This window comes from Burkholderia sp. AU18528 (assembly GCF_002223215.2).
GTDB classification, from domain to species: domain Bacteria; phylum Pseudomonadota; class Gammaproteobacteria; order Burkholderiales; family Burkholderiaceae; genus Burkholderia; species Burkholderia semiarida.
Genome location: NZ_NKFC02000006.1, coordinates 1,654,337 through 1,712,007 on the forward strand (window position 1 = coordinate 1,654,337; position 57,671 = coordinate 1,712,007).

43 protein-coding genes and 1 pseudogene (1 of these 44 cut by a window edge) are annotated in these 57,671 nt (G+C 69.7%); 16 read left to right on the forward strand and 28 right to left on the reverse strand.

Going from position 1 to position 57,671, the window contains the following annotated elements; translation table 11 throughout:
- The first annotated feature begins 149 nt into the window (after nt 1–149).
- The 5 genes from CFB52_RS24435 to CFB52_RS24455 all read left to right on the forward strand — a co-directional run bounded on the left by CFB52_RS24435 (nt 150) and on the right by CFB52_RS24455 (nt 17,361).
- Nucleotides 150–548, forward strand: a complete 399-nt coding sequence (locus tag CFB52_RS24435; RefSeq protein ID WP_099317664.1) for a winged helix-turn-helix domain-containing protein — start codon at nt 150–152, stop codon at nt 546–548.
- 380 nt (nt 549–928) lie between these two features.
- Nucleotides 929–2,086, forward strand: coding sequence for a type III secretion system cytoplasmic ring protein SctQ (gene sctQ / locus CFB52_RS24440; protein ID WP_099317665.1), 1,158 nt, complete (start codon nt 929–931; stop codon nt 2,084–2,086).
- A 3-nt stretch (nt 2,087–2,089) separates the two neighbouring features.
- Nucleotides 2,090–2,764, forward strand: a complete 675-nt coding sequence (gene sctR, locus CFB52_RS24445) for a type III secretion system export apparatus subunit SctR (RefSeq protein ID WP_059584725.1) — start codon at nt 2,090–2,092, stop codon at nt 2,762–2,764.
- Nucleotides 2,764–3,546: a lytic transglycosylase domain-containing protein gene (locus tag CFB52_RS24450; protein ID WP_099317928.1), complete on the forward strand. Its 783-nt coding sequence runs from the start codon at nt 2,764–2,766 to the stop codon at nt 3,544–3,546. Before sctR ends, CFB52_RS24450 begins: the two co-directional genes overlap by 1 nt.
- 264 nt (nt 3,547–3,810) lie before the next feature.
- A complete protein-coding gene (locus tag CFB52_RS24455) occupies nt 3,811–17,361 on the forward strand; it encodes an LWXIA domain-containing protein (RefSeq protein ID WP_099317666.1) in 13,551 nt (4,516 codons plus the stop codon).
- 66 nt (nt 17,362–17,427) lie between these two features.
- On the opposite strand, the gene asnB is transcribed toward CFB52_RS24455, so the two are convergent.
- From asnB to CFB52_RS24535, 15 genes are all read right to left on the reverse strand, one after another.
- The gene (asnB, locus tag CFB52_RS24460) at nt 17,428–19,395 is read right to left on the reverse strand and encodes an asparagine synthase (glutamine-hydrolyzing) (RefSeq protein ID WP_099317667.1); all 1,968 of its coding nucleotides are present in this window, start codon (nt 19,393–19,395) and stop codon (nt 17,428–17,430) included.
- 265 nt (nt 19,396–19,660) lie between these two features.
- A complete protein-coding gene (locus tag CFB52_RS24470; protein WP_099317669.1) occupies nt 19,661–20,692 on the reverse strand; it encodes an EscU/YscU/HrcU family type III secretion system export apparatus switch protein in 1,032 nt (343 codons plus the stop codon).
- Nucleotides 20,693–20,708: 16 nt separating this feature from the next.
- Nucleotides 20,709–21,518 (reverse strand): type III secretion system export apparatus subunit SctT, encoded by an 810-nt coding sequence (sctT, locus tag CFB52_RS24475; protein WP_099317670.1) that lies wholly within the window; start codon nt 21,516–21,518, stop codon nt 20,709–20,711.
- The gene (locus tag CFB52_RS24480) at nt 21,512–22,198 is read right to left on the reverse strand and encodes a hypothetical protein (RefSeq protein WP_099317671.1); all 687 of its coding nucleotides are present in this window, start codon (nt 22,196–22,198) and stop codon (nt 21,512–21,514) included. The genes sctT and CFB52_RS24480 overlap by 7 nt, the downstream gene beginning before the upstream one ends.
- Nucleotides 22,191–23,567 carry a type III secretion system ATPase SctN gene (sctN, locus tag CFB52_RS24485; protein ID WP_059584714.1) on the reverse strand — a complete coding sequence of 459 codons (1,377 nt, stop codon included), beginning with the start codon at nt 23,565–23,567 and terminating at the stop codon, nt 22,191–22,193. The genes CFB52_RS24480 and sctN overlap by 8 nt, the downstream gene beginning before the upstream one ends.
- On the reverse strand, nt 23,564–24,193 hold the full coding sequence (sctL, locus tag CFB52_RS24490; RefSeq protein ID WP_059584712.1) for a type III secretion system stator protein SctL: 630 nt from the start codon (nt 24,191–24,193) through the stop codon (nt 23,564–23,566). Before sctL ends, sctN begins: the two co-directional genes overlap by 4 nt.
- A complete protein-coding gene (locus tag CFB52_RS24495) occupies nt 24,175–24,921 on the reverse strand; it encodes a SctK family type III secretion system sorting platform protein (protein WP_099317672.1) in 747 nt (248 codons plus the stop codon). The genes sctL and CFB52_RS24495 overlap by 19 nt, the downstream gene beginning before the upstream one ends.
- A complete protein-coding gene (gene sctJ / locus CFB52_RS24500) occupies nt 24,918–25,802 on the reverse strand; it encodes a type III secretion system inner membrane ring lipoprotein SctJ (protein ID WP_059584709.1) in 885 nt (294 codons plus the stop codon). The genes CFB52_RS24495 and sctJ overlap by 4 nt, the downstream gene beginning before the upstream one ends.
- 54 nt (nt 25,803–25,856) lie before the next feature.
- Entirely contained in the window at nt 25,857–26,333 is a 477-nt protein-coding gene (locus CFB52_RS24505; RefSeq protein ID WP_059640002.1) for a hypothetical protein, read from the reverse strand.
- Between the two features lie 124 nt (nt 26,334–26,457).
- Nucleotides 26,458–26,670, reverse strand: coding sequence for a hypothetical protein (locus tag CFB52_RS24510; protein ID WP_006480857.1), 213 nt, complete (start codon nt 26,668–26,670; stop codon nt 26,458–26,460).
- A gap of 140 nt (nt 26,671–26,810) precedes the next feature.
- Complete coding sequence (gene sctD, locus CFB52_RS24515; protein ID WP_099317673.1) at nt 26,811–28,160, reverse strand: type III secretion system inner membrane ring subunit SctD; 1,350 nt, start codon at nt 28,158–28,160, stop codon at nt 26,811–26,813.
- Nucleotides 28,141–30,192, reverse strand: a complete 2,052-nt coding sequence (gene sctC / locus CFB52_RS24520) for a type III secretion system outer membrane ring subunit SctC (RefSeq protein WP_099317674.1) — start codon at nt 30,190–30,192, stop codon at nt 28,141–28,143. The genes sctD and sctC overlap by 20 nt, the downstream gene beginning before the upstream one ends.
- Nucleotides 30,192–30,470, reverse strand: a complete 279-nt coding sequence (gene sctS, locus CFB52_RS24525) for a type III secretion system export apparatus subunit SctS (RefSeq protein ID WP_006480854.1) — start codon at nt 30,468–30,470, stop codon at nt 30,192–30,194. Before sctS ends, sctC begins: the two co-directional genes overlap by 1 nt.
- Nucleotides 30,467–32,674, reverse strand: coding sequence for a type III secretion system export apparatus subunit SctV (gene sctV / locus CFB52_RS24530; protein WP_099317675.1), 2,208 nt, complete (start codon nt 32,672–32,674; stop codon nt 30,467–30,469). Before sctV ends, sctS begins: the two co-directional genes overlap by 4 nt.
- 249 nt (nt 32,675–32,923) lie before the next feature.
- The gene (locus CFB52_RS24535) at nt 32,924–33,757 is read right to left on the reverse strand and encodes an autoinducer binding domain-containing protein (RefSeq protein WP_059639770.1); all 834 of its coding nucleotides are present in this window, start codon (nt 33,755–33,757) and stop codon (nt 32,924–32,926) included.
- Nucleotides 33,758–34,040: 283 nt separating this feature from the next.
- On the opposite strand from CFB52_RS24535, the gene CFB52_RS24540 reads away from it, so the two are divergent.
- Nucleotides 34,041–34,949 carry a LuxR family transcriptional regulator gene (locus CFB52_RS24540; protein ID WP_059585107.1) on the forward strand — a complete coding sequence of 303 codons (909 nt, stop codon included), beginning with the start codon at nt 34,041–34,043 and terminating at the stop codon, nt 34,947–34,949.
- Between the two features lie 114 nt (nt 34,950–35,063).
- On the opposite strand, the gene CFB52_RS24545 is transcribed toward CFB52_RS24540, so the two are convergent.
- Together CFB52_RS24545 and CFB52_RS34760 are read right to left on the reverse strand one after the other, a co-directional pair.
- Nucleotides 35,064–36,710: an NRAMP family divalent metal transporter gene (locus tag CFB52_RS24545; protein WP_099317676.1), complete on the reverse strand. Its 1,647-nt coding sequence runs from the start codon at nt 36,708–36,710 to the stop codon at nt 35,064–35,066.
- 121 nt (nt 36,711–36,831) lie between these two features.
- A complete protein-coding gene (locus tag CFB52_RS34760) occupies nt 36,832–36,969 on the reverse strand; it encodes a hypothetical protein (RefSeq protein ID WP_180278249.1) in 138 nt (45 codons plus the stop codon).
- Between the two features lie 1,079 nt (nt 36,970–38,048).
- Between CFB52_RS34760 and CFB52_RS24550 the strand changes: the two genes are divergently transcribed.
- Together CFB52_RS24550 and CFB52_RS24555 are read left to right on the forward strand one after the other, a co-directional pair.
- On the forward strand, nt 38,049–38,315 hold the full coding sequence (locus tag CFB52_RS24550; RefSeq protein WP_089465685.1) for a hypothetical protein: 267 nt from the start codon (nt 38,049–38,051) through the stop codon (nt 38,313–38,315).
- 85 nt (nt 38,316–38,400) lie between these two features.
- A complete protein-coding gene (locus tag CFB52_RS24555; RefSeq protein ID WP_059584698.1) occupies nt 38,401–39,888 on the forward strand; it encodes a carbohydrate porin in 1,488 nt (495 codons plus the stop codon).
- Between the two features lie 103 nt (nt 39,889–39,991).
- Here the strand turns inward: CFB52_RS24555 and treA are convergent, their stop codons facing one another.
- On the reverse strand, nt 39,992–41,710 hold the full coding sequence (gene treA, locus CFB52_RS24560; protein WP_099317677.1) for an alpha,alpha-trehalase TreA: 1,719 nt from the start codon (nt 41,708–41,710) through the stop codon (nt 39,992–39,994).
- A 135-nt stretch (nt 41,711–41,845) separates the two neighbouring features.
- Nucleotides 41,846–42,475 carry a TetR/AcrR family transcriptional regulator gene (locus CFB52_RS24565; RefSeq protein ID WP_099317678.1) on the reverse strand — a complete coding sequence of 210 codons (630 nt, stop codon included), beginning with the start codon at nt 42,473–42,475 and terminating at the stop codon, nt 41,846–41,848.
- Between the two features lie 381 nt (nt 42,476–42,856).
- Between CFB52_RS24565 and CFB52_RS24575 the strand changes: the two genes are divergently transcribed.
- Nucleotides 42,857–44,245, forward strand: coding sequence for an MFS transporter (locus CFB52_RS24575; RefSeq protein ID WP_059584688.1), 1,389 nt, complete (start codon nt 42,857–42,859; stop codon nt 44,243–44,245).
- Nucleotides 44,246–44,332: 87 nt separating this feature from the next.
- Here CFB52_RS24575 and CFB52_RS34335 read toward each other — a convergent pair whose 3' ends face one another.
- A complete protein-coding gene (locus tag CFB52_RS34335; protein ID WP_144029755.1) occupies nt 44,333–44,608 on the reverse strand; it encodes a hypothetical protein in 276 nt (91 codons plus the stop codon).
- A gap of 34 nt (nt 44,609–44,642) precedes the next feature.
- On the opposite strand from CFB52_RS34335, the gene uppS reads away from it, so the two are divergent.
- The 3 genes from uppS (at nt 44,643) to CFB52_RS24590 (ending at nt 48,093) form a co-directional block, all read left to right on the forward strand.
- Nucleotides 44,643–45,413, forward strand: coding sequence for a polyprenyl diphosphate synthase (uppS, locus tag CFB52_RS24580; protein WP_059584686.1), 771 nt, complete (start codon nt 44,643–44,645; stop codon nt 45,411–45,413).
- A gap of 53 nt (nt 45,414–45,466) precedes the next feature.
- Nucleotides 45,467–46,546: a terpene synthase gene (locus CFB52_RS24585; protein WP_099317680.1), complete on the forward strand. Its 1,080-nt coding sequence runs from the start codon at nt 45,467–45,469 to the stop codon at nt 46,544–46,546.
- Between the two features lie 335 nt (nt 46,547–46,881).
- Nucleotides 46,882–48,093, forward strand: coding sequence for a winged helix-turn-helix domain-containing protein (locus CFB52_RS24590; RefSeq protein WP_059584682.1), 1,212 nt, complete (start codon nt 46,882–46,884; stop codon nt 48,091–48,093).
- Nucleotides 48,094–48,114: 21 nt separating this feature from the next.
- Here the strand turns inward: CFB52_RS24590 and fabI are convergent, their stop codons facing one another.
- The 4 genes and pseudogenes from fabI to CFB52_RS24610 form a co-directional block, all read right to left on the reverse strand.
- Nucleotides 48,115–48,873 (reverse strand): enoyl-ACP reductase FabI, encoded by a 759-nt coding sequence (gene fabI, locus CFB52_RS24595; RefSeq protein ID WP_099317681.1) that lies wholly within the window; start codon nt 48,871–48,873, stop codon nt 48,115–48,117.
- 28 nt (nt 48,874–48,901) lie between these two features.
- Complete coding sequence (locus tag CFB52_RS24600) at nt 48,902–50,023, reverse strand: alpha/beta fold hydrolase (protein WP_099317682.1); 1,122 nt, start codon at nt 50,021–50,023, stop codon at nt 48,902–48,904.
- An 8-nt stretch (nt 50,024–50,031) separates the two neighbouring features.
- A complete protein-coding gene (locus CFB52_RS24605; RefSeq protein WP_099317683.1) occupies nt 50,032–51,240 on the reverse strand; it encodes an acetate/propionate family kinase in 1,209 nt (402 codons plus the stop codon).
- Nucleotides 51,241–51,250: 10 nt separating this feature from the next.
- Nucleotides 51,251–52,249 (reverse strand): annotated as a pseudogene (locus CFB52_RS24610) (phosphate acetyltransferase); the annotation flags it as partial.
- A gap of 121 nt (nt 52,250–52,370) precedes the next feature.
- Between CFB52_RS24610 and atpG the strand changes: the two are divergent.
- Nucleotides 52,371–53,240, forward strand: coding sequence for an ATP synthase F1 subunit gamma (atpG, locus tag CFB52_RS24615; protein ID WP_099317684.1), 870 nt, complete (start codon nt 52,371–52,373; stop codon nt 53,238–53,240).
- A 10-nt stretch (nt 53,241–53,250) separates the two neighbouring features.
- On the forward strand, nt 53,251–53,709 hold the full coding sequence (gene atpC, locus CFB52_RS24620; RefSeq protein WP_099317685.1) for an ATP synthase F1 subunit epsilon: 459 nt from the start codon (nt 53,251–53,253) through the stop codon (nt 53,707–53,709).
- Between the two features lie 27 nt (nt 53,710–53,736).
- On the opposite strand, the gene CFB52_RS35205 is transcribed toward atpC, so the two are convergent.
- The gene (locus CFB52_RS35205) at nt 53,737–53,955 is read right to left on the reverse strand and encodes a DUF1653 domain-containing protein (RefSeq protein ID WP_006480837.1); all 219 of its coding nucleotides are present in this window, start codon (nt 53,953–53,955) and stop codon (nt 53,737–53,739) included.
- 57 nt (nt 53,956–54,012) lie between these two features.
- Nucleotides 54,013–54,456: a GNAT family N-acetyltransferase gene (locus CFB52_RS35210; RefSeq protein WP_104012625.1), complete on the reverse strand. Its 444-nt coding sequence runs from the start codon at nt 54,454–54,456 to the stop codon at nt 54,013–54,015.
- A gap of 162 nt (nt 54,457–54,618) precedes the next feature.
- Between CFB52_RS35210 and CFB52_RS24630 the strand changes: the two genes are divergently transcribed.
- Nucleotides 54,619–55,242, forward strand: coding sequence for an HAD hydrolase-like protein (locus tag CFB52_RS24630; protein ID WP_099317686.1), 624 nt, complete (start codon nt 54,619–54,621; stop codon nt 55,240–55,242).
- Nucleotides 55,243–55,627: 385 nt separating this feature from the next.
- Nucleotides 55,628–56,206, forward strand: coding sequence for a DUF4142 domain-containing protein (locus CFB52_RS24635; protein WP_059584671.1), 579 nt, complete (start codon nt 55,628–55,630; stop codon nt 56,204–56,206).
- Nucleotides 56,207–56,317: 111 nt separating this feature from the next.
- Here the strand turns inward: CFB52_RS24635 and CFB52_RS24640 are convergent, their stop codons facing one another.
- Entirely contained in the window at nt 56,318–56,917 is a 600-nt protein-coding gene (locus CFB52_RS24640) for a GNAT family N-acetyltransferase (RefSeq protein WP_059584669.1), read from the reverse strand.
- Nucleotides 56,918–56,977: 60 nt separating this feature from the next.
- Nucleotides 56,978–57,671 carry the 3' portion of a LysR family transcriptional regulator gene (locus tag CFB52_RS24645; protein WP_059639790.1) on the reverse strand. The gene runs 221 nt beyond the window's last position, so only the last 694 of its 915 coding nucleotides appear in the window; the start codon falls outside the window, past its right edge — the gene reads right to left on this strand; the stop codon is at nt 56,978–56,980.

Consider the following 57,671-nt stretch of genomic DNA (forward strand, 5'->3'; position numbering starts at 1 on the left):
CTTCCCGTTAAAAATTCTTTTGAATTCAAGGCCGCCGGACCCTCTGCGCCGCTCCGCGCGGCCGCCACCACGTGACGATCCCGCCCCTGGCCCGGAAGTTGCAGCACAAGGCCTCGCAAACACTCCTTTACGGACATGCGAGGGCCACCATGGATTGCAAATACCTGTACATCGACAACATAAAAATCAACTTCGTCCGCCGCACGATCGAAATCGACGACAAGGTCGTCGACGTGACGCCGCGCGAATTCGACGTCGTCGAATTCCTGCTCGACAACATGAACAAGATCGTGCCGCGGCAGGCAATTCAGGAAGCCGTGTGGGGCCGCGAGCTCGGCGTGTCGTCGCGCACGCTCGACACGCATATCTCGCGAATCCGCTCAAAGCTGCAGCTCGAACACGACAAGAACCTGCGGATCATCCCGATCTACGCGGTCGGTTATCGCCTCGTGCTGTTCGGTGCGGCGATGACGCACGTCGAGCGCCACGAGGCGGCGCCGATCGTACGCGCGGCGCCGCAACCCGCGATGGCCGCCGACTACGCGTAACGCTTCACCCGCGCGCCGCGCGTTCGCGGCACGCCGGCAACGCCCCCCACCGTGCCGCGCGGATTCGCAGCCCTTCGCGGCCTGCACCCCGCCCGGCCCGCCAGCCAGTCGCGCCCCGACCGCCGCCTCCGGGCGGCGGTTGCCGTTGAGCGCCCGCCATCGCCTCCCCCTTCATCGCACTCCACCGCCCTCCACCGCACTTCGTCACGCTTCGTAGCGCCCCGCTCCCGCCGTCTCCGCGCGACGGTCGCGACTACGGATTCCGGCACGGCACGCGGCCATCGCCGTCCCTACAATCGACGCAGCAGCCGCGCGCCCCTCGGCGCCGCCGGCCCCAGAACAACCCGTCGAACCAACGCCGAATCCGCCCCGATCCCGCCGTGCCAGCGCTGTTCCTGACGAATGCCGACGCCGGCGACGCCGCGAACCGGGCCATGCCCGCCGCCTCCGAACCGCCCGCGGCCGCCGCGCCGGCCGCGGTCGCGCTCGACGCGTCGCCCTACCTGCCGCGCCTGTCCGCCGCCGCCGCGCGCGGGCTGTCGCACGCGTACTGCGCGACCGGCGCCGTTCCGGTCACGCTCGGCGAGCACGCGTACGAGGTGCGCTGGCGCGTCGACGCCGAGCCGGCCGCCGACGCGCACGCGTACCGCTTCGTCGTCGGCCCGGCCGCCGGCACGCTGTGGATCGACCCCGTCGCGGAAACCGAATGGCTCGGCGAGGCGGCCGACCCGGCCGTACCGGCCGTGATCCGCGCGGCGCTGCTCGCCGACCTCGCCGCGCCGCTCACGGCCGTATTGCAGGCGGCGACGCGGCAGCGCGTGGAACTGCTGCCGCCGCCCGATCACGCGCCGGCCTGGCACGCGTCGCCGGCCGCGCTGCGCTTCGAGCTGCGGCGCGCCGACGCCGCGTGGCGCTGCCACGGCGCGCTGCTGTTCGATGCGCCGGATGCGCTGGCCGTGTTCTTCGCGGCCGCGCCCGCCGCGCCCGCCAACACGCGTGCGGCCTACGCGAACCTGCCCGTGCCGCTCGTGTTCGAGATCGGCCGCACCGAGCTGACGACGGCCGAGCTGGCCGATGTCGTCGGCGGCGACATCATTGCAATCGAGCGCTGGCAGGCGCACGAGCAGAACCTGCTGTGCGTCGCGCGGCTGCCGGCCGCGCCGGCGTGGGAAATCACCGGACGGCCGTCGGGCAACCGGCTGACCGTCGAACGAATCAGGGAGATGCCTTTGGAACCGACCCGCACCGACTCCGCGCCGCCGACGACGCACGACGCGCCGCCCGCCGACGCGCCGCGCTCGCTCGACGGCCTCGCGGTCGACCTGCGCTTCGAGCTGCCGCCCACGTCGATGCCGCTCGGCGAGCTAAGCGCGCTGCAGCCGGGCGCCGTGATCGAGCTGCAGCAAGGGATCAACCAGAGCGTGATCCATCTCGTCGCGAACGGGATGCTGATCGGCACCGGCCACCTGATCGCGGTCGGCCAGAAGCTCGGCGTGCGCGTGGTCACGCTGACGCAGCCCGCGCCGCGCGAGCGCTGAACGATGGGCAACCTGCCGAATCCGGTCGCGCTGATCGCGGTGATCGCCGCGCTCGGCATCGCGCCGTTCGCGGCGCTGATGGTGACGAGCTACACGAAGCTGGTGGTCGTGCTCGGCCTGCTGCGCTCCGCGCTCGGCATCCAGCAGGTGCCGCCGAACCTCGTGCTGAACGGCATCGCGCTGATCCTGTCGCTGTTCATCATGGCGCCCGTCGGGATGTCGATCCGCGACGCGCTGCAGGCGCGCCACTTCGATGCGTCGGGACAGTTGTCGACCTCGGACATCGGCGCGCTCGCCGATGCCGCGCTGCCGCCGATCAAGGATTTCCTCGTGTCGCATACACGGCAGCGCGACCGCGAATTCTTCGTGCGCACGGCCACCTCGGTATGGCCGAAGCACCGCGCGGACGGCATCAAGGACGACGACCTGCTCGTGCTGGTGCCGAGCTTCACGCTCGCCGAGCTGACGAAGGCGTTCCAGATCGGCTTCGTGATCTATATCGTGTTCATCGTCGTCGACCTGCTGGTCGCGAACATCCTCCTCGCGCTCGGGATGCAGATGATCTCGCCGACGACGATCTCGGTGCCGTTCAAGCTGCTCTTGTTCGTCGCGCTCGACGGCTGGTCGCTGCTCGTGCACGGGCTCGTGCTGTCGTATCGGGTCGCCGGAGCCGGATGATGCGCGCACGCGCCCTGCGAACCGCCGCCGCATGCGTTTGCGCGTTGATCGCGCTCGCGTGCGGGCAGCACGGCGTCGCGCATGCGGCCGGCAGCGCCGCCGGCTTCGCGCAACTGGCGCGCGCGTGCGCGCCGAACGTCGACCCCGATACGCTCGCCGCGCTGGTGCGCACCGAGTCCGGCTTCAATCCGTATGCGATCGGCGTGGTGGGCGGCCACCTGGCGCGCCAGCCGGCGTCGCTCGACGAGGCGCGCGCGACCGCGCGTGAACTCGCGGCGCGCGGCTTCAGCTACAGCGTCGGGCTCGCGCAGGTGAACGAGCGCAATTTCGCGAAATACGGGCTCGATGAAACGACGATGTTCGAGCCGTGCCGCAACCTGCGGGCCGGCGGCGCGATCCTCACCGAATGCTTCGCCCGCTCGTCGAATACCGGCCGCCCGGCCCAGGCCGCATTGCGCGCGGCGCTGTCGTGCTACTACAGCGGCAACTTCACGACCGGTTTCTCGAGCGGCTACGTGAGCCGCGTCGTCGCGAGCGCGCAGCGCAACGCGCACGAAGGCGGCGTCGAACCGATCCCCGTCGTGCGCGACGTGCCGCCGCCGGCACGGCAGCGGCGCATGGACGCGGCCGCGACCACGCCGCCCGAACGCGCGCGCAGGCTGCCGTTGCCGGCCGCGTCCGCCGATGCGCCGTCGTGCCATGCGCGCCCGGTCGTGATGATGTGCCGCGGCTTGCCGGCGAGCCAGGCGAAGCGGCTGTGCGTGCGGTGTCTCGACCCGTGATCGCTTGATCGCGCGCGGCTCCGTGCGCTCGCACCCGCGCCGCTTTCAGGGGTCCGAACGACGGTGCGCGGCATGGCGGCCGCACGCCGGGCCGGCCTCGTAGTCCGCCTCGTAGCCCGCGCGGCGCGCAGGCGCCGGCCGCTTCCTGCCGCTACGAAACTGCGGTGTTCCCGCTGCCGGGTGCGTCCGTACACTCGAACGATCACGTCGCGGCGTGCAGGGCGCCGCGCGTGCCGCGCGTCGCGCGGCTCAACGGAGACGAGCATGCTGTTGATCGACGGATTGGGACTGGGTGTGAACTGGCAGCGCTTCCTGTCGGAAACGCTGAATCCGGTCGTGGCGCCGCCGCCCCCGCCGCCTCCGCCGCCGAAGAAGGACGATCCGGCGTCCGGGCCCGCGAACCCGAGCGCCACCCCGCCGATTCCCGTCACCGCATCGCTGGCCACCGATCCGTCGAAGCCGACCAACGCCGAGATCCAGTCCGCGACGTCGCTGATCCAGAACATGGCCGCGCAATATACGGCGCCGCCGCCCGACATCACCGTCGAGAACGACAAGACGCGCGCGGTACAGAAAGCGATCCAGGACGCGCAGACGAAGTACGACAACGCGTCGCAGACGCTACAGGGCGCGCAGAACGTGCTGCATCTGGTCAACCGCGATCCCGAGTCGACGGCCGACGACCGCAAGACCGCGCAGGCCGACTACGCGAAGGCGCGCACCGCGGCCGACACCGCGCAGCGCGAGCTGAACGTGACGACCGACGCCGGCTACATGATCCTGTACGGCGAACAGGCGAACGCCGACATGCCGGCCGGAATGAAGATCGACGATTCCGGCAAGGTGACGGACCCCGGCGACGCGCAGCACGCGGCCGACCAGCAGTTCAAGACGCTGCTGGCCGCCTTCCCCGACCATGCGACCGATCCGAACTGGGTGCCGCAGCCGGGCGACTGCAAGAATCCGCTGCAGATCCGGCTCTACGACGATTGGCAGACCGCGAGCGCGAAGGCGGCCGTGGGCGCGTCGAAATACTTCGCGGACGTCGCGAATTCCAACCTCGCCTATACGCAGTTCCAGTCGTACCTCGCCGATCCGGACTACAAGGCCGCGCTCGATGCGGGCGTCGGGCGGTTGAACGACGCGCTGCAGCCGCTGGAGCTGCGCGTCACGATGCCCGACGCCCCCGCTTCGCAGGATGCCGCACAGCAGGCCGTCACGGCCGCCGCGAAGGATGCGAACTATGCGAACGCCGCGTACGGCGCGGCCAACGACAGCCTGGCGCTCACGAACGCGCAGCAGCGCTACGATTCGGCCAGCGGCAAGGAAGGGCCGACGGTGATCGTCCCGAACGAGGTGTCGAACGCGAAGACCGCGCTCGCTCGCGCGCAGACGGCCGCGAACACGAGCGGCGGCTATCTGCAGATGCTGTCCGCGCAGCGGCAGGTCGACACGCTGCAGGCCGACTATACGAAGAAGCTGGACGCATCCAACGCGTGGCACAAGGACAATCCGCACGCGATGATCAAGGATCCGCAGGTCGATCTGGACCTCGGCGATGCATATGCGAAGCTCGATCAGGCGAAGCAGCAGGCGAGCATCGCGCACGACGGCTTCGTCGTCGCGTACGGCGCGACGCTCGCGCAGCAGTACGACGATCAGGCGTCGCAGATCAAGGCGAAGGTCAACCCGCCATCGATATTCACGAAACCCGCGCTCCAGTCGCCGCTGCTGACGCCGTCGCTGTCGACCGCGAACGGCCTGCCGGGCCTGCCCGCGTCGTCGTTGTCGACGGCCGCGTCGGCCGCCCCCACCAGCACGCCGTCGCTGCCGAGCGCGTCGCCGCTGGCCTCGCCGACGTTGCCGGGGTCCAACGGCGCGTCGTCGCTGCCCGCGTCGCCGCTACTCGACCGCCCGTTCCTGCTGCCGCAATCGTCGGGCCCGTCCGCCGCGCAGGCGGGCCCGACGATGCTCGACGTGAAGCGCATGCAGACCGTCGCGGGCGCGATCCGCGCGGCCGACAGCCGGATGTCGGATTCGGTCAACGAGCGCGCGACCCAGCTCGCGCTGTCACAGGCGCGCATCAAGCAGACGCAGGCGAAGAGCACGCTCGAGTCGGTACAGAAGCAGTACGACGACTGGGCCGCCGCGAATCCGCCGCCCATGCGTTTTCGCACCGTCGCGGGCGACGACATGATCCCGGCGCCGTCGGCGCCGCGCCCGAACCTGTATCAGGACCAGCTCGACAAGGCGAAGGCGGCCGTCACGCAGGCCGACAACGCGGTGCAGCGCCTGCAGCTGCTGAGCGAGACGTCGCATCAGCAGGTGCTGATGGACCGGTTCGACGCCGGCCTCGACGAACGGCTGCGCTACGCGGCGCCCGGCTCGGACGAGGAGAACGACTACAAGAAGGCGCTGCACGATTTCTACGAAGCACATCGCGGCGAATTGTCGAACTCGCTGCTCGACGCGGCCAGCGCGAGCACCAACAACGGCGGCACGATCGCGTTCGGCAAGCTGACCGACAACGAACAGCGCAACCTGATCGGCGTCGCGCTCGGCATGCAGCCGGACGTCCAGAACGATGCGGCGTCGGGCGACGGTTCGGACCCCGTATCGCCGACGAAGGACGACGTCGCGCGCTACACCGACAAGGAAAAGCTGAAGACGATCAACAGCGTGCGCGACAAGCTGCTGGAGATCGGCGGCGGCGCGACGACGCAGGTCAGCGTGTTGCCGATGGTCTACGCCGCCAAGGAGGCCGGCATGACCACCAGCGCGCTGTTCAAGGTCAGCGGCAAGGACGGCACGCAGTACGTCGACGAGACGGCGAGCAACTACGACGACATCAACGACTACATCGACAACAACGAGCTGTCGACGGACGGCACGGTCGACATCGCGACCGGCCACAACGCGGACGGCACGCTGCAGCTCGTGTCGAAGGCCGCGCATCACGAAAGCGGCTTCGACAGTTTTCTGAACACGCTGACCAGCACCGGCCTGAACATCGGCATGATGGTCGGCGGGATGGCGCTCGAAGGCCTCGGCACGCTGCTCGACGGCACCGGCATCGGCGCGATCGTCGGCGTGCCGCTGAACATCCTCGGCGCGGGGATGATGTACACGGCGATCGGCGCGACGATGACGAGCGCCGGCCTCGATCTGGCCAACCGCGCCGACCACGGGCGCAGCCTCAATCCGTTTACCGACCCGGGCGCGCGGGCCGACTTCATCAATCTCGTGCCGATGGGCGCGGCGGGCGCCGCGAAGCTCGCCGGCAGCAAGCTGTTCACGCGCGCGGTCACGGCGCTCACGCGCACGCCGAAGGTCGCGTCGGTGCTCGCCACCGGCGCGCGGACCACCGCGGTCGTGACGGGCGTGGGCGGTGCGCTCGAGGCGTTCGGCGAAGCGGGCTACGACTATTTCGTCACGGGCGACAAGAAGGCGGCCGGCGAGCAGCTCAAGTCCGGGATCACCAACGTCGCGCTGATGGCGGCCGGCGGCCTCAAGGAACGCGCGGTGACGTCGGTGCGCACGCGCACCGGCCGGCCGGTGCCGATTCGCGGGGCCGACGGCAAGACCGTCGCCGTCGACAGCCAGATGATCGGCCGGATACTCGACAGCGGCGACGCGTCGTCGCTCGCGGCCGGCCGCACGCGCGTGACGCTCGACGGCGAAGCCGTCAAGGTGTCGCCGGACGGCACGCTGCGCGTGGGCGACAAGGTGCTCACCTACGACAACACGCCGATTCGCGTGCTCGACCGCGCATCCGCGAAACGCCTGCCGCCGGGCAAATCGGTGGTGCTCGGCGAAGACGGCACGCTGTCCGTGGTATCGGTGTCGCCGAAGGCATGGACCAACGGTACGCGCGTCGACGACGTGACGGGCACCGGCGAGCGCATGTCGTTCGGCCCCGACGGCGAGATGAGCGTGACGCCGAAGATCGTCGCGAAGACGCCGCTCGACGTGCTGCAACACGTGCTCGACCAGGCGAGCGACGCCTACCGGCAGACGGCCGCCGGCGCGCAGGCGCCGCGCCGCCTCGCGCAGACGGCGGCCGAAGGCGAAGCCGCGAGCGTGTCCGCCGATGCGCGCAGCACGCGACGCACCAGCGAGGAACGCGCCCGCGTGCAGCAGCAGCGCGACCAGACCGATGCCGAACGCAGCACGACCGCGAGCGCCAACCGGCGCAGCGCCGATACGCAATCGATGCGCTGGCGGCCGGTCGCGGCCGACGAGCCGGCCGGCCCGGGCACGCGCGCGAAGCCGGACGGCGCGCCGCCGCGCGTCAACGCGAAGGTCGTCGATCTGACGGAGGACGCGCCCGTCACGCGCGCGGCGACGTCCGATCCGGCCGGCATCGCCGTACCGCGCGGGCCGCGCGCCGAGCCGATGGAGCTCGGCGATCGCACGGTCTACGTGGTGCGCAGCGGCGCGACACCCGACGCGCCCGGGGCACGGCCATCGTCGCCGCGCCCGCAGGATCTCCAGGAACCGGTGATCGTCGTCGCCGGCGAACACGACGCGGCGCTCGCACCCGAGCTCGCGAACCGCTGGCAGAAGCCCGTCTATGCGGCCGCGCCCGACGCATTCGGTGCGGACGGCCAACTGCGCGCGGGCGCGCGCGTGCTGCGCTTCGATCCCGCGCCGGAGACGGCCGCGGCCCATGAAGCCGGCCTGCCGGACGGCATCGCGCCCGACGAAGCGCCGCCCACGTCGCCCCGCGCGGCCGCCGACGACACGGTGATCGTGCTGGCCGGCAAGCGCGGCCCGAACGAACCGGCGATGCCGCGGACGGCCGCGCCGCCCGAGCCGGTCCATGCGCTCGACGGCGTGTTCAGCGCGCCGAACCGCGTGCTCGTGCTCGTCCAGCCGGAACGCGCCGGCGCGCCCGAGCGAATGGCGCAACGCGACACGACCGCGGCCGACCGCGGCGCACGCGCGCTCGACGACGCGCACGGCCAGGCCGCCCGCGCGCCGGCGGGCGGCGAACGTCGCACCGCGGCGAACGACGACGTCGGCCTCGCCGCCGCGCACCCCGAAACGACCGAGACGGCCCCGCCCGACCACGGCGCATCGAAGCCGGGCTGGGTCACGCGGATGCAGATGCGCTTCGGCGGCGCGGCGCTGCCCGAAGCCGCGCAGGCGCTCGCGATGCAGTCGGGCACGCTCGCCACGCAACTGCGCATGCTGCAGGACGCCGGCTGGCGCGTGACGCTCGGCAAGCGCGGCGGCGGCAGCCGCATCGACCCGCGCAAGCGCCGCGTGACGATCGACGGCGCGCTCCAGCATCCGGGCAGCATCACGTACACGCTCGCGCACGAGGCGCGCCATGCGGTCGAGGCGATGGCCGGCGTGCTGAACCTCGACTACGGCAACCGCGGCCGCTTCACGCGCAAGGCGCTCGAAGCCGAGGCCCGCGCGCAGATCAACGCGTTCGAGGCACGCTACGAAATCGAGCTCGCGGGCGGCGGCGACATTGCCGCGCACGTGCGCCTGCCGGATGCGATCGAGCGCGAAGGCGCCGCGTGGCGCGCGCCGTCGCACGACTATGCGGGCACGGTCGGACGCCTCGTCGACGCATTCGCCGATGCGCCCGTGTCGGGCCGCGACGGCGAGACCTACCGCGACTTCTACGACGACGTCTGGTCGCGCCAGAAGCGCCGCGGCGGCATCCCGCGCCGGATGCCCGCGCCGCAGACGCACGAGACCGGCGGCGCGCCGCGCGGCGTGCGCGGTTTCGACGAACGCGTGGCATGGAGCCGCGCGCATGCCGAATATGCGTCGCCGTTCGGCGACGGGCCCGTGCCGGCGGTGGCCGACCTGCAGGCGGCGCGCAGCCGCCACTTCACGATGCTGCAGGACCAGGGCGTGCTGATGCTGCACGCCGATACGCTGGCGGACGGCACGCTGCTCTCGGGCGGCCGGCCGGCAGGCGTGCATGAATACGCGCTCGACCAGGCGCCGTCGTTCCTGGTCAAGGACGGCTATTCGATCGTGCTGTCCGCGAAGCACGGTGGCGATGCAGCGGCCGCCGGGCTCGCGAATCTGTGGCAGCGGCCGGTATATGCGCCGCCCCCGCACGCGGTCGGCGAACGCGCGGCGCTGCTCGACACCGGCGTGTTTCGCCGCTACGACCCGGCACCCGCGGCGCCGCACGATCTCGGGCCGCTCGCGGCCGATGCCGAAGGCGTGCACGTCGAAGGCAATCCGGCCGCGCGGATCGACGTCGAGCGTCACGTCGGCGAACTGCTCGGCGCCGGCGCCGAGAAAACCGTGTTCGCGCTCGGCCACGATGCCGCGCTCGCGGTGTACGACACCGGCCCGCATACGTCGGAAGCGCGTCAGATCGACGCGGCGATCGACGAGAGCATCGCACTCGACGATCTCGCCTCGTACGGCCTGAAGACCGTGACGATGGACGGGCCGTTCTCCGCGCTGAACCGCGTCGCCGTGCTGTACCGGCCGCTCGGCGTGTTCCACAGCTTCGGCTTCGAGACGGGCGCGCTGCCGCGCGTGGTGTCGCGCGCGGCGCTGGAGCACGTCCAGCGGATTCGCGACGTCGTCGAACGCACGGGCATCGGCTTCGACCTGCAAGGCCTCTTCACGCGCGGCGGCGATTTCCTGCTGAGCGACCCCGGTGCGATCGGCATGGGCGCGAGCGAGCACTTCGCCGCGCTGGAGCGGCTCGCGGTGATCGAGCGCGCGCTGACGCAAGGCCTCGAGCGCGGCAATATCGAACTCGCGCATCCGCGGCTGGCGGAAACGCTGCCGCCCGATGCGTTCGTGCAGAAGCCGTCGGTCATCACGCGCGTGCGGATGCGCTTCGGCGGCGCGCCGCTGCCGAAGGAAGCGTACCGGCTGATCGACGCATCGAGCCTGCTGTCGCAGCAGCTTCGGCTCGGCGCCGACGCAGGCTGGAAGGTCGTGCGCGGCAAGCCCGGCGGCGGCAGCAAGATCGACACGCGGCGGCGGCGCGTCACGATCGATGGCGGCCTGCAGTCGGCCGGATCGATGGTCTACGTGCTCGCGCACGAAGCCCGCCATGCGCTCGAGGCGGCGACCGGCACGCTCGGGCTCGACTACGGCTCGACGCAGCGCTACGTGCGCAGCGCGCTGCTCGCCGAGGCGCGCGCGCAGGTCAATGCATTCGCGGTGCGCGACGAGATCCGCGCGAACCTCGGCGTCGACATCGGCCGCCACGTCGCGCTGCCCGAGGCGATCGCCAACGAATACGGCCGCGCGCGGGCCGGCGACGCCGCGTCGCTCGCGCGCCTCGCCGACGCGTTCGAGCACAGCCCGACGTCGCTCGACGGCGGCGTGACCTACGGCGAGCTGTATCGGCGCCATGCGCAGGCCGCGCGACGCACCGGCGTCACGATGCCGGCGCCGCGCGAGACGGCCGCGACGCTCGCCGAAGAAACGGCATGGTCGCGCGCACGTCCGGTGAAGGCATCGCCGTTCGACGGCAAGCCGGTCGCCGGCGTCGACGCGCTGACGCTCGACCGCTCGGGCCCGCTGTCGTACGACCGCGACGGCCGCATCGTGATCGTGCATGGCGTCACCGATGCGCAAGGCCGCCTCGTCGATCCGGACGGCCGGCCCTACACGCCGGTCGAGGTCACGCTCGCGCACCGCTCGGTGCTCGGCCTGCCCGGCTCGTCGGTGATTCTGTCGGCCCGCAACGGCCGCGACGCCGCCGCATGGCTCGCGAACGTCTGGCAGCGCCCCGTCTACGCACCGCCGACGATCGCGGTCGGGTTCGGCGCCGAGGCGCGGCTCGGCCACACGAACGCGTGGCTGCGCTACGATCCCGCGCCGCACCAGCGCCCGGAGCTGGGCGCGCTCGACGTGGACGGCAACGGCGTCCACGTGAGCGGCGATCCGGCCGCGCGCGTGCCGGTCGAGCGCTTCACCGGCGCGGCGACCGGCGCCGGCATCGAGAAGACCGTGTTCGAACTGGGTCGCCGCAATGCGATCGGCCTCTACGAAGGCACGGACAATCGCGCGATTCTCGACCACATCGAATCGATCCGCCTCGAACAGGAAGGCCTCGCGGCGCTGCGCGCGCACGGGCTGCGCACGCTCACGGTCGGCGGCCCGTTCTCGGCATTCGATCGCGTGGCCGTGATGTACGCGCCGTTCGCGTCGCTGAGCAGCCACGACGTGATGGCCGGCGTGCTGCCGGCGCGCGTCACCCGCGACGCCTTCGCGCAGCTCGACCGCGCGCGCGACGTCACCGCGCGGCACCGCCTGTACTACGACTTCGAAGGCGTGTTCGACGCGCACGGCGACTTCTACCTGAGCGACCCGTCGACGGTCATGACCGATGCGCCGAAGCTGAACGTCGAAGGCATCGTCCGCGAGATCGGCGCGCTGCGCGCGACGCTCGAGGACGGCATCGCGCGCGGTGCGATCGAGCTCGCGCATCCCGGCATCACCGAACACCTGCCGCCCGACGCGTTCGTGCAGAAGCCGTCCGTCATCACGCGCGTGCGCATGCGCTTCGGCGGCGCGCCGCTGCCCAAGGCCGCCCATGCGCTGATCGACCGCTCGAGCCTGTTGCGCCAGCAGGTCGCGCTGGCCGGCGAGGCCGGCTGGAAAATCGTGGTGGGCCGGCCCGGGCGCGGCAGCCGGATCGATACCGCAAAGCAGCGGATCGTGCTCGACGGGCAGTTCCACGGCAGCGGCACGCTCGTCTACACGCTCGCGCACGAAGCGCAGCACGCGGTCGAGACGATCACGCGCCGCCTCGCGCTCGACCGCTCGTCGCCGGAGGCGCTGACCGACAGCGCGCTGATGGCCGAGGCGCGCGCGCAGGCGAACGCGTTCGCGGTGCGCCGCGAAATCCTCGACGATGGCGGCATCGACATCGCGCGGGACGCCCGCCTGCCCGACGCGATCGCACGCGAAGCCGACCACGTGCTGCCCGGCGACGAAGCCGGGCTGCGCCGGCTCGCGGCCGCATTCGGCGACGCCGCGCCGTCCGTGCCGGGCCACGCGACCTATCGCGCGTACTACGCGAGCCAGGCCGACGCGATGCAGGCGCTCGGCATGCCGCGCGAGATGCCGGCGCCCGCGCCGCAGCCGGCGTCGAACGCGCCTGTGCCCGCGGCGACGGCGGACGCCGCAAGCCGCCAGCATGCGCTCGATCACCTCGCGTCGCACGGCAAGCGCGACCTGATCCGCATCGACGGTTCGCAACTCGCGTCGCTCCAGCAGATGAAGGATGCGTTCGGCACGAATGCGCACGTGCTGATCGCGGAGCACGAACCGCGGCCGGAGGCCTCCATCGACGCGCGCCACGCGCAGCCGAAGTTCGTCGCGAGCATGCGCACCGACGAGAACGGTACGTTCGTCGACAAGGCGTCCGCCGATCCGGCCGTACCGATCCGCGACGCGGTCTATCGCGCGCTGAAGGACAACGGCCAAGCGGAACGCGCGGATGTCGATTTCTACGTGTCGCCCGTGTCGCTCGCGGAACTGCGCGAGTACGGCGGCGCCGCGCGGATCACCGCGCGCAGCGACGGGCGCGCCTGGGAAGCCGAACAGGCGGGCGCGACGCCCGACGCGAACGTCGTCACGACGCTGAAGTCGCTCGCCGACGCGCCGCGCTTTCGCGGGCCGAAACAGGCGGCGAAAGCGGCCGGCGACGGCGCGACGCTTTACGCGATCGACAAGGAAACCGGCACGGTGCTCGGCTACGCGACGCGCAACGCCGCGCACGACTGGACCTATCACGAATCGACCTCGCTCGGCGACGCGACGATCGCGCCGCGCGATCTCGGCGCCGCGTTCCGCCGGCGCGCGCGCAACCTGTCCGGCGGCCGGCGCGGCGTGCGATTCGTCGTGACGGACGTCGCGCACGACACGGTCGAGCGCTACGGCGGCTTCGCGCCGGCGGAAATGCGCAAGGCGCTCGGCGACGAGAAGCCGCCGATGCAGAAACTCGGCACGCGCGTGCAGCGCGGCCTCGCGAAAGCCGATCCCGGCGTGCGCCGCAAGATCGCGGAGATCGAGGGCGCCGACAGTCCGTTCCTGCCGCCGAAGCTCGTACCGGACAGCGAGCAGCTCGCGATCGACTTCAGCGGCGCGAACACGCTGCACCTGATGCGCGCGCTGGAGCTGAAAGCGCTGCGCGGCGATCACTACGTGTACGTGTACGAGACCGATCATCCGGTCGCCGAATCGCTGCACACGCGCCGCGGCATCATCGCGATCCACGACGGCAACGCGCGCTGGTACGACGACGCCGAGCAATTGCGCGACCGGCCGGACGCGGGCCGCCCGCTCGACGAGATGCCGCTCGGGCGCGGCCCGTTCGGCGCGAACCAGCACTTCCTGCTGTCGACGCTCGCGCCCGATGTGTTCGACCCGCGCGCGACCGCCACGCAGAAAGCCGCGCTCGCGCAACGGCTCACGCAGTTGCTCGACGAGAAGTCGTATTTCGATGCGCTGCCGCAGAAGTTCGACCTCGCGACGCGCTGGATCCGCACGCAGATCGCCGGCCAGATCGATCGCGTGAAAGCCGCGCAGGCCGACCTCGCCGCCGCCCAGCAAGCCGCGCGGCAGGCCGCGCAGCCGGCGGGCGGCGCGACGGGCCCCACCGGCCCCGCCAGCCGGGTGCGCAATGCGCTGCGCGGCAAGGGCCGCCGGCGCAACCGCCGCGCCGCGAATGCGTCGAACGCATCGAACACGCCGGCCGCGCCGAAGCCGCCGAAAACGCCGGCGGCCAAGCCGCTGACGCTGCGGCCCTACCAGCCGAGCCTCGGTTCGAGCACGGTCGCGGAATGGGTGATGCGCTACGGCGCCGCCAAGGTGGCCGACTGGTTCCCGACGGTCGACCGCGTGAAGGCGCTCGCCGCGCGCAGGCACCAGCCCGATGCCGGCGGTCTCGCGCTGACCGACGAACCGCAGACGATCCTGGCCGACGCACCGATGCTGAAAGCGCTCGGCATCCCCATCGGTCTCGCGCGCGAGGTGTCGAGCATGCCGTCGCGCGGGCCGGTGGCCGATCCCGGCGGCGATCACAACCGGTTCGTGAAGTGGATGCAGGCGTACGCCACGCGCCACAGCGCGGCACGCATGATCGACAAGCGCGCGATCCAGGCGTTCGTGCGCGCGCCGGCCGAGATCCAGGACCGCGTCGCGCCGATGGCGCGCGCGTTCAACCTGCGCGACGACCCCGCGCTCGCGGTGCGCTACGTCGAGCAATACGGCGGCGCGATGCCGGTGGTGTCGATTCCGGTCGATCCGCACACGCTCGCGGCCGCGCGCGGCGGCAAGCACGATCCGGCGTTCATCCGGCGCGCCCGCCAGTTCGGCTCCCCGATCGGCGCGCGCTACAACGAGGCCGACGCGACGATCACGCGCGAAGCGCCGGACGGCACCACGCGCACGCTCGAGCTCGACGACATCGCGCATCTGCACAAATGGCTCACCGCGGCGTCGCGCCATGGCTTCCAGCTTCGTCTCGAAGCGGCGTCGGGCCGCCCGCTCGTCTCCGCGGACGACCGCCGCACGATCGCCGGCACCAACGACAGCTACGCCGAATACACGCGGCTCATGACGTCGTTCGAGACGTGGTCGCACGATCATGCCGGCGAGCCCGCGCCGAACGTGATGCTGAGCTTTCACGGGTGGGACGCCGTGCTCGAACCGGTGCCGGGCGCCGGCCACGTCGAGCTGCTCGATGCGCTGCTCGACCGCAAGGCGATCGACTGGCTGCACGTGGGGCTGTCGTACGGCACGCACGGCGCCGACTTCATCGCGAACCAGGACCTGACGCGGGCGCTGGCGGAACGGATCGTCGACTATTACCAGACCGACCGTCACGGCAAGTTCGCGCGGCTGCACGGCGCCGATGCGCTCACGCGCGTATTCGAACCGGTGAGCCCCGAGACGTTCGCGAACCAGCAGCAGGTGCTGTTCGCGGAAATCGCGCGCATCGGCAAGTCGAAAGGCCTGTCCGACGACGCGCTCGCGACGCTGCGCGGCGAACTGTACGAACGCAACACGACCGCGCTCGTCAACCAGGCGCGCAAGGCGACCATCGAGCATGCGATGACGCAGTGGGCGTCGGCCGATCATCCGCCCGCCACGCGCACCGAAAAGCTCGCGCGCCGCTTCGGCGAACGCTGGCTTGCGGAAACCGGCAGCCGCGCGCCGGCGCGCGGCACCGTGGTGTCGACCGCCGATCCCGCGGGGCCGCTGCCCGACAGTCGCGCGTACTGGCAATCGGTGGTCGAGCGCGAAGCGCTGAAGAACGATCCGTCGAAGCCGATCAGCGTCGGCCGGCAGATCGCGGCGAACCCGAAACAGGCCAAGATGATCGAGGAGCTGCAGTCGCTCGCGCAGATCAACGCGCTGCGCGTGCATCGGCCGTCGTTCCGCAAGGCGGAGCTGTGGAAGTCGATCGGCTTCAGCTCGCTCGTCACCGGCGCGGGCGCGCTCGTGATCGCCGATACGCTCGGCGCGACGCACGTGCTGCGGCAGGACATGCTGGGCAGCGCGACGTCGTCGTTCCTGCTGGGCTCGCGTCTGGGCCGCGTGTTCCAGGTCATGCACCAGGGTGCGGTGCGCAGCCTGCAGGCCGGCGATCCGAAGGCCGCGCAGACGGTGCTCACGCGGCTCGAAGTGACGCTGTCGCGGCAGTTGCGCTCGGGCGCGCACGATTACGGCCAGAACCGGCGCGCCCAGCTCGAACAGATCTCGAACGAAGCGCGGACGCTGGCCGCGCAGTATGTCGAACTGAACCGCGTCGGGCTGATGAGCTTCGACGACGCGACCACCCACATCAAGGCGCTCGCCGCGGACGTGCTCGCGCAGATGCAGGGCACCGTCGGCGGCACGTCGCTGCAGCAGCTCCATACCGGCAACCCGCGTCACCTGTTCGGGATCGCGGGCCGCGCGGGCGCCGCGATCACATCGACCGCGACGCTCGCGGTCGGCATCAGCGGCGTCGTGCACGCGCACGGGGCGTTCGATCTCGCCTACGGGTCGGCCGCCATCGCGAGCGGCGCGTTCGGCGCCACGTATGCGGGCCTCGTCTATACGATCGGCGCGCACCGCGTGAATGCCGACAAGCGCAGCCGCATCGTGCGCTTCACCGATTCGGCGAGCGACTTCATGGCCGTCGCGTACGGCGGCCTCGGCACCGGCGTGCAGTGGAGCGGCGGCCATTACGACCTCGCGATCGCGACCGGCGTGTCCACCGCGCTGCTGCTCGGCGGGCGTCTGAACACGCATTTCCCGAACGCGACGCCGCTGATCAACAAGATCCCGACGGCCGTCGTGCTGATTCCGGTCGGCGCGTTCGCGTACAAGCTGATCGAAGGGCTGTGGACGACGTTCTTCGGCTCGGGGTCCGGTTCGTCGAATCAGTCGAATCAGTCGAATTCGTCGCAATCGAATCTCGCGCCCGGTGCGTCGGCGAGCGCTTCGGCCAGTCCTTCGGCGAGCGCTTCGCCAAGCGCGACGCCAAGCGCTTCGGCGAGCGCTTCGGCGAGCGCATCACCCGGTACGCCGCCTGCCGCGCCGGCTTCGCCGTCGGCCAGCGCCACGCCGTCGACCGCGCAGCCGTCCGGGTCGCCGCAGCCCTACATCGTCGTCGCCGGCGATTCGCTGTGGGTCGTCGCCGACCGGCATCGCCAGTCGCTGCTCGACGCCGCGCACGTGTCGCGCGCCGATCAGCAGGCGATGACGCGCGGCGAGCAGGACAGGCTCGCGCTCAACGAGATCCTGCAGCTCAATCCGTCGGTGTCAGGCGATCCGAACCGCCTGGCGGTCGGCACGCCGCTGATCGTGGGCTGATATCGGCGCGCGGGCCGCGTGGCGCCGCGCGCGCCGGTCGCGCGCGGCACCCCGCATCACGCGACATCACGCCGCCCGCTGATGTTCCAGCCACGCCTGGAACATCAGCACCGTCCACAACTGATGCTGCCAGTTCATCCGGCCCGTCTGGTGCTGGCGCCACAGCCGCTCGACCGCCGCCGCATCGAAGAAGCCTTCCTCGCGCAAGCGCGACGGCCGCAGCAGCGCGTCGGCCCAGTCGCGCAGCGCGCCGCGCAGCCAGTGATCGACCGGCGCGCAGAAGCCCTGCTTCGGCCGGTCGATCAGCGCGGCCGGCACGTAGCGGTCGAGCAGCCGGCGCAGCAGCGCCTTCGACTGCCCTTCCGGCAAGCGCACCGACGCCGGCACGCGCCACGCGAATTCGACGACGTGATGATCGAGGAACGGCATGCGCGTCTCGAGGCTCACGGCCATCGCCGCGCGATCGACCTTCGCGAGGATGTCGGTCGGCAGGTACGTGAGCGTGTCGATCGCCATCGCCTGCTCGGCGAAGCTCAGGTGCGCGGGCCACGCGGACACCGTGTCGAGCGGCGTCGGCGGCTCCTGCCCCGACAGCGCGATGCGCTCCGGATGATGCACCGACGACATCAGCAGCCGGTACAGCCCGATGCGGCTCTCGGCCGTCATCACATGGCCGAGCTTGTGCAGCCGATCGCCGATGCGCGACGACGATTCGCGCGCCTCCACGCCGCCCCACGCGCCCTGCGCGACGGCCGCGAGCTGGTCCGCATGATCGGGCCGCAACGCGTGCAGCGCGGCGGCGATCCGCGCGCGCACGGCGGCCGGCACGCGATGCAGCTTGCGCCACAGGCGCGGCGTCAGGAAATAGCGCGTGTAGCCGCCGAACAATTCGTCGCCGCCGTCGCCGGACAGGCTCACCTTCACGTGCCGGCGCGTCAGTTCGGAGACGAGAAAGGTCGGGATCTGCGACGCGTCGGAGAACGGCTCGTCGTAGATCGACGGCAGCTTCGGCACGACGCCGAGCGCATGGTCGGCCGTCACGTAAAGCTCGGTATGGCGCGTACCGAGATGGCGCGCGACCGCCTTCGCGTAGCCGGCCTCGTCGTAGCCGGCCTCGTGAAAGCCGATCGTAAACGTGTCGACCGGCGTCGCCGATTGCGCCTGCATCAACGCGACGATCGTCGACGAATCGATGCCGCCCGACAGGAACGCGCCGAGCGGCACGTCGGCTTCCATCTGCCGCGCGACGGCCTGGCGCAGGACCGTGTCGAGCTGGTCGACGGCTTCGTCGGCGCTGCCCTCGAACGGCTGCGCGCGGCCCGCCTCGATCGCCTGTTCGAGCGCCCAGTAGGTGCGCAGGCGCGGCGTGTCGCGCGCATGTTCGAACTGGACGTACGTGCCGGGCGGCAGCTTGCGGATGCCGCGATAGATCGTGTAAGGCGCGGGCACGCTCGACTGGCGCAGGTACAGGCACAGCGCGTCGCGATCGATCGCGCCGTCGAAGCCCGGATAGCCGCGCAGCGCCTTCAGCTCGGACGCGAACACGAGCGCGTCGCCGATCCGCCCGTAGTAGAGCGGCTTTTCGCCGATCCGGTCGCGCGCGAGCGTCAGCACCCGCGACGCGCGGTTCCACAGCGCGAACGCGAACATGCCGGTCGCCCGGCGCAACGCGGCCTCGACGCCCCACGCGACGATCGCCGCGATCAGCACCTCGCTGTCGGAGTGGCCGCGCCACGCCGGTGCGCGCCCCGCGCGCTCGAGTTCCGCGCGCAGTTCGCGATGGTTGTAGATTTCGCCGTTGAAGACGAGAACGTAGCGGCCGCACGCGGAAGCCATCGGCTGCCGGCCGTGCACCGACAGGTCCACGATCGCGAGCCGCCGGTGGCCGAGCGCGATGCCGGCCTCCGGGTCGACCCAGATCCCCTGTCCGTCGGGCCCGCGGTGCGCAAGGCTCGCCGTCATTCGCGCGAGCGTGCCGCGCGCTGTCTCCTCATCGAAGGCGACGCTATTCAGAAAGCCGTCGATTCCGCACATTGATATGTCCGCCCCTGTTGACCTGTTCCGTCACGGACGGCACGACCTCGCGGCCGCCGTCGGGCGTGACGGTCGAGCCATATTACGAAGAAATAAATCAGCAATAATTCACCAGTGAATGTCGGCGGCATCCGGAAAAAAATGGACGTCAAGTGCCGCATGCGGATGGCCGCGCAACGGGGCCATATCGAATCGGATGAGTGGGCCGGCAAACGTGGCGGACAAAAAAGGGGGCCGCATGCCGATGCGACGCCGCCACGCCGTGTCATGCGGCGCCGGTCGCCCATTTCAGCAACTGCGCGACCTCGCGGAAATGCTGCGGCTGGATCGTGCCGTTCTCGGGCGTCGTCTCGTACAGCGCCTGCGCGAGCCCGACGTTCGCGAGCGTCGGGCGCAGCGCGTCGCGGGCCAACCGCACGATCCGCTCGGCCGCGTCGCCCTCGCCGCGCGCGAGCACCCACGGCAGCGAGCCCATCCCGCCGTAATAGAGCGCGACCGCGACGCGCGGCGAATAGACGACCACCGACGCATAGGCGATCCGGTCGGGCAGCGACGCGAACTGCACTTCGCGCGCGAGCTGGCGGCGCTTCGCCTGGATGTGCGGATCGCCTTCGTCCTCCTTGTGCTCGCGCCGCACTTCGTCGATCGACATCTTCATTTTCTGGTTGAATTCGTGCCGCTGGTGCACGATGTCGATCAGCGCCATCACGATATAGATCAGCGCGGCCCAGCCGAACAGCAGCATCAGCAGCTTCACGATCAGCGCGAGGATCGAGACCGGCCGCGTGAAGCCCGACTGCACGGACGGATCGAGCGACTCGACGATCAGCCAGCCGAGCGTCGCGACGAGCAGCGCCGTCTTCAGCAGCATCTTCGCGAGGTTGACGAGGTTGCGCAGCGACCACAGGTTCTTCATCCCCTCGGCCGGGTTGAGCCGCGACAGTTGCGGCACGAGGCGGCTCCACGCCATCACGCCGCCCACCTGCACGAAGCCCGCGAGCAGCCCCGCCAGCAGCCCGGCCGCGACGATCTGCGCGGACTGCGTGGCCCAGTCGCGCGCGGCGCCGTCGATCAGCACCGCGAGCCGCGCGGCGGGGTCGGCCGCGCCGACCGCGTCGAACACGAGCCGGAACAGCGCCTGCAAGCGCGCGAACAGCGAACCGATGCCCACCGCGAGCGCCACGCACACGCCGACGAAGAACGCCGACGACACCGTTTCCGCGCTCTTCGGCACGTCGCCTTTCTCGCGCGCCTCGCGCAGGCGCTTCGCGGTCGGCTTCTGGTCCTTTTCGGCCATCCCGGCTCCCGCGCGCTCAGCCGCCGCCGTGCGCGGCGAACAGCGCGCGCAGCAGCGACACGAGCCCGCTGTCGGGGCTCAGCAGCGCGTGCAGCGACGCGTACACCACCGGCAGGAACAGGATCATCATCAGCATCGCGAGCGCGCTTTTCAGCGGCTGCGAGAACACGAAGACGTTGAGCTGCGGCACCGCGCGCCCGACCAGGCCGATGCCGAGCTCGACGAGCACCAGCACGATCGTGACCGGCGCGGCGAGCTTCACCATCCATTCGAAGATCGTGTCGGTCTGCCGCACGATGAAGGTCTGCAGCATCGACGAGAAATCGGGGCCGAGCGAGCCGATCGGCCACCATGCGTACGACTGCGCGAACAGTTGCACGAGCACCTGCAGCCCGCCCGCCGTGACGAACAGCGCGATCGCGACGAAATTCAGGAATCCCGAGGTCGGTCCGCCCTCGTGCCCGCCCATCGGATCGAAGAACGCGGCGCTGCCGCTGCCGGTCTGGAAGTCGATCAGGTAGCCGACGCCCTGGATCGCGAACAGCACCGCGCTGAACGCGCCGGCGAGCAGCATGCCGACCATCGCCTCCTTCGCGACCAGCAGGCACCACATCAGGAACGGCAGCGCGGCCACCTGCGCGGCATCGATCGCCGGCGCGACGAACGCGGCGATCACGACCGCGATTCCGTTGCGCACGAGGCCCGTGATGATCTGCTCGTTGAATACCGGCACGACCAGCATGATCGGCAACAGGCGCGGCATCACGTAGAGCAGCGGCCGCAGCATGCCGGCGACGTCGTTGAAACCCGCGGCCTGGTCTAGCATCGGCGCTCCGCGGCGGCGGGCGGGGCGGGATCGTCGGCCGCGTCAGGCACCTCGGGCACGTCGGACAGCACGGTTTCAGCGGCGATGTCGGCGCCCGCCTCCGTTTCGGTCATGGCCGCATCGAACGCGGCCGCGGCCGCCGGCGGCGTGGACGCATGATCTGCCGCGTCGCCCGCGCCGGCCACCCAGGTGCCGCCCGTCGCGAAGCGCCGCACCGCGTAGCCGTCCGCGACGTCGTCGGCGTCGCGCTCGACCCGCGCGGCGCGGGCGTGCAGCGCCTTCTCGCCGGCCTTCTCCAGCTTGTCCTCGGCGGCCTTCGCCTTGCGCGCGGCGCGCTGCAGGTCGGCGAGCGTCGCTTCGTGGCCGCGGTGCACGTGCGCGGCCTCGCTCACCGACGCGTTCGCGTTGCCGATATGCCGGTCGAACGTGCGCGTATCGGCCGCCGCGTCCTGCAATGCGCGCGCTTCGCGCACGTCGTCGGCCAGCCGCGTCTGGATCGCGGCCTTCGCGGCGACCTGCTGCGCGAGCTGCGCCTGCGCGGCCGCGAGCGCCCGCCGGCTCTGCGCGGCGATGCCCTGCTGGCGCGCGGCCGCGACGCGCGCGATCTGGCTGCGCATCTCGCGTACGCGCTTCAGGCGGGCGAGCGTCGCGAGCACGAGGCGGTCGTCGGCTTCAGACATGATCGTTCGCCAGCTTCGTCAGCTTTGCGAGCAGCGCGTCGAAGCGCACGTCCTCGTCCGACGCCTGCGCGCAGAACGCGCCGATCGCGTCGCGCGCGCGCAGCGCGAGATCGCCGAGCCGGTCGCTGCCTTCGCGATACTCGCCGATCTGCACGAGCAGCTCGATCTCCTGGTACTTCGCGATCAGCTCGCGCACGCGCGCGGCCGCATGCTGGTGCGCGCGGCTCGCGACGAGCGGCATCACGCGCGACAGGCTCGCGAGCACGTCGATCGCCGGATAGCGGTTCGCGAGCGCGATCTTGCGCGACAGCACGATATGGCCGTCGAGGATCGACCGCACCTCCTCGGCGATCGGGTCCGATTCCTCGTCGCCTTCGACGAGCACCGTGTAGAGCGCGGTGATCGACCCGTGCGCCCCCTGCCCCGCGCGTTCGAGCAGGCGCGGCAATACCGCGAACGTCGAAGGCGGAAAGCTGCGCCGCGTCGGCGGCTCGCCGCTCGCGAGGCCGACCTCGCGCTGCGCGCGTGCGAAGCGCGTCAGCGAATCGACCAGCAACAGCACGCGCTTGCCCGCATCGCGGAAGTGCTCGGCGATCGCGGTCGCGACCAGCGCGGATTTCACGCGCTCCATCGCGGGGCGGTCGGACGTCGACACGACGACGATCGAACGCGCGCGCACCTCGGGCGACAGGCTGTGCTCGATGAATTCGCGCACCTCGCGGCCGCGTTCGCCGACGAGTGCGATCACGTTCACGTCGGCCTGCGCGCCGCGCGCGATCATCCCGAGCAGCGTGCTCTTGCCGACGCCCGAAGGCGCGAAGATGCCCACGCGCTGCCCGACGCCGAGCGTCATCAGGCCGTCGATCACGCGCACGCCGGTCGCAAACGGCGTGTCGATCATCTTGCGCGCGAGCGGGTTCGGCGGGTCCTGCTGCGTCGAAACCCACGCGGCGCCCGTCACCGGCCCGCGATCGTCGAGCGGCCGGCCGAGCCCGTCGAGCACGCGGCCGAACAGCCCCTCGCCCACCGGAAACACATGCTCGCGCCCGGACGGCACGACGGTCGTCTCCGGCGACAGCCCGGCCACGTCGCCGAGCGGCGTGAGCAGCGTCGTCTGGCGCGAGAAGCCGACCACCTCGGCAAGCAGCGTCGGCTGGTTCGGCGTGCGCAATTCGCAGATCTCGCCGAGCCGCGCGCGGATGCCCGTCGCATTCAATATCTGCCCGACCGCATGATTGACGCGGCCCTGCACCGATACCGGCGAGAAGAACGCGAGCCCCGCGTCGAGCTCGCCGACGAGGCGGCCGCGATCGAACGGCGCGCCGTCGTCGTCGCCGAACGTTTGCCGATCGTCGAGCGGCGCGTTCATCGCGCGGCGCCCTTCAGCGCGTCGCGGCGGATCGCCTGGCGCAACGCGTCGATCTGCAGGTCGAGGCTCGCGTCGATGCGCCCGGAGGGCGTCTCGACCGTGCACGCGTGGCGTTCGAGCTGCGCGTCCTCGACGATGCGGATCTTCTGCCGGTTCGACTGCTCCGCGAACGCGCCGTCGAGCGCGTCGCGCATCTCGTCCGTGCGCCCGGGCGCGACGCGCACGATCAGGAACGCCTCGTCGCGCACGAGCGGCGCGATCCGCGCGAGCGCGGCCTCGTACAGCTTCTGCGTGCTCATCTCGCCGACGATCGCGCGCACGGCCTTCACGACGATCTCGGCCATCGCATCCTTGATCGTCTCCATCGTGCGCGTGGCCGCGAGCGCCTGCGTGTACGCCTGCGCGGCCTGCTCGCGCTGCGCGCGGCGCATGCCTTCGTCGTAGCCGGCCGCCTGGCGCTTGTCGAATTCGCGCTGTGCGTCGGCGACGATGCGCGCGGCCTCTTCATGCGCGGTCGCGATCACCGCGGACGCGTCGAGCAGCGCCGCGTATTCGCGCTCCTTGAGCACCTTGCGCTCCGACAGCAGCTGCAGGTTGTCGCTCGTGATCAGAAAAGCCAGTCCCATGACGCAAGCCTCTCGGGAATCAGAAACAGGAACATCAGTTCGCCGAATTGATCGCGCTGCGCGCGGTTCAGCCAGTACGGCGCTTCGTCGTCGATCGCGCGGTTGAATTTCAGGCGCACGCGCTGCGCGACCGCGTCGCCGGCCACGCCGATGAAATCCGCGAGCAAGCGCCCGCCGCGCGCGCGAATCACGACCGGCAGCGCGGCGGGATCGGCGCGCCACGGTTCGAGCGTTTCGGCGAGCGCGCCGAATTCCGGCGCGCGTTCGAGCGCGAGTTCGAGCGCATCGCCGCCGAGCCGCGCCGCCACTTCCGCGCGGATGCGCCGCCCGGCCAGCGCGTCGCGCAGCCACGCACGATGCAGCAGCAGCCCCGCATACGCGGCCAGTTGCTCGAGCGCCGCGCCCGGCAGCAGCGCGAGCCGCGCGCACGGATTCGCCACGTCGAAGTCGTGCCGGTCGGCCACGCCGTTCAGCGCGAGCAGGTGCCGCGCCAGCAGCTTGCGGCCGGCCGCGCCGAACGCATCCGGCGAACGGTAGCGCGCGGGCCACTCGGCCGGCACGCGGGTCACGTGCAGATAGCGATCGGGCCGCAGGTTGAAGTCGCACACGAGCGCATGAAACGCGGCGGCACGCGCGGCAGGCGGCGGCGCAAGCGGGTGCAGCCACGGCAGCGGCGCCGCGTGGAACGCGGCCGCTTCGCCCGGCGGCAGCGCGCGCGGATCGCTCATGCGCCGTCGCGCGCGCCGTCCGGCGTACGCAGCCCGCCGCCCGCCTGCTGCGCGGCCGCCCCGCCGCCGTTCGCGCCGCGCGGCGCGCCGAGCAGGCCCGCAAGCCGCGCGCCGAACATCCCGCGCCGGGCGGCCGACAGCGCGATCACCGCGCAGGTCAGCAGGATCAGCGCGAACACGAGCCAGCCGAGCGGCGAGCGCAGCCGCAGGATGTCCGACACCGCGCCGCCGATCCCGTCCACGCGCGTCGCGCGCGCCGCGGCCGGCTGCAGGAACAGCGACACGTTGTCGTACTGCAGCCCTTCGATGCTGTGCGCGACCAGATCCTTGACCATCGGCGCCATCGCGCGCAGGTCGACGCCCGGCCGGTAACGGATGTACACCGCCGCCGACGACGGCTTGATCTTGTCGGCGAGCGGATCGTTCTCCGGAATCACGACCTGCACGCGCGCGACCACCACGCCCTCGATGTCCTGCAGCGTGCGCGACAGGTCCTGCGACACGCCGTACAGGTAGCGCACGCGCTCCTCGGCCGGCGTCGACACAAGGCCCTGCTTCTGGAACAGCTCGCCGAGGCTCGCATAGCTCGGCTTCGGCAGCCCGTTCGCGTGCAGCACCGTGAGCGCCGCCTGCATGTCGCCGTCCGCGACGCTCACGAGCCACGCGTTGCGGTCCGACGTATCGCGCGCGTCGTTGTCCTTCGACGCGCTGATGCCCGCGTCGCCGAGCACCGCGATCATCTGGTTCGCGTCGCGCTCTGACAGGCCCGAGTACAGCTCCTTCTGGCACCCGGCCAACAGCACGAGCAGCCCCGCGAGCAGCGCGCGCGCCGCCCGGCTGCGCCACGCATGCGTGCGCGGCGTCGAATCGATCGTCGTCATCCGTTTGTCCGGTTCAGGGCGCATGAGGCCGTATCCTCCGGCCCGCACGCGCTTTCACTCCTGCGTCTTCAGCACCGTGTGCGTGAAGCCGTTCGCCGCCTGCGCAACCGACAGGCTCAACTGGTATTCCGAAATCGTGGTGGTTGCCGTCCACTGGAAATCCATCGCCTTCACCATCGTCATCAGCGGGTCGCTGCGGCTGTCCGCCATCGACGTCAGCATCTCGGTGCGATGCTTGTCGATGTTCGCGTACCGCGAATCGAGATCGTTGCCGTACGTGCGCAACCGCTCGACGAGCGACGACGGGTTCGCCTGCGCGGGCGTCATCTGCACGGCCGGCGCCGCATCCGCCGGCGCGCGCGACATCGCGACGCCCGACGAAGACGGCGCAGCGGCCGGCGACGCGCCCGGCTGCATCAGCGCATCGAACTGGCGCACCTGCGCCGGATCGGACGTCGCGCCCGTTTGCTGCGCGGCGCCCGCGAGCGCGGCTGCGCCCGGCGGCGCCGCGCCTACGCCTGTTACCGACATGATCGTGTCCTCCTTGACCGGCAGAGCCGGAAACGGGCCGGCCGGCACGCGCACACGCCACGCCGGGCGCCCGTCGTGGGCGGCTCCGGCACGCGGCGTCGCGCGGCACGGCCGGCGACCGGCGTCACGCGCGGCCGGCGGAACTCAGGTGTTGCGCAACCTGGGCGTTCGCCGTCCCCTCCTGCGCGGTCACTGCGTTGCTGGTTTCGAACGTCGCAGTCGATTGCTGAACCTGGAAATTGATCTTCGTCAGTTCGAGCTGCGTCTTGGTCAGGTCGTCGGCCTGCTTCTGCACGTCGCCCGTGTTCGTCACACCACCTGCTGCCGAGGTACCCATGCTTCGCTCCTTTACGTGAACCACACTCCACATTCCGGCGGCGGCCCCATGCCCCGCCGGCGACGTGACGCGCCGCATGCATGCGGCGTGTCGCGTGATGCGCGCATCGCGAAACGCGCTGCGCCTGATTCGTCGCGACGCTAATGCGCCGCCTCCTTCGCCGATACCCCGACACCGGCCGCCGGCTCGCCGGGCAGCAGCGTCGGCCCTGGCACCGGCCGCGCGACGCCGGCCGCCGCGCCGCTCGCGAGCGGCGCCACGGGCGGCGCGCTCGCCTGCTCGGGCGCGCTCGCCGGCGCGCCGCCGAGCGGCATCGTGATGCGCTGGCCGTTGCGTGCGAACACCACTTCGTCCGGGCCGATCGACACGACCGTCGCGCCTTCCTTCATCCGCGCACCTTCGAAATAGCGGCTGCCGTCGACCGTCTCGATGTAGCGCTGGTCGCCGTCGCCGGCGAACACGGTCGTGATCTCCGGAATGCCCGCCGTGCCGCCGAGCGTCGTCGCCGTGCGCGGCGCGGCCGCGTCGGCATCGCGCACGTGATCGACCACCTCGAGCGCCGGGCGCGCATCCTTCATGTAGTTGCGGATGCGCGGCTCGATCTGCGCGCGCGCGGCCGCGCCCGTCAGCTCAATCCGGCCACGGCCGAGATACGTGACCGTCAGCGCCGTGTCGCTGAAATAGGTCTGCGCGGTCGCGACCAGATCGCTGACCACGTAGATGTTGCCGAGCGCCGCGTTGTCGACGCCCGCGACGATCTGCGCGACGCGCTCGCGCGCGGCCGGGTCGCTCACGTAGCCCGACACGATCACGCCGTCGTCGCGCGGCGCGACCGCCAGCTCCGGATACGCGTGCAGCAGTTGCTGCAGCCGGTGCGTGCGCGCGAACACCGATTCGTGCTGCCACGGCAGCCGCCCCGACCACGCGACGAAGCCGTAGCCGAGCGCGCCGAGCAGCACGCCGACCCACAGCGCGACCAGCGCGATCACGAGCCGCCGGCTGCCCAGCCGCCGCAGCCCACCCGTGAGCCAGCCGAGCCACGCGGCCTCGCGCGCGGCGTCCGGCGCATCCGTTTCGTCGGGCACCGCGACGCTCGCCTGCGCATGCCGTGCGATGCCGAGCCGGATCGAGCCGACCGTCACGACGTCGTTCGGCGTCAGCGAGCGGCGGCCGGCGCCGAGCGGCTCGTCGTTGAACAGCACCGGCGCGCCGGTGTCGCCGCCGTGGTTCTGCACGGTCACCGCGAGCGCGCCGACCTGCAGGCACACCTGCTTCGCGCCGATCTCGCGATCGGGCAGGATCACTTCGCAGTCGGCCGCCGTGCCGACCCAGTTCGCGCCGCGCGCGAGCGACATCGTGCGGCCGTACATCGGCCCGCTCAGGAAGCACAGGTTCCACGGCGACGCGAGCGCGGCCGAACCGGCCCCGGCGCCTGCCGCGCCGCCGGGCAATGCGCCGTCGCCGTGCGGATCAATGATGCTCGTCGACATGCGTGACCACTCCTGCGGTCGTCGCCGCCGGCTGCGACGCCGCGCCCACGGGCGGCGGCAACGCGGGCGGACCAAACTTCGTGCCGGGCAGCGGCTTCGGCGTCAGCGGCACCGTGACGTCGTTGTCCGGCGGGCGATACATCGACATCCCTTCCGGGTTCGCCGGACCGTCGACGCCCGGGTTCACGGGCGAGCCGTCCGGCGCATACATCGACGCATTCGTCACGACGCGCGGCGTCAGCAGGTAGAAGCGCTCCATGTGGTTGCCCGACTTGTCGGTGTACTTGAACAGGTTGCCGATCAGCGGGATGTCGGACAGCCAGGGCACGCCGCTCTTGTTCAGCCGCACCTCGTCGTCGTTGAAGCCGGCGATCAGGAGACTCTTGCCTTCGTCGATCATCGTCTTGGTGACGATGTTGCGCTGCTGGATCACCGGCACGTTCGACACGGCCTGCCCCGGCACGATGTTGCCGTCCTGGATGTCGATCGACATCATCACGCTCTGTGGGTTGCGAACGGCTACCGCGGACACGGCCGCGGCGTTGCGGATCGCCTCGTCGACGATCATCGGCGTCACCTTGATGCTGGTGCCGGTCGTCACGCTGTACAGCGACGAATCCTGGTAGCCGGGCACCTGCACGTAGAACTGCGTGAGGTTCTCGAGGATCGCCTCGGTGTTGTCGAGCGCGAGCACCTTCGGCTTCGATCGCAGTTGGGCCTGACCCTTCTGCGCGAGCGCGTTCACGCGCGTGAGCAGGTAGTTGCGCAGCGACCCGCCGATCGACGCGGTCAGCGCGATGCCGGTCGGCATGAACGCGCCCGTCTGCCCGGTTTCCGACGTGCCGATGCCGAACGTCAGCGGCGGGTTGCCGACGCCGTTGTACTGCGTGTTGCCGTTCAGCGGGTTCTGGCCGTTGCCGATCTGCACGTCGCCGTGCGTCGTGTGCAGGCGCCAGTCGATCCCGAGGCTGTCGAGCGAATCCTCGTTGATGTCGATGATCGTCACGTTGATCTCGACGATGCGCGGCCGCTCGTCGAGCTGACCGATCAGCGACTGGTAGCGATACATGTTCTCCGGCAGGTCGCGCACGATCACCGCGTTGATCGCCGGATCGGCGACGATCTGCGGCAGCGTGTCGCCGCCGCCGGTCGAGAACGGCGAAAAGCCGCCGCCCATGCTGCCGTCCGTACCGCCATAACCGCCCTGTCGCGGGCCGCCGGAGATGTCGGGGAAGTCGAGCCGCGGCACCGCGATCGTCAGCCCCGAGCCGAGCTTCACCTGTCGCGCGGCCTGGCCGAGCGGCGTGCTCGCCGGCGCCGCGGCCGTGTCGCCGGTCTTGCCGAACAGCCGGCGCAGGATCGTCGCGACACCCGGCACCGTCACTTCCTTGCCCGAGCGGTTGATCGTGAAGTCCGACGCCCAGCCGTATTTCAGCCGGAACGCGCGGATGTCCGCATGCGCGCCGTTCGCCGACGGATCGCCGACCGAGCCGATCGCCTGCCGCACGAGTTCGACATAGCGGCGCGGGCCGGCCACGTACACGCTGTTCGAGCGGTCGTTGATCACCAGCGTGTAGCGCTTGTCCGGAATCTGCATCGCCTGCAGCGCACGGCCGATTTCGCCGGATGCGTTCGGCGGGATCGGGATCATCTGCGTCTGCGACTGGTCGGCCGGATCGACGTACAGGAACGAGCCGTCGTAGTACCACGTGAGCCCGTAGGTCGAGCAGATCGTGTCGAGCGTCTGCTGCGGCGTGCCGGAAAAGCGGCCGCTGATCACGCCGTCGACCTTCGGGTCGACCACCGCCGTCACGCCCTGCGACGACGCGAGCTCGCGGATGAAGTCGCCGATCTTCTTGCCGTTCGCGACGATCGTGAACGGCTTGTTGCGCCAGCGCAGGTCCGCGGCGCGCGCATGCTGCGCGGGCGCCATGCACAGCGACGCCGTGAGCAGCGCGGTCGCGCACACGGCAAGCGCGGCCCGTTGCAGGCTGCGCGGTTGAAACCGGATCGAGGCGACGCGTCGACGCATCAAAGGACTCCTGTTGAAGAAACGAACATGCGTTCCAGCGCCTGCTGCGCGAAGCGCAGCACTTCGCCGCCGAGCCAGCCCGACAGCAGCACGAGCGCGACCATCACGGCGATCAGCCGCACCGCGATGCCGATATTGGCGTCCTGCACCTGCGTGACGGCCTGCAGGATCGCGACGACGAGGCCCGTGACGGTCGCGATCAGCACGATCGGCAGCGACAGCAGCAGCACGAGCATCAGCGCCTGGCGCGTCAGGTCGAGGATCGTCGAGCTCGTCATTGCACGGCTCCCGGCGCGCGCACGTCGGCGCCCGCGCCGACCGTGCCGTCGTCCGGCGGGTTCTTCACCCAGCCGACCGTATGCAACTGCACGTCCTCCTCGACTTCCTGGTACGACAGCACCGCGAGGTCGGGCAGCACCGGCTGCAGGATCGTCTTCACGTAGCGGCGCGCGCCGAGCGCGACCATCACCGCGAGCCGCGCGGCGCCCGGCGCGTTGCCGTGGCCGCCGGGGCCGGCCGCCTGCGCGGCGTGCACGATCGCGCGCACCTGTTCGCCGATGTCCTGCTTGACCGCACTCGACAGCGCGAGGAAATTGCCCTGTTTCGTGCGCATCACCGCGCGCTCGATCCGCTCCTGCAGGTTCTGCTCGAACAGCACGACCCGCAGCTGGCGCGCCGTGCCCGCGTGGCGATCGGTGATCATCCGGCGCAGGTCGACGCGCACGAGTTCGACCAGCGCGATCACGTCGTCGGGCTCGTTCGGCGCCCACGTGATCAGGCTCTCGAAGATCACGCGCAGGTTGCGGATCGGCACCTGTTCGGCGAGCAGCCGGCGCAGCACTTCGGTCACGCGCTGTAGCGGCACGAGCCGCGTCAGTTCGCCGACGAGCTCCGGATGATCGCGCCGCACCAGATGCACGAGCGCCTGCGTCTCCTGGATGCCGAGCAGCTCGTCCGCATGCTGGCGCACGATCTGCTCGACGTGCGCGGCCAGCGCGCTTTCGCTCGACAGCCACTTGCCGTCCGGCGCCGCGCCGTCGGGCTTGATCCACAGCGCGGTCGCGAACGGGCCGAACGCCTCGGCCGGCTGGCGCTCCGCACGCTCCGGCAGCGGCGCGACGCCGTCCCACAGCAGCCAGCCCGGCTTCAGCGCGCCGTGCGCGGCGAGCACGTCCTGCAGATAGATCCGGTACGTGCCGGCCGGCGCGCCCTCGTCGTCGTTCAGCGTGATGCGCGGAAACACCGTGCCGATGTCCGCGTCGACGCGCGCCTTCGCGCTCGACAGCGCCGCCTGCAATTGCGCGAGGTTCAGGCCCGTACGCAGGTCGTCGGACAGCGACACCGCGATCAGCGACGTGACGCCGGCCGCGTGCGACACCTTCGCCGGCTGGCCGTCGTCGGCCGCGCCGACGCGCCCCGCGACATGAATCAGGTTGAAGCTCGGCGCGGACGTCTTGCGCTTCAACTGCGAGAACGCGAAGGCGCCGAGGCCGAGCGCGATCAGCGCGAACGACCATTTCGGAAAGCCGGGCACGACCAGAAAGCCGCTCAGCACGAACGCCGCGATCAGCAGCGCGCGCGGGTGCGCGCCCAGTTGCTCGCCGAGCTGTTCGCCAAGCTGGCGCTGTCGCGCATCGCGCGTCGCGACGCGCGTCGTCACGATGCCGGCCGCGATCGATACCAGCAGCGACGGAATCTGCGACGCCATCCCGTCGCCGACCGTCAGGATCGCGTAACGCTGCAGCGCCTCGCCGATGTCCATCCCGTGCATCAGCGTGCCGACCGCGATCCCCGCGACGATGTTGATGAACGCGATCACGAGGCCCGCGATCGCGTCGCCCTTCACGAACTTCATCGCGCCGTCCATCGCGCCGTGCATCTGCGATTCCTGCTCGAGCTTCTCGCGGCGCTCGCGCGCCTCGTCGGCGCTGATGATGCCCGCGCGCAAGTCCGCATCGATGCTCATCTGCTTGCCCGGCATCGCATCGAGCGAGAAGCGCGCGCCGACTTCGGCCACGCGCTCCGACCCTTTCGCGATCACGATGAACTGCACGACCGCGATCACGAGGAACACGACGCCGCCCACCACCACGTTGTTGCCCACCACCAGCCGCCCGAACGCGTCGATCACGTGACCGGCGTTCGCATGCAGCAGGATCAGCTTGCACGACGCGATGTTCAGCGCGAGCCGGAACAGCGTCGTAAACAGCAGCAGCGCGGGAAACGACGAGAAGCTGACCGCCGACGGCACGTAGGTCGACACCGTCAGCAGCACGACGCTCGCCGCGAGATTGAGCGAGATCATCCCGTCGAGCGCGGCCTGCGGCAGCGGCAGGATGAACAGCGCGACGACCGCGACGATGAAGGTCGCGAGAAACAGGTCGGCGCGCGGCGAGGCGCCCCCGATGCGCCGTCCGGACACGCCGCGGCCGGCGGAAAACAACCGCTGCCAGTCGCGGGGGAGCGCCTTCGGTTCAGCCATCGTGCCGTTGTCCTGTCGTTATCGCCGGCTGGCACGGGCAACCCTTCCCGTGCTGCGCGGACCGTTGAATGGGACGAGTGTAGCGACGGGAAACCGCGGAAAAAGAAGCGCGCCTCGTAGCGTGAAAGCGCGTTTTCCTCAGACGATCGAATCGGACTACGAAACCCGGCGGCCCGCTCGGGCACGCGCCGCCGGAACCGCTTCCATCGCGCGCCGCGGGCGCCGGCGCGCGTGTCCGGCAGGCTTACGTCAGGACGGCAGCCGCCGCGCGGCGAGGTACGCGAGCTGCGCGCGGTTCTGCACGTTGAAGAGCTTTTCCAGCGAGCGGATGTGGTGCCCGACCTTGTGCAGCGACGTGCGCAGCGCGCTCGCGATCTCCTGGTCGGACAGCCCGTGCACGAGCCGGTCGAGCACCTGCTGCTGCTCGTCGGCGAGCGCGAAGCCGCGCATGCGCGCGACGCGCGCCTCAAGGAACGGCAGCGCGACGCGATGCACGGCAAGGCTGACCGACAGCGCGCCGCCGATCACGCGATCGTCGATCCATTCGGTGCCGTGCGTTTCCGACGTCAGGTTCACCGCGACGCGCAGGTCGAGGCGCGGCGCCGACAGGCTGAAGATCACGCCGCTGTTCATCGCATGCGCGCGCAGATGGCCGGCGAGCGCCAGCACCTTGCGGTCGCCGCTGCCGTGCGCGGCCGCCTCGATCTCGTCGAGCCGCCACGCGACCGGAAAGCCGCTCTGCCGCACCTGCGCGAAGCGCGGGTCGCTGTCGTACAGCATCCCTTCGATGAACGGCTGCATGAACGTCGCCGGCGCGAGGTCGCGCAGCAGATGCGCGCGCAGAATGCGCCGCCCGATCATTTCGTAGGCGCCGTAACCGAGCGTACTGAATCCGATTTGCCGCAATCGCGCATGGCATTGCGCGAAATCGAATGACGCGAGGTCGGTTTTACCGGGTGCTATTTGAATACCGGTAAAAACGTCACGCTCGATTGCGTGATATTCGTTCGAATAAGCGGCAGCGGCCGCTATATCGGCTTGTGAGAACCATTCGACGCGTGGTGCGCCGTCAGCATATGTCATGAGGAGCCCGCCCTTTCCCAATATGTGAAACTGCGCCCCGTCACGATCTGGTCTTTTCTTTATGATTTTCTGGTCGTCGTTATATGCGCGCGAACATGAACCTTTCGCCGACATTAGTATTACGGCATATTACCCACACACCGGCATTTTTGTACAATGCCCCCGCGTTTCGTCAGGGATGACGGTCGGCGCAGATCACAACGATGCTCGGTCGCACCGCCGCGAATGCCGTACACGATACGGCCGCCGCCAGGCGATGCGCGTCGATTCCGAGGGATGGCTCATGTCCGATATTGCATTGCACGAAGAAGCGGTCGCCCCAACCACCTTGCCGCGCGCGTCGCGCGGATCGGACGCAGGCGCGGACGCGCTGCGCGAGCGCACCGTGCAGGTCGTCTGGTGCGACGACGTGAAGCGCGGCGACGTCGCGCAGCCGCACGCGCCGAAGCTCGGCGTGGCCGATACGCTCGCGCACGCGCAGAGCACGGCCGAGCGCAACCGGATCGTCACGAGCCTGCTGCATCTGACAGGCTTCTCGACGTTCGCGTACTTCGCACTCGAATTCACGCGCGAGCGCGTCGAAAGTCTCTACCTGCACGAGGCGTTCACGCCGGCCACCTATCGCGGCGACTACGTGCGCCACAACCATCATGACGTCGATCCGCGCACGCTCGGCGCGCGCGTGTGCAACATGCCGATCGTGTGGGATCTGCAGCAATTGCGCCGCGAGCACCGCGAGCGCGACGACGCGCCGCGCGTGAGCCCTGCCGCGCTCGACGGCTTCCTGCAGACGATGCAGGACGACGGGATGTGCAGCGGCATCATGTATTCGATGGCCGTGCCGGGCACGCGGCTGCACGCGTTCATGAGCTTCACCGCGCCGCGCCGCACGCGCGAATGGATCACGCCGGCGACGATCGAGCAGGCGCTGTCGATCGGGCTGTCGGTACACAAGTTCGCGTCGCCGCAATTGATCTCGACGTCGCGCGAGCGCGCGGTCAACGGGCTCACGCCATTCGAGCAGGAACTGCTGCTCGGCATCGCCGAAGGCGCGTCCGACAAGGAAATCGGCCGGCGTCTCGACACCAGCGCGCACAACGTCGACTATCACCTGCGCAAGCTGCGCAAGCGCTTCGGCGTCGCGAACCGGATCCAGCTCACCTATCTGACGTCGAAGCTCGAGTTGATCTGACGACGGCGGCGCAGCGCGGTTTCGCGCCGACGAACGCGTCAACGCACATGCCGGCCTCGCGGGCCGGCATGTGCGGGTGGCGGCGCGGCGCCGCTTGCTGGCGGACGATCGCCGTTACTTCATCAGCGTCATCTGCACGACCTTCACGATCACGAGGCCGACCGCGATCACCAGATAGCCGCGCAGCACGGCCATCCAGATCCGCGTCGCGAGCGTCATGTTCCGCGGTTCGAGCGTATCGAGCGGCGGCATGCGCCACGTGTCGCGCAGCGAACGATCGATGGCCGGCTCGACGACGCGCCTGTTGCGGCGAATCAGTACCGTCGCGAGATAGCCGGCGATCGCGAGCACGGTGCCGCCCACCAGCACGTCGACGATCGCCTCGCCGCTGATGTCCGGGTACATCACCGATGCGGTCAGGATGATCGACAGCAGCACCAGCACCCAGATCACCGCGCCCGTAAATATGTTGAGCTTCGTCGAGTTGACCCAGGGCCCAAGCACCTGGCGGTCGTTGCACAGCACCAGCAGGAACACCGTCGCGCTCGGCAGCAGCACGCCGGCCAGCGTCTGCACGGCTTCGGTCAGCAGGCCGAGCGGGCTGCCCGGGATCAGCACGAGCGCGGCCGCGGCCGCGACGATGCCGAAATAGACGAGATAGAAGCCCTTCGCGTCGGTCACGCCGCGGTGCAGCGAGTGGCGGATCCGGAATACGTCGCCGATCGCGTACGCGGTCGACAGCGACACGGCCGCCGCGCCGATGATGCACGCGTCGAGCAGCGCGACGGCGAACAGCGTCGCGCTCGTGCGGCCCGCATACTTCTCGAGGCCCGCGATGACGCCGCCCGCGTCGGTGAAGTTGCCGGCTTCCGGATGGCCGCCGAACAGCGCCGAGCTGAAGCCGATCATCGCGACCGCGCCGACCAGCACGAACGCGATGCCGATCCACAAGTCGGCCTTTTCATATTTCATGAAGCGCGGCGTGATGCGCTTGTCGATCACGTAGCTTTGCTGGAAGAACAACTGCCATGGCGCGACCGTCGTGCCGACGATACCGATCACGAGCAGCATCACGTCCGACAGCTTCGCGTGCGCGGGCCAGTTCGGCACGAAGAAATCGCGCGTCATCTGCGCGACGGGCGGGTGGATCGACACGAGCACCGGCACGAGCAGCAGGCTCAGCACGCACAGCCCGATCGCGAACCGCTCGAAGCGCCGGAAATCGCCGGTGCTCACCGCGGCCATCGTCAGCGCGGCGGCCACGCACACGCCGGCCACCTTCGGCAATCCGAAGAAATCGAGCACGAAGGTGATGCCGATGAACTCGGTGACGATGGTCAGCGCGTTGAGCAGGAACAGGTCGATCACGCTGAACGCGCCCCAGAACTTGCCGAAGCGCACGAAGATCAGGCGCGCATGGCCGACGCCCGTGACCGCGCCGAGGCGCAGCACCATTTCCTGGTTCACGTACAGCACGGGCACGAGCAGCAGCAACGTCCACAGCAGCGTCGTGCCGTAGTTCTGGCCGGCCTGCGTATAGGTGCCGAATGCGCCGGCGTCGTTGTCGCCGACCATCACGATCAGCCCCGGGCCGATGATCGCGAGCAGCGTGCGCAGGCGCGCCCACCACGTGCCGCGCGCGCCGGTGTCGTGGTGCGAGATGGTGCCGAGCGCACCGCGGATGTCGCCCAGATGGGCTTCGTCGAGCACGGCGCCGCGCTCGACCGGGATCGGTGGAGAGACGTTGGAGGGCGTGGACATGATGTGTTCCGTACGGCTAAGGGTTATGCGATTCGATGAGCGTGTGACCTTGGAATGCGCACGGGCGGCCGCTCGAAGGCGGCCGCGCGTGCGCATGCCGAGGCGCGCTCGGCGCTTATTTTCAGTGGATCAATGCTTTCAGCTGGTTCAGCAGACGGGAGAACACCCGCGGACGGGCGTCGAGCGTCAGCATCGCGTCGTAGTGCTGGCGCGATTCCGTGACGTGCGGAAGGTTCGACAGCAGAAGGCCGAAGTTCATGGTCTGGCTCCGTGCGGCGACGGCAGCGTGCCGGCCGCGTGATGGGCGCGGGGCCAGTCCGGGGCCTGAACGGCGTATCAGGCTAGTCGGCCGGATTGCCCCCGCGACCCGGGTTCAAAAGGGTCTGCGTATGCAACGGGCATAAGGGACAACTGTCACTGTCGTTCATGGCGGCTCCTGTGCGGTGTTCCGGGGAACACGGTTGACCGCCGTCCGGCCGGCGGGCCGGCATTCGCGCGCCCGGAGAACGGATGCGCGAACGCGGCCGCCTGCCTGGCGGCGGTGAAACCGGGCAACGCATGCGAGAACGCATCACGCTAACCGGCGCGAATCTGGGTGCACGTAGGGAGTGGCTGCGGAATACTGCTGCGCGCACCGTTTGCCTGGCAGACAAACGGCGGCTTCGATGAGGCGCGGACGTCGGTCGCTCAGGCGGAAATTTCGTTCGAAGATCGACTACTGCAGGCGTCCAAGGCGGCGGCCCCAAGAGTGAAGATGGCGGATTCTATGGATCGCGCGAAAGCGAAGTCAACCCCTTGAAACCCCATTTTTCGAAATAAATTCCCCGCGTGACGCGACTGAAAGATTTGCCCTTGAATTGACGTTCTGAAACCTTTCAGCGTCGTCACGACGCAACGATGCGCCGATGCGCGGGAGCAACGGCCCGACCTGCGCCGCCCGCCCTCGTCACGCTCGCGGAGCGGGTACGTGGCCGCCGCGCGCCGCTGCGACACGCACACCACGCAGCGCAACCGTCATGCGTTTTTTACTTGCGCCGCAGCAAAAGTCGCGACTACAATCCGCCCCAATTCATTACGGGAGTCCCTCCGTGGACGCATGCTCTAGTTGCAGTTCGATGCCGGTCCAGGCCGGCCAAGCCATCGCGAGATAGCAGCCAGACGCATGTCTTTCGCCGCTAGCTCGCACTCGTCGGGTTAGCGCGCCTCCATCCGGGCCGGCCGTCGCCGGTTCGTCAGTCGCACGCTTCGCCATGTTCCACCCTCCGATCGCAGGCCGCGTCATGCACCCGCGCTCGATCACGTCGTCCGGCGTTCGCCGGACGGAACGGAGGCAGCGTCATGTTCTTTCAATCGTTCGCGTTCAAGTTCAAGCGCGTCGTGCACGTCGCGCGCGACCGCTCGTTTTCCGGCTTCTCGCCGCTCGCCCGTGCATTCGGCCGCTGGCGTGGCCTGGCCCTCGCCCACGTCCCCGCGGCGCCTCGCCCGCTCGATTGCGTGCTGATCGCCGCAACGGCGGCCGCGGTCGCGCTCGTCGCGCTACTGTGCTCGGCCGCGTCACACGTCGGCTTCGCGCAGGTGTGGCGCGTCGGCGGCTGGCTGCCGTAAGTCCTTCCCCATGCGGGCCGTCTCGCCATGCGGCCCGCATCACGTTCCCGTTTCTTCAGCCAACCTGATCAATCTGCCAACCCAAATGAAGAACCCGCTCGCTCCCGTCCCGCGCAAGCTTCGCCTCGACGCGCTCGCCGCGCTGCTGCTGTCGCTCGCCACCGCATCCGCATTCGCACAAGCCTCGGCTGCCGCCGCCGAACCGGCGGCCGGCACGAACGATGCCGCCGCCCCCGCGCAACCACCGGCCGCCGATGCCGCCGCGCCCGCGCCCACCGGCTTGTGGGAGCGTTCGAATCTGCTCGGCAACATGGGCGGCCTGCGCGACGTGCTCGACGAACACGGCGTCACGCTGAGCCTGCAGGAAACCAGCGAATACCTGTACAACGCGTCCGGCGGCACGGGCCGCGGCGGCGCGTACCAGGGGCTCACGCAATTCGGTTTCAACGTCGATACCGGCAAGGCGATCGGCCTGCCGGGCGGCACGTTCAACGTGTCGGGGCTGCAGATCCACGGCACCAACCTGTCGCAGCGCTACCTGCAAACCTTGCAGACCGCGACCGGCATCGAGGCCAATTCGACCACGCGCCTGTGGGAGCTCTGGTATCAGCAGTCGCTGCTCGACGGCAAGGTCGACGTGAAAGTCGGCCAGCAGAGCGTCGACCAGGAATTCATGGTGAGCGAGAACGCAGCGACGTTCATGAACGCGACGTTCGGCTGGCCCGTGCTGCCGTCCACCGACCTACCGTCCGGCGGCCCCGCGTATCCGCTGTCGTCGCTCGGCGTGCGGCTGCGCGTGAAGCCGGCCGACGCGTGGACCGCGATGGTCGGCGTGTTCGACGGCAACCCGGCCGGCCGCACCGACGGCGACGCGCAGGTGCTGAACGCGCACGGCACCAACTTCAATCTGCGCAGCGGCGCATTCGTGATCGGCGAAGTGCAGTACGCGCTGAACGCGCCGCCCGCCGACCCGAAGGCGCCGCAGCCGGCCGGCCTGCCCGGCACGTACAAGCTCGGCGTCTGGTATCACTCGCAGCACGCGAACGATCCGCGCTACGGCACCGACGGGCTGTCGCTCGCCGATCCGGCGAGCAACGGCACGCCCGCCACGCATCGCGGCAACTACGGCTTCTATGCGGTCGCGGATCAAATGGTGTGGCGGCCGTCGGCCGACAGCCCGCGCTCGGTCGGCGTGTTCGCGCGCGTGATGGGCTCGCCCGGCGACCGCAATGTCGTCGATTTCGCGGCCAATGCCGGCGTGACGCTGAAGGCGCCGTTCGCCGGACGCGACAACGACGTCGCCGGCATCGCGATCGGCTACGCGAAGATCGGCTCGCATGCGCGCGGCCTCGACGGCGATACCGGCGTGTACACGACGCCCGGCTATCCGGTGCGCCGCGCGGAAACCGTGATCGAGGCGACCTACCAGTATCAGGTCGCGCCGTGGTGGCAGGTGCAGGCCGACCTGCAGCACTTCTTCCGTCCGGGCGGCGGCATCCCGAACCCGAACACGGTCGGCGCGCGCATCGGCGACGAAACCGTGGTCGGCGTGCGCACGACGATCACGTTCTGATGCGAGCCGCATGAAGACCCGGGCCGGCCGGCCGCTTGCGCGACGGTCCGGCCCGTGCGGTGGCCTGCGGTACGGGCATGCGGCCCCTCCCGCGCACTACACATTATTCGCCGTACAGCCCGAGCAGTTTCAGCGTGACGCCGTTGGTCCAGCCGAAGCCGTCCTGCAACGGATATTCGCCCCCTCCGCCGCCGCCCGTGCCCGTGCCTTCGACCACGTACTTCTCGACCAGCTTGCCTTCGGTCGCGTACACCTGCTTCACGTCGGCCAGGAATCGCGTGCCGATGTCCTTCGCGAGCGCCGGTTCGCCGTAACGGCGCAGCCCGTCGATCGCGATCCACTGCAGCGGCGCCCAGCCGTTCGGCGCATCCCATTGCTGGCCCGTGTGCTCGGTTGTCGTCACGAGGCCGCCCGGCTGCAGCAGCGTCTTGCGCACTTCGCGCGCGGTCGCCTTCGCGCGCTCCGGCCACGCCACGCCCGCGAACAGCGGATACAGCGCGGCCGCCGTCACGCCGTCGCGCGGCTTGCGCAACTGCCAGTCATAGTCGCCGTAATAGCCGCGGCGGTTCCACAGGTAGTGATTGATCGCGGCCGCGCGCCGTCCAGCCCGCGCCGAGAAATCGGCCACGCAGCCGATGTCGCGCGTGAGCGCGCAGCCCTTCACGATGGTCGTCTCGAGATGGAACATCAGGCTGTTCAGGTCGACCGGCACGATCGAGGTCGTGCGGATCGTCGCGAGCGTCTTGCCGTCTCCGAACCAGCGCGAGCTGTAGTCCCAGCCGCTTTCGGCGCCCGCGCGCAGGTCGCGGTACACCTCGTTCGCCGGACGGGACGGCACCGATTTCGCGGTCGTCACGTCCTGGAGATACGATTCGTCGCGCGGCGTGTCGCTCGCATCCCAGTAGCGGTTCAGCACCGCGCCGTCGGGCATCGTGACCACGTGGCGCGCGGCCTGCCCGCGCGGCGTCGTGGTTTCGCCCTGCATCCAGTACGCATGCTCCTTGCGCAGCGCCGGCAGGTATTTCTGGTAGACCTTGTCGCCTTCGACCCGCGCGGCGAGCGTGACCATGTACGCGAAGAACGGCGGCTGCGAGCGGCTCGCATAATAGGTGCGATTGCCGTTCGGGATGTGCCCGACCGTATCGATCAGGTATGCGAAGTTGTCGAGCATGTCGTCGACGAGATCCTCGCGCCCCGACACCTGCAGCCCGAGCATCGTGAAATAGGTGTCCCAGTAGTAGCCTTCACGGAAGCGGCCGCCCGGCACGACGTACGGCTTCGGCATCGGAATCAGCGAACTGTACGGGGGCGCCGTGACGCTCGTGCGCGTGAGCTGCGGCCACAGCCAGTCGATGTGCTGGCGCAGCGTCTGGTTCGGCGGCGGCGTCACGCCGCCTGCCGCGGGCGGTGTGAAATGCTGGTCGACGAACGCCTTCAGCGAGAAACCCGGCTGCGATTTCTGTTGCTGATACAACTGCACGATCGTCGCGGGATCGGTGTCGGGCGTGGCGTCGACGAAGGTCTTCTGGTCGGGATAGAGCTGCGCGGTCTGCACCGCGACGAACAGGTCGCCGTAGAGCTGGCTCGGCGGCGGCAGCAGCGTGCCCGACACGGGCGCGGAAGCGGCCGCGGTGGTGGCCGGCAACGCCGACTGGCTGGCCGCTTGCGCGGCGGCCTGATGCGCATTGTCGGCCTGCGCGGCGCAGCCGGCGACGGCGAGATAGGCGATGGCCAGCGCGGCAGCCCAGCGCAGACGCGGCGCGGGCGGCGACTGACGCGACGAGAAACGAGATGCAAGCGGTGCGGCACGACGTGACGTCATGGCGTGTCCCCTCCTTTCGATGGTGGTGGATCGGCACGAGGTCTCGTTCGCGCGCGCGTTCGTCTCGATGGCCTTCGATCGATACGCGTCATGTTGTGGTGTGAATGGGCCCGACTGTCGCACGAAACATGCGTGTCAAGCAAGTTTCGATTCGCGCGACTCCCGCAGATAACCGTGCACCGCCCGCCACGCGCGCGCTTCGAGCGCATCCGCATCGGTCTCGCCGCGCGCGCCCGCCGCATCGACGATGCCTTTCACGATCGCGAGCAGATCGTGCGCGACCACGTCGGGCGCGGCGACGCGGGGCGCATCGCGCAGCCCGAGCGCATGCAGCAAGGTCGCGTGGACGCGGTCCGCGACGCGCGCGGTGCGCGCGCCGAGCGGCAACCGCGCCTCCTCGAAATCGATCAGCCGCGCGAGCGCCGGCCGGCGCATCTGGTGTGCGACAGCCCCGCGCACCAGCGCGCGCAGCACGTCGTCGCAGGACGACCGCGCGGCCGCGCGGTCGACGTCGTCGAGCAGATGCGCGCTCTCGCGCTCGACGAGCGCGGCCGTCAGCGCATCGCGGTTCGGGAAGTATTGATAGAGGGAGCCGATGCTCACGCCGGCCAGCGCGGCCACGGCATTCGTCGTGTAGCCATCGAAGCCGTCGCGCTCCAGAACGCGAGCGGCGGCCTCGACGATCGCATCGACGGTGGCCATCGAGCGGCGCTGGCGCGGCGCCTTGCGGGGCAAAAGCGGGATGCGCGAGGACGATTCGGACATGGCGGGAAGGCGGCTTTTGAATATGAGCAAGTGCTCATATTTTAGAAACGCACCGCCGCACCGTCAAAAGGAATCGACATGGCCGGCCGACGCGCCGCTCGTCGCATTCAAGCGCAAGCGCGCGGTCGATTTACCGTGCGACACGCGGTTGGGAAATCACCGCGTCGACATCCTGCCCGGTATCGAAAGCGCGCGCGCCCCGCTGCGACGATGCGGGTTTGTTCACCGGGCAAGCAGCGCACCGCTCGTGCGTGCGCAGTCATCCCTTCCACGCCACCCGTCAGAAAAGACGACTGTTGCAACATGCGGAACAACTGTTGTCATACGTGACGCAGCGCTCACATTATGGGCATAATGGCGTCTTTACCGCGCGCCCTCCTCATGTCGCCCGTCTTTCTAGCACCGCTCATCGTTGCCTGTGCGTTGTTCATGGAAAGCGTCGACGCGAACATCATCGTCACCGCACTGCCTGCGATGGCGAGGGACTTCGGGCACAACCCCGTCACGCTGAACATCGCGATCACGGCCTACGTGGTCGGTCTCGGCGTGTTCATCCCGATCTGCGGCTGGCTCGCCGACCGCTTCAGCGCCCGCTCCGTGTTCCGCACCGCGATCGGCATCTTCGTCGTCGGCTCGCTGATGTGCGCGGCATCCAACTCCCTCGGCGTGCTCACGTTCGCGCGCTTCATCCAGGGCGTCGGCGGCGCGATGATGGTCCCGGTCGGCCGCATCATCATCTTCCGCGCGGTGCCGCGCGCCGATCTCGTGCGCGCGATGAACTACCTCGCGATTCCCGCGCTGTTCGGGCCCACGGTCGGGCCGCTCGTCGGCGGCTTCATCACGACCTACCTGCACTGGCGGATGATCTTCTTCATCAACGTGCCGATCGGCCTCTACGGAATCTACCTCGCGAGCAAGCACATCGCGAACACGCACGAGCCCGATCCGGGCCCGCTCGACTGGTTCGGCTTCCTGCTGTCGGCCAGCGGCGCCGCACTGCTGCTGATGGGCCTCACGCTGATCGACGGCTCGCTCACGTCGCGCTCGAACGCGATCATCATGTGCGCGGCCGGCGCCGCGATGCTCGCGCTGTACGTGCCGTACGCGCGCCGCAAGACGCGCCCCGTGCTCGACCTCGGTTTCCTGAAGATCCCGACGTACCACGCGAGCGTCGTCGGCGGGTCGCTGTTCCGCATCGGCCTCGGCGCGGTGCCGTTCCTGCTGCCGCTCGCGCTGCAGGAAGGGCTCGGCATGAGCGCGTTCCACTCGGGGCTCATCACGTGCGCGTCCGCGCTCGGCGGCGCGGTCAGCCGCTCGACGGCCACGCATACGCTGCGCCGCTTCGGCTTTCGCACGGTGCTGATCTACAACGCGGCATTCGCGGGCCTCGCGATCGCCGCATACGGTGTGTTCCATCCCGGCATGGCGACCTGGGCGATCTGGCTGATCGTGCTCGTCGGCGGCATCTTCCCCGCGCTGCAGTTCACGAGCCTGAATTCGATGATCTATGCGGACATCTCGCCGCGCGACGCCGGCCGCGCGACGAGCCTCGGCAGCGTCGTGCAGCAGATGTCGCTCGGCCTGGGCGTCACGGTGGCCGGCCTCGTGCTGCACGTGTCGCACTGGCTCCAGGGCCATCAGGCGATGGTGTGGTCAGATTTCTGGCCCGCGTTCCTGGTGGTCGGGCTGTGCTCGTTCGCGTCGATTCCGATCACGCGGCGGCTGCCGCCCGGCGCCGGCGACGAAATCGCGCGCGGCAAGCGGCAGTAAACGGTCGCCGGTCGATTGCGGCCGAAGCGTTTTTGCCACAATCGATCGTCCGGGTATTACGTCGCTTTTATTTTCCAATTCCGCGATTTATTCAATCGCGCGAAACACACAAACCGCTCGCCGAATCCCCTTGCCGAAATAACATCGGCTCGAAAATCGATCGCGCATCACCGCTTTCGATATCCGCCGGCGCCGCGCCACGCCTGCGCGGCCGCTTGCGCGCCCGGGCGCCCCGATATCGTGCATGCGAACGACTTGATAATCCGAAATCCATTGATCGATAATGGTCGCTCGCATCGGCGCGAACAGAATCCCCCCGCCGGATTGCAGCAGTCGCGATAACCATCCCATCCGCTGTTTCACGTTTCGATCGCTATCTCGCCTCGAAGGAGTCTCCATGACTCGAGAGCTGATTCTGCGCGCGCCGGAAACATTCGCCATCGACTCGCCCGCTGAACCGGATGCGGCCCGGCCGCCGTTGCCGACCCATCTTGCCGTCATTCTCGACGGCAACCGGCGCTGGGCGGAGCGCCTCGGCCTGCCGGCCGCCGACGGCTATCGGGCCGGCGGACGCAACGTGCATGCGCTGCTGTCGTGGTGCGAGGAAGCCGGGATCCCGCTCGTGACGCTGTGGCCGCTGTCCACCGAGAATCTCCAGCGCGACGCCGGGGAATTGCGCGGCCTGCTCGCCGTGATCGCCGACGTCTTCGACGAGCTCGCCGCCAGCGGCCGCTGGCGCCTGCACGTGATCGGCGACCTGACGCAGCTGCCGCCCGCCACGGCCGAGCGCATCGGCGCCGCGCAGCAACGCACGGCCCGCGCGCGCGGGCTCGACGTGAACATCGCGGTCGCCTATAGCGGCCGCCTCGACCTGCTGCACGCAGTCCGCTCGCTGATCGCGGAGCACGTCGCGGCCGGCACCGTCGATCAGTTGCTCGCGCAACTCAGCCCGGAGTCGATCGCGAGCCGGCTGTATACGGCCGGCCAGCCTGAGCCGGACCTCGTGATCCGCACGTCGGGCGAACAGCGCCTGTCGAATTTCATGCTGTGGCAAACCGCTTTCTCCGAGTTCTATTTCACGCCGACGTGCTGGCCCGATTTCGGACGCGACGATTTCGAACAGGCCATCGATGCGTACGGCAAGCGCGCGCGCCGGTTCGGCAAGTAGGCCGGCGCGCTCCTCACGACACCTGTTGTCACCCGCCATCCGCGAGGTACGCCATGTCCACCGTCGAAACCGTTGCCGCCGAAGCCGCGGCGCCCACGCTGGTGCTGCCGCACCTGTTCCACCCGTTCGAAACACCCGTGCATCCCGATGCCGAGCGCGCCGAAGCCGACCTGTACGCGTGGATGAACAGCCACGGATTGCTCGACGATCCGCGCTGGGCGCACGGCATCCGTCACGGCAAGGTCGGCGAATACTGCGCGCGCGTCTATGCGCATTCGTCCTTCGACGGACTGTGCACGACCGCCCGCGCTTACGGCTGGATCTTCGCGATCGACGACGGCCTGTGCAGCCTGCACGGCGTCGCGCGCGCCCCGGGCGAGCTCGGGGCGCTCTACTTGTGGCTGTACGAAATGATCGCCGATCCGACCGGCCATGACCCCGCGCCGCTGCGCGCCGCGCTCGCGGCGCGCCTGCCGCACCTGGCCGCGTTCCTGCCCGCCCTGCAACGCGCGACGCAGGACATATGCGCGCGTATCGCCGCCGTGTCCACGCGCGTGCAGTACGCCCGCTGGGTGGCGGGGATGATGACGTTCCTGTTCTCGACGCTGTGGGAAGCCGGCCGGTTCGCGACCGACGTCGTGCCCGGCGAGGCCGAATACCTGTCCGGTCGCACGTACAACGGCTGCGGCGAGGGTGCGTTCGCGCTGATCGATATCGCCGCGGGCTACGAAGCGCCGGCCGCGTTCTACGCCGACGAAGCGGTCGAGCGCCTGCGCAGGCTGTCCAACGCGATCCTGTGCCTGTGCAACGATATCTTCTCGTATCCGAAGGAGGCCGGCGAGTCGAGCAGCAATCTCGTGTGCGTGCTGATACACGAACGCGGGCTCTCGCCGCAGGCCGCGCTCGACGCGGCGGCGGACATCCACAACGGCTATCTGGCGCGTTATCTCGATCTGGAAAAAAAGGTGCGCGCGCGCACCGACGATCGTGCGTCGCTGCGCCTGCTCGACGAGGCCAGGACGTACATTCGCGGCAACTACGACTGGCACTTCGGTTCGCCGCGTTACGGCGCGGCGAAACACTACGACCTGTCCCGCGCGCTGCGGCCCGGACAGACGAGCGCCGCGGCATGACCTGTCGCGGGCAATGGAGGAAAAACCGGAAAAACAAAAAAATCAGCGGACATCCACACGGGGCCGGTGCATAGCCGCATGGATGTCCGCTCAGGGCTCCGGGTCTCCCGATGGGGGTTGGGAAACCCGGATTCGCTTCCTGCGTGCCATGGACATATGTGCGTCGGAAGCGGAATCGTTGCGCGCACGTGTCGTCGCGCCATGAACCGCACTATAGGGAAACTTGCGAAACGTATCTGTCAACCATTGTCAGACGCGTTGCAGCCGCACGTCGCGCGCGCGCGCCGCTTTCGCGCTAAAGTGGTTCCCGATCGCCACCCTCGACCGTCCTGCCGATGCTCACGCTTTCGTCCGCCGCCGCCCGCGCCCTGCATCTCGCCGCACAGGGCCTGCTCACGCCACCCCGCCGCAAGGCGACCAAGTCCGACGTGCTCGACACGATCCGCCGGATGGCGCAGTTGCAGATCGACACCATCCACGTGGTCGCGCGCAGCCCGTATCTCGTGCTGTACAGCCGTCTCGGCGATTTCCCGCCGCACTGGCTCGACGAACATCTCGCCGAGGCGCGCCTGTTCGAATACTGGTCGCACGAAGCGTGTTTTCTGCCGATCGAGCAGTTCGGGCTGATGCGCTACAAAATGCTCGACCCGTCGGGAATGGGCTGGAAATACGCGGCCGAATGGCACGAGCAGAATCGTCCGGAGATCGAACGGCTGCTTGCGCGGATTCGCGAAGAAGGCCCGGTGCGGTCGGCCGATTTCGCACGCGAAAACGGCGTGAAGGGCAACGGCTGGTGGGATCGCAAGCCCGAAAAGCGTCATCTGGAAGTGCTGTTCACGACGGGCGACCTGATGGTGTCGGAGCGCCGCAATTTCCAGCGCGTGTACGACGTGCGCGAACGCGTGCTGCCCGACTGGGACGATGCGCGCGACCTGCCGCCGCGCGAGGCCGTGCTGCCCGCGCTGCTCGACTACACGTGCCGCGCGCTCGGCGTCGTGCGCGCGGACTGGGTGGCCGACTACTATCGGCTGCCGCGCCGCTCGTACCGCGCGGAGCTGGAGCGGCTCGCCGAGGCCGGCGACCTGATTCCGGTGCGGATCGACGACTGGAAGGAGCCGGCCTACGTGCATCGCTCGCTCGATGCGCTGCTGCCGGCCGCCGCGGCCGACACGCTGCGCTCGACGGTCACGACGCTGCTGTCGCCGTTCGATCCGGTCGTCTGGGACCGGCGGCGCGCGTCGACGCTGTTCGGGTTCGATTACACGATCGAGTGCTATACGCCCGAGCACAAGCGGCGCTACGGCTATTTCTGCCTGCCCGTGCTGCATCGCGGCCGGCTGGTGGGCCGCGTCGATGCGAAAGCGCATCGCACGCTCGGCACGTTCGAACTGAAGGCTGTGCACGTCGAGCCGGGCGTGCGGTTCGGCGCCGGGCTCGCGGCCGACGTCGCGAAAGCCGTGAAGAAACTCGCGGCGTGGCACGGCACGCCGGAGGTGACGGTCGCCCACGCGCCGCCGGCCCTCGTGCAGGCATTCGCGCGCACCTGAGCGCTGCGTGCAGCCGGCGCGTTAGAGCATGTGCATGCCGGCGTCGATATAGTGCGTACCGCCCGTGATCGCCCGTGCGCCGTCGCTGGCAAGAAACGCGCAGAACGCGCCGACGTCGTCGATGTCCAGCGCATGATGCAGCGGCGCGCGGCGCGCGGTGTCGTCGAGTAGCCGGCCGAAGCCCGGCAGGCCCGACGCCGCGCGGGTCGGCAACACGCCCGGCGAAATCGCGTTGACGCGAATGCCCGCGCCGCCGAGTTCGGCCGCCAGATACCGCACGCTCGCTTCGAGCGCGGCCTTGACCGGCCCCATCACCCCGTAATTCGCAACGACCTGCTCCGCGCCGAGATAGCTCATCGCCATCAGGCTCCCGCCGCGCGTCATCAGCGGCTCGGCGAGCCGAGCCATCCGGATGAACGAATGGCACGAGGTATCCATCGCGAGCGAGAAGCCTTCCGGCGAACTGTCGACCACGCGGCCGTGCAGGTCCGCCTTCGGTGCATACGCGACCGAATGCAGCACGAAGTCGATCTCGCCCCATTGCGCTGCTATCGCGTCGAACACCGCCGCCATCTGGTCGGGCCGCCCGACGTCGAGCGGCATCCGGATCGGCGCGTCGAGTTGCGCGAACAGCGGCTCGACGTGCGGCAGGGTCTTGTCCGACTGCCAGGTCACCGCGAGCGTCGCGCCCGCCCGGCAAAACGCGCGCGCGCATCCCCACGCGATGCTTCGATCGTTCGCGATGCCAACGACGAGCCCGCGCTTGTGTCGCAACGTCATGTCGCTCTCCGTAACGATCCGCGCCGCCCTAGCGCTGCGCCGCGATCCAGCGCGCGATGTCCGGCCACACCGTCTTCAGCGTGCGCGTCCCCATGAACAGGCCGATATGGCCGCCCGGCACGAGCCGGCTCTCGATGCGCGACGCGGGCGTGCCGAGACGATCGCGCGCCCCGAACACCTGCTCCGGCGTCGTGATGTCGTCGGCCTCGCCGGCGAGCAGATAGACCGGGCACGCGACATCCTTCAGGTCGAGCGTGCGCCCGAGCGCGACGAACGTGCCCTTCGCGAATCGGTTCTCCTTGAAGATCTGCACGATCGCCTGCAGGTACCAGCGCCCCGGCAGGTCGATCGGGCTTTCGTACCAGTTCGCGAACACCTCGCGCTTGCGCAGGTATTCGGGATCGTCGAGATGCTCGTACAGGTCGACGTGCTCGGCGAGATAGTGCTGGTCGGGATGCATGTTCTTCCAGCCGCGCAGCATGAAGCGCCCACGCATCAGCCCGCCGCCCAGCGCGACGAGTTCCTCGTAGAACGACGTCGGATACGTGTGCACCATCTGCCTGATCGGGCCGTCGCCCGCGTCGGTGTCGATCGGCGAGCCGGCCAGCACGAGACTCGCGACCTTGTGCGGGAAACGCGCCGCGTACATCGCGGACATCCAGCCGCCCTGACACAGCCCGACGAGATTCACGCGGCCGCCGAGTTCGTCGACGCACACGTTCAGTTCGGCCAGATACTGGTCGATCTCGAGATCCTTCATGTCCTCGGTGGCCGAGCGCCAGTCGGTCAGGTACAGACGCGTCACGCCGTGCTCGCGCAGCGTCTGCATCAGGCTCTGCCCCGGCTGGTAGTCGGCGATCATCGCGCTGTGCCCTGCATACGGCGCATCGACGATCGTCGGCAGCCCGTGCGCCGGCGCGGCCGAATAATCGCGAAACGTCATCGTGCGCAGTTCCAGCAACGGCCGGTTCGCCGACGCCAGCGCCGGATGCGCTTCGAAATGGAGCTTCTCCTCTTCCGCGAGGAAGCGGAGATTGCGCGCCGCGATCTCGGCGCCGGCCGCGAACATCGCGTTGGCGGCGGCCATCGGCCAGAAAATCGGCAGCGCGAGGGCGCTGGCGGCAGGAGAAGGCGTGTCGCGTGCTGTCATCGAAGGTCTCACCGGGTCGGATACGGCGTGGAAGGGATCGCGTCGTCCAGCACGCGGCGCGTGTGCCGCGCGATCATCAGGTTCTCGTCGGTCGGGATCACGCGCACCGTCACGCGCGACGCGTCGCCCGAAATCACCGGCAGGCCGGCGGCGTTCGCCGCGTCGTCGAGCACGACGCCGAGCCACGCCGCGCGGCTGCAGATCCGTTCGCGCACGCGCGGCGCGTGCTCGCCGATGCCCGCCGTGAACACGAGCGTGTCGAGGCCGCCGAGCACGCCGGCCAGCGCGGCGAGTTCGCGCGCCGCGCGATAGGCGAACAACTCGACCGCATGCGCGGCCGACGGTGCGTCGCTCGCGAGCAGCGCGCGCATGTCGCTCGACACGCCGGACACGCCGAGCAAGCCCGATTCGGCATAGATCAGATGCTCGACCTCGTCGAGCGACCGGCCCATGTGACGCTGCAGGTACAGGATCACGCCCGGGTCCAGCGCGCCCGTGCGCGTGCCCATCGGCAGCCCGTCGACGGCCGTGAACCCCATCGTCGTCGCGACGCTGCGGCCGTTCGCGAGCGCACACAGGCTCGCGCCGTTGCCGAGGTGTGCGATCACCGTCCGGTGCCGCCCCCACGATGGATCGAGGGCCGCGAGCGCCGTCGCGATGTACTCGTACGACAGCCCGTGAAACCCGTAGCGCACGATGCCCTGCTCGGTCAGCGCGCGCGGCAGCGCGAACTCCCGTTCGAGCGCCGGCACCGTCGAATGGAACGCGGTGTCGAAACACGCGACCTGCGGGAGGTTCGGCGCGACCGCGGCAACCGCGCGAATCGCGTCGACGTGATGCGGCTGGTGCAGCGGCGCGAGCGGCGAAAGCGACGCGATCGCATCGAGCACGCGCGCATCGATCCGCACCGGCGCGGTGAAATACGGGCCGCCATGCACGACCCGGTGCCCGACGCCGTCGAACGCGGCCTCGCGCCCGACATGAGCCGCGAACCACGCGTGCAGCGCCTCGATCGCGCCTTGATGCCCCGGTTGCGCGACGGGGCTGTCGGCGAGCGTCGTGCCGTGCGCGTCGGCCACGAACAGATGCGGCGTGTCATGCAGGTTCTCGACCTGCCCGTGCAGGCCCGCATCGAGCGAACGATCCTCGCGCGTGTCGTAGACCGAGAACTTGAGGCTCGACGAGCCGGCGTTGAGCACGAGGACGGGATGTCGCATCGCGGCCCCGTCAGCGTGCGTCGGCGGCAAGCGCCGGCGCGGCCAAGGGCGCGGCCGTGGCGCGCGCCGCCGCCGCGACGAGCGCCGCGACCGCGCAGCTCGCCAGGCGCGTGCGTTCGCTGTCGGCGCGACTCGTCAGGATCACCGGCACGCGCGCGCCGAGCACGATGCCGGCCGCATCGGCATTCGCCAGGAACGTCAGTTCCTTCGCGAGCATGTTGCCGGCCTCGAGGTCGGGCACGAGCAGGATGTCCGCATCGCCCGCCACCGCGGAACCGAGATGCTTGAGCCGCGCGGCCTCCGGGCTGATCGCGTTGTCGAGCGCGAGCGGCCCGTCGAGCAGCGCGCCGGTGATCTGGCCGCGCTCGGCCATCTTGCACAGCGCGGCCGCGTCGAGCGTCGACGGCAGCTTCGAGCTGACCGTCTCGACCGCCGACAGGATCGCCACCTTCGGCCGGGCGATGCCGAGCGCATGCGCGAGATCGATCGCGTTCTGCGCGATGTCGGCCTTTTGCTCGAGCGTCGGACGGATATTGACGGCCGCGTCGGTGATGAACAGCGGCTTGTGGTAAGTCGGCACGTCCATGATGAACACGTGGCTCAGGCGCCGCCCGGTGCGCAGCCCCGTATCGGCGCGCACCACTTCCGCCAGCAACTCGTCGGTGTGCAGGCTGCCCTTCATCAGCGCCTGCGCGTCGCCCGCGCGCACCAGCTCGACCGCGCGCGCCGCCGACGCATGACTGTGCGGCGCATCCACGAGCCGATAGCCGGACAGGTCGATACCCAGCGTCGCGGCGAGCATCGTGATCCGCGCCACCGGGCCGACCAGCACGGGCACGACGATGCCGGCCCGAGCGGCGGCGGCCGCCGCGTGCAGCGATACCTCGTCGCAAGGATGCGCGACCGCGACCGTCACCGGGCGTAATGCGCGGCAACGCGCGATCAGCGCTTCGTATTTCTGATGCGTGCGTACATCGGTCATCGGCTGCCCCTTCGCAAGGATCACGTGAACGGATTCTGGTGCGGGACCGGGCGAAGTCGTTTGATTTCAGTCAATCGTTTCAGGTGAAGTCCCGATAGCATGAAGTCGCACGATGACATCCGGATGGCCGCGACGCCTCCCCCCTGACATGCACACACGCGAAATCCGCTCGAAGATCGCCAGCACCTCGTCCACGCGCAAGATCACCAAGGCGATGGAGATGATGGCGCGCACCAAGATGGCGAGCGCGCAGCGACGCGCGCGCGAGTTCCGCCCGTACGCGGCGCGCATCGGCGCGATGGCGGAACGCGTGCTGCGCGACCGCCCCGACCACGTATCGGCGCTGATGGCGCGCCGCGATACCGTGCGCCGCGTCGGCCTGATCGTCGTCAGCACCGATCGCGGGCTGTGCGGCCCGCTCAATGCGCGATTGCTCGTCGAATGCGTGAATGCGCTCGAACGCTGGGACCGGGCCGGCGTCGCCTGCGAACTGAGCGTGATCGGCGCGCGCGGGCTCGCGCCGCTGCTGCGCCACGGCGCGACCATCGCGGCCCGTGCGGGCGGCCTGGCCGCCGAGCCGCACTTCGAGCAGTTGCTCGGGGCGCTGCTCGTGCCGCTGACCGCGTTCGTCAACGGCGAGCTCGACGAAGTGCACGTCGCGTACAACCGGCTGACGAGCCCGCTCGCGTACGAGCCGCGCATCGACGCGATGCTGCCGATCGCAGGGCTCGACACCGGCGCGCCGACCGACGGCGCGGCCGCGTCCGATTATCTGTACGAGCCCGCGCCCAAACCGGTCGTCGACACGTTGCTGCTGCGCTACGTCGAGGCGACGCTCTATCAGGCCGTCGTCGAAAACTACGCGTGCGAGCAATGCGCGCGGATGTTCAGCATGCAGACCGCGACGGACAACGCCGACCGCGTGTTGCGCGAACTGCGGCACCTGTACCAGAAGACGCGACAGGCGCAGATCACCACCGAGCTGTGCGAAATCGTCGCCGGCGCGGCGGCAGTCTGAAGGAGTACGCATGAAGACGTCGATGCGGCTCGACATCGTGAGCGTGGAAGCGGTGCTGTATGCCGGCGACGCGCATTTCGTCGTCGTCCCGGGGGAAAGCGGAGAACTGGGGATCTACCCGCACCACGCGCCGCTGCTCACGCGGATTCGGCCGGGCGTCGTGATGCTCGTCGATGCGCCGACCGGCGAGCATCGCCGCCTGCTCGTCGCGGGCGGCGTGCTGGAAGTCAGCCGCGAAGGCGTGACGCTGATCGCCGATCACGCGCTGCGCACGCCCGAACTCGACGATCTGCGCGCACGCGAAGCGCGGCATGCGGCCGACGAGTGGCGCCGGCGCTACGCGCACGAAAACCGGCGTGCGTTCGATTTCGCGTCGGCCCGCGCGGAACTGATGGATGAAATCCGGCGCTTCTTTGCGATGGCGCTGCGGCAACAGGCGCCGCACGATAAGCCGGGCGGCGCCGGCTAGACGGCGGCTGAGGCGCCGCCCGCCCGCTCAGTCGCGCAGCTTGCGAAAACGCGGCGTGCCGTCTTCGAGATTGCCGTTGAACATCGCTTCCGGCCGCACCCAGAGGCCGCGCGCATGCGGCCACAGATGCTCGTAGACGACCACCGATTCCTCGGTTTCGGAATGGCGGGCAACGCCGATGTAGCGGTACAGGCCGCCCTTGTAGTGGCGGTGCGTCGCGAGCTGTTCGGCTTCCTGTTCGGTCATGGTGTGCTTCTCTTCGGCAAAAACGGAAAGCGCGTATTGTATGCGCTGCGCCGCGCGTCAGCGTTTCGTGTAGATGTCGGGGCGGCGAATCTCCATCAGCCGCTCGGGGTTCGCGGACGGACCGAAACCGACCGGCCGGTACAGTTCGTGTGCATCGGTCGTCACGAGCATGATGCGGCGCAGGCGCTGCACCCACTCCTGCGCGAATATATGGTCGATCAGCGCGCGGCCGTAGCCGTTGCCGCGTTCGGCCGGCAGCACGAACACGTCGCACAGGTACGCGAACGTCGCATGATCGGTGACGAGCCGCGCGAAACCGACGAACCGGCCGCCGACATACGCGCCGAAGCACAGCGAACCCTCGATGGCCCGCTCGACCACGTCGCGCGGAATGCCCTGCGACCAATATGCATCGCGATGCAGGAAGTCGAAGATCGCGTCGATGTCGAGTTCGCGCTTGTCGGTGGAAAATCTCAGCGTGGCGGGGGTGGCTGCGGGCACGTCTGTTCTCCGGTTCGAGGGGCGGAAGGCGGAGCATCGACGATACCGCGCTGTCGGGTGGGGGACAAGGGGTACCAGGGTCCGCCGTGGACGAACAGCCGCACTGCCCACCCTCGATTCGGCGACAATGGGATCCGCCCAATAAACCCGCGACGCTGCTTCATGACCTACCGCCTCATCGCCTTCGACTTCGACGGCACACTCGCCGATTCGCTCGACAGTTTTCTCGCCGCGCTGTCGGAAGCGTCACGCCTGCACGGCTTTCGTGACGCCACGCCCGAGCTGCGCCCGGCGCTGCGCGGCATGTCGGCGCGCGACATCATCCGCGCGCTCGACGTGCCGATGTGGAAAGTGCCGCGCGTGACGATCGACATGCGCCGCCTGATGCGGCCGCGCGTCGCGAACGTGCAGTTGTTTCCCGGCGTCGACGCAACGTTCGACGCGCTCGCCGCGCGCGGCATCCGCATCGCGATCGCCACGTCGAATACCGAGGAGATCGTGCGTGACCGGCTCGGCCCGCGCGCCGGCGCGCGCGTCGACCATTTCGCATGCGGCATTCCGCTGTTCGGCAAGGCGCGCCGGCTGCGCGCGCTCGTTCGCGAGGCCGGTGTGCGCGCCGACGAAGTGCTGTACGTCGGCGACGAAATCCGCGATGCCGACGCGGCACGGCGCGCACGTATCGCGTTCCAGGGCGTCGCGTGGGGTTACACGGCGCCCGACGCGTTGCAGGCGCATTGCGCGATGCCGTTGCTGCCGCGCCTCGATGCGCTGCTCGAGCGCGTATAGCGCTTTCACGCACGCCACGCACCTACGCAGCCCACTCGCGCGACGCCATCACGCCCGTCAAATGCCGATGACACGCACGCGCATCTCATGCATTGCATGCGCCACGCGCACGCAAAAATTGCCGCCGCGGCATGCGCATCAGGTACGCGCTACCTGCCTGCGCGCATGCCGACCGAATCGTCTTACCAACCGTTACACAAGCCACAGCACGGTTGCACCTGCTACCCGACCGCTCTCCTAGAATCAGTCGGGCCGGGAAACACTTCGACCGACGCCGCGGCAGAGCGGCGGTCGACTCCGGTCCGGGCGCGCCCGGTCTCTCTCGCACAGCGACGGATCGCACGATCCGTTTTTCAACCAGAGCCCCGATCGAAAGGAGGTCCCCATGAACCGCTTCCCCCACATTTCGCGCGTTGCCTTGTCTGCCGCCGGCCTGCTTCTCGTCGCCGTGACGGCGACCGCGCAAACCGCGCAGCCGGCGCCCGGCGCATCGGCCGCGCCGGCCGCGACCGCGACGCGCATCCACGAAGCCGACCAGACCTTCATCACCGACGGCACGAAGACCGTGTCGACGCAGCACGACGCCGCGCGCATCGCCGATTCGCGCACGTCGGACAGCCAGGTCAAGGCATTCGCGCAACGCGTGTCGACCGACGATGCGAAGATCATCCAGGCGATGCGCGCGGCGAGCCCGCGCGGCGTCGACGTGCCGGCCAACGACCCCGACACGACCGTGCTGAACAGCATCAAGAGCCTGCGCGGCGCCGAGTTCGACAAGGCGTATATCGAACAGGTCGCGCTCGCCGGCCAGCAGAAGGCGATCTCGGCGTTCCAGGCCGAAATCGCGTCGGGCCGCGACACCAAGCTGAAGGAAGTCGCCCGCCAGGCGCTGCCGATCCTGCAGGCGCACTACGCGGACGCGCAAAAGCTCGCGCAGCGTCATCACCTCGCATCGGCGCAGTAACCCCCGCGATGCCGCGCCGCGCCACGTGCGCGGCGCACCGTTTCCCCCGCCGTCGCGCGGCCGCCTCCCCTGCCGGCAGCGCGACGCACGTCAAGCATCAAGCGTCCCGCGTTACGTCGCCAGCTTCGCCTCGAGCCGCGCCCGCACTTCCGGCCATTCGTCGTCGATGATGCTGAAGCGTACCGAGTTGCGCTTGCGGCCATCCGGCATGATCCGTTCGTGACGCACGATGCCCTCCTGTTTCGCACCGAGCCTCAGGATCGCCGCGCGCGATCGCTCGTTCAGTTCGTCCGTCGTGAACTGCACGCGCACGCATTGCAGCGTGTCGAACGCATAAGCCAGCAGCAACCACTTCGCTTCGGTATTCGCACGCGTACGCTGCGCCGATTCGCTTAGCCACGTATGGCCGATCTCGAGCTTGCGGTTCTTGCGATCGATCTTCCAGAAGCGCGTGCTGCCGATCGCGCGGCCCGATGCGCGATCGACGATCACGAACGGCATCACGGTGCCGGCCGCCCGCCCCTGCAACGCCGTATCGATGTACGCGTCGACCGTCTGCACACCCGGCACGACCGTGACCTTCAGGTTCCACAACGCGCCGTCGGCCGCGGCGTCCAGCAGCGCCTGCCGATCGGATGCGTCGAGCGGGCGCAGGACGACACGTTCGCCGGTAAGGGTCGGTTGTTCGAGGAAAGACGATGCGTCGGTCATGACGGGATTCCGGAGAAATGACGGCGATGGCGGTGCAGCGCCCATCATACGGCGATGCCGCTAGCCGAGGTGTGCGGCGAGCCGGCGGCGGATCGCCTTCGCTTCGCCGCGCAGTGCATCGGCGAACGCGTCGACGAGCAGGTTCTTCGGCCGGTGCTCGGGCACGATCAGGCTGACGCGGTACGGAAACGAACGCGTCAGCGGCCGCACGTGCAGGTCGCGGCCGACGAAATCGAGCGCCGTGAGCGGGTTGACGATCGCGGCCCCGAGCCCTTGCCGCACGAACGCGCATACCGACACGGCCGACGGCGTGTCGACCACCGAGCGCGGCGCGACGCCGAGCTGCGCGAACGCCTCGTCGATCAGGATGCGGTACGGATCGTTCAGCGACAGGCTCACGAACGGACGGTCGGCGAGATCCAGCAGGTCGATCGCGTCCTGCGCGAGCAACGGATGACCGTCGGGCAGCACGCACACCTCGTCGACTTCCAGCAGCGGCGTGAGCACGGTGCCGGCCGGCGCGACATCGTGCTCGGTCAGCCCGAGGTCGTAACGCTGCGCGGTCAACCACTCCTCCAGCACCGGCGACTCCTGCGTCGCGACCGACACGCTGACGCCCGCATGCGCGTCGTGAAAGCGCCGGCACGCACCGGGCAGGATCGCATGCGAGAACGCGGGCAGCGCGATCACCGACAATTGCCCGTCGCGAAACTCGCGCAGGCGCGCGGCCGTCGCCGCGACGCGTTCGAGCCCC

Bases quoted from the DNA above. Each gene is read 5' to 3' on its own strand.
- CFB52_RS24435 (WP_099317664.1), top strand. From the start codon at position 150: ATGGATTGCAAATACCTGTACATCGACAACATAAAAATCAACTTCGTC.
- sctR (WP_059584725.1), top strand. From the start codon at position 2,090: ATGGGCAACCTGCCGAATCCGGTCGCGCTGATCGCGGTGATCGCCGCG.
- CFB52_RS24450 (WP_099317928.1), top strand. From the start codon at position 2,764: ATGCGCGCACGCGCCCTGCGAACCGCCGCCGCATGCGTTTGCGCGTTG.
- CFB52_RS24455 (WP_099317666.1), top strand. From the start codon at position 3,811: ATGCTGTTGATCGACGGATTGGGACTGGGTGTGAACTGGCAGCGCTTC.
- asnB (WP_099317667.1), bottom strand. From the start codon at position 19,395: ATGTGCGGAATCGACGGCTTTCTGAATAGCGTCGCCTTCGATGAGGAG.
- CFB52_RS24470 (WP_099317669.1), bottom strand. From the start codon at position 20,692: ATGGCCGAAAAGGACCAGAAGCCGACCGCGAAGCGCCTGCGCGAGGCG.
- sctT (WP_099317670.1), bottom strand. From the start codon at position 21,518: ATGCTAGACCAGGCCGCGGGTTTCAACGACGTCGCCGGCATGCTGCGG.
- CFB52_RS24480 (WP_099317671.1), bottom strand. From the start codon at position 22,198: ATGTCTGAAGCCGACGACCGCCTCGTGCTCGCGACGCTCGCCCGCCTG.
- sctN (WP_059584714.1), bottom strand. From the start codon at position 23,567: ATGAACGCGCCGCTCGACGATCGGCAAACGTTCGGCGACGACGACGGC.
- sctL (WP_059584712.1), bottom strand. From the start codon at position 24,193: ATGGGACTGGCTTTTCTGATCACGAGCGACAACCTGCAGCTGCTGTCG.
- CFB52_RS24495 (WP_099317672.1), bottom strand. From the start codon at position 24,921: ATGAGCGATCCGCGCGCGCTGCCGCCGGGCGAAGCGGCCGCGTTCCAC.
- sctJ (WP_059584709.1), bottom strand. From the start codon at position 25,802: ATGACGACGATCGATTCGACGCCGCGCACGCATGCGTGGCGCAGCCGG.
- CFB52_RS24505 (WP_059640002.1), bottom strand. From the start codon at position 26,333: ATGTCGGTAACAGGCGTAGGCGCGGCGCCGCCGGGCGCAGCCGCGCTC.
- CFB52_RS24510 (WP_006480857.1), bottom strand. From the start codon at position 26,670: ATGGGTACCTCGGCAGCAGGTGGTGTGACGAACACGGGCGACGTGCAG.
- sctD (WP_099317673.1), bottom strand. From the start codon at position 28,160: ATGTCGACGAGCATCATTGATCCGCACGGCGACGGCGCATTGCCCGGC.
- sctC (WP_099317674.1), bottom strand. From the start codon at position 30,192: ATGCGTCGACGCGTCGCCTCGATCCGGTTTCAACCGCGCAGCCTGCAA.
- sctS (WP_006480854.1), bottom strand. From the start codon at position 30,470: ATGACGAGCTCGACGATCCTCGACCTGACGCGCCAGGCGCTGATGCTC.
- sctV (WP_099317675.1), bottom strand. From the start codon at position 32,674: ATGGCTGAACCGAAGGCGCTCCCCCGCGACTGGCAGCGGTTGTTTTCC.
- CFB52_RS24535 (WP_059639770.1), bottom strand. From the start codon at position 33,757: ATGACATATGCTGACGGCGCACCACGCGTCGAATGGTTCTCACAAGCC.
- CFB52_RS24540 (WP_059585107.1), top strand. From the start codon at position 34,041: ATGTCCGATATTGCATTGCACGAAGAAGCGGTCGCCCCAACCACCTTG.
- CFB52_RS24545 (WP_099317676.1), bottom strand. From the start codon at position 36,710: ATGTCCACGCCCTCCAACGTCTCTCCACCGATCCCGGTCGAGCGCGGC.
- CFB52_RS34760 (WP_180278249.1), bottom strand. From the start codon at position 36,969: ATGAACTTCGGCCTTCTGCTGTCGAACCTTCCGCACGTCACGGAATCG.
- CFB52_RS24550 (WP_089465685.1), top strand. From the start codon at position 38,049: ATGTTCTTTCAATCGTTCGCGTTCAAGTTCAAGCGCGTCGTGCACGTC.
- CFB52_RS24555 (WP_059584698.1), top strand. From the start codon at position 38,401: ATGAAGAACCCGCTCGCTCCCGTCCCGCGCAAGCTTCGCCTCGACGCG.
- treA (WP_099317677.1), bottom strand. From the start codon at position 41,710: ATGACGTCACGTCGTGCCGCACCGCTTGCATCTCGTTTCTCGTCGCGT.
- CFB52_RS24565 (WP_099317678.1), bottom strand. From the start codon at position 42,475: ATGTCCGAATCGTCCTCGCGCATCCCGCTTTTGCCCCGCAAGGCGCCG.
- CFB52_RS24575 (WP_059584688.1), top strand. From the start codon at position 42,857: ATGTCGCCCGTCTTTCTAGCACCGCTCATCGTTGCCTGTGCGTTGTTC.
- uppS (WP_059584686.1), top strand. From the start codon at position 44,643: ATGACTCGAGAGCTGATTCTGCGCGCGCCGGAAACATTCGCCATCGAC.
- CFB52_RS24585 (WP_099317680.1), top strand. From the start codon at position 45,467: ATGTCCACCGTCGAAACCGTTGCCGCCGAAGCCGCGGCGCCCACGCTG.
- CFB52_RS24590 (WP_059584682.1), top strand. From the start codon at position 46,882: ATGCTCACGCTTTCGTCCGCCGCCGCCCGCGCCCTGCATCTCGCCGCA.
- fabI (WP_099317681.1), bottom strand. From the start codon at position 48,873: ATGACGTTGCGACACAAGCGCGGGCTCGTCGTTGGCATCGCGAACGAT.
- CFB52_RS24600 (WP_099317682.1), bottom strand. From the start codon at position 50,023: ATGACAGCACGCGACACGCCTTCTCCTGCCGCCAGCGCCCTCGCGCTG.
- CFB52_RS24605 (WP_099317683.1), bottom strand. From the start codon at position 51,240: ATGCGACATCCCGTCCTCGTGCTCAACGCCGGCTCGTCGAGCCTCAAG.
- atpG (WP_099317684.1), top strand. From the start codon at position 52,371: ATGCACACACGCGAAATCCGCTCGAAGATCGCCAGCACCTCGTCCACG.
- atpC (WP_099317685.1), top strand. From the start codon at position 53,251: ATGAAGACGTCGATGCGGCTCGACATCGTGAGCGTGGAAGCGGTGCTG.
- CFB52_RS35205 (WP_006480837.1), bottom strand. From the start codon at position 53,955: ATGACCGAACAGGAAGCCGAACAGCTCGCGACGCACCGCCACTACAAG.
- CFB52_RS24630 (WP_099317686.1), top strand. From the start codon at position 54,619: ATGACCTACCGCCTCATCGCCTTCGACTTCGACGGCACACTCGCCGAT.
- CFB52_RS24635 (WP_059584671.1), top strand. From the start codon at position 55,628: ATGAACCGCTTCCCCCACATTTCGCGCGTTGCCTTGTCTGCCGCCGGC.
- CFB52_RS24640 (WP_059584669.1), bottom strand. From the start codon at position 56,917: ATGACCGACGCATCGTCTTTCCTCGAACAACCGACCCTTACCGGCGAA.